This is a genomic window from Microbacterium esteraromaticum (genome assembly GCF_017303215.1).
Classification (GTDB): domain Bacteria; phylum Actinomycetota; class Actinomycetes; order Actinomycetales; family Microbacteriaceae; genus Microbacterium; species Microbacterium esteraromaticum_C.
Window position 1 is genome coordinate 113,683 of record NZ_JAEMWU010000002.1, and the last position, 53,945, is coordinate 167,627.

A 53,945-nucleotide genomic window follows, 5' to 3' on the forward strand; every position below is an offset into this window, starting at 1 on the left:
AGATCCTGGAGCTCGTCGAGCTCGAGGTTCGCGAGCTGCTGTCGGCTCAGGGCTTCCCCGGCGACGACGCTCCCGTCATCCAGGTCTCGGCGCTGAAGGCGCTCGAGGGCGATGAGAAGTGGGTCCAGGCGATCCTCGACCTCATGCAGGCCGCGGACGACAGCATTCCCGACCCCGAGCGTGACCGCGACAAGCCGTTCCTGATGCCGATCGAGGACGTCTTCACGATCACCGGTCGTGGAACCGTCGTCACGGGCCGCGCCGAGCGTGGCACGCTGGCCATCAACTCCGAGGTCGAGATCGTGGGTCTGCGCCCGACGCAGAAGACGACCGTCACCGGTATCGAGATGTTCCACAAGCAGCTCGACGAGGCATGGGCCGGCGAGAACTGTGGTCTGCTGCTCCGCGGCACCAAGCGCGAGGACGTCGAGCGCGGCCAGGTCGTCGTGAAGCCGGGCTCGATCACCCCGCACACCAACTTCGAGGGCACTGCCTACATCCTCTCGAAGGACGAGGGTGGCCGTCACAACCCGTTCTACACGAACTACCGCCCGCAGTTCTACTTCCGCACCACCGACGTCACCGGCGTCATCTCGCTGCCTGAGGGCACCGAGATGGTCATGCCCGGCGACACCACCGACATGACGGTCGAGCTGATCCAGCCGATCGCTATGGAGGAGGGCCTCGGCTTCGCTATCCGTGAGGGTGGCCGCACCGTTGGCGCCGGCACGGTGACCAAGGTCATCGCGTAAGCATCTGCTTCAGAAGAGGGGTCGGACCTGAGGGTCCGGCCCCTCTTTCGTGTAGAAAAGAGCAGGAGGACAGAGGGTCTGTCCTCACGTACCGCGTGGGAGGTAGACGATGGGTTTCGACGACATCGTGGGCAAGGGCAAGGCTCTCTACGAGGAGCACAAGGAGACGATCGAGGACGCGGTCAAGAGTGACCAGGCCGAGGACATCAGCGACAAGCTTCTCGACGGCGTCGCCGACTTCGCCAAGAAGGTGGCACCGGGTGCTGCGGATGCTATCGACGACGTTCGCGACAACGTGGACAAGGCCGTCGGCAACGAGTGACGGCAGTCTGATCTGAAGGCGGCGCCCCCTCGGGTGCGCCGCCTTCTTCATGCGCGACACGCCCGGGTTTGCAGTAGTCGAATCGGGCATGGCAGAATAGACAGGTTCCACATTTCTGCGCTCTTCGTGATGCGCGGAATCACTGTCATGGCAGTGCATAGACGGCGGGCCCTTCGGGGCGTGCGCAGGGTTCTAGGCCGCGGGCAGCAGAACAGACAATCCGATTCCTCTTGTCGAGGGCTTCGCCGTGCGTGCGCGGTGAAGGTCGGGCTGACATCAGAACAGTGATGCAGAGGCGCGAACAGCGCCACCGTGCGTCCAATGCCCCAGGGCCACCCGGTCCCGGTCGGTACGACGCCTATAGAGAGAGAGCAGACAAATGGCGGGACAGAAGATCCGCATTCGCCTGAAGTCGTATGACCACGAGGTCATCGACACGTCGGCACGTAAGATCGTCGACACCGTGACCCGCGCGGGCGCGACCGTCGTCGGCCCCGTGCCGCTTCCGACCGAGAAGAACGTCGTGTGCGTCATCCGGTCGCCCCACAAGTACAAGGACAGCCGCGAGCACTTCGAGATGCGCACCCACAAGCGTCTGATCGACATCGTCGACCCGACACCGAAGGCTGTCGACTCGCTGATGCGTCTCGACCTCCCGGCCGACGTCAACATCGAGATCAAGCTCTGAGGTCCGCCATGGTTGACATCAACTCCAAGGTTTCCAAGGGCATGCTCGGCACGAAGCTCGGCATGACCCAGGTCTGGGACGCGAACGGCAAGCTCGTTCCCGTCACCGTCATCGAGCTGGCTCCCAACGTGGTCACCCAGGTCCGTACGCCCGAGAAGGACGGCTACAAGGCTGTTCAGATCGCGTATGGCCAGATCGACCCGCGCAAGGTGAACAAGCCCCTGACCGCTCACTTCGAGGCAGCCGGCGTCACGCCGCGTCGTCACGTCACCGAGATCCGCACCGCGGATGCCGCTGACTACTCACTGGGCCAGGAGCTCACCGTTGACGGCGTGTTCGAGGCGGGCCAGCTGGTCGACGTGGTCGGTACCAGCAAGGGTAAGGGCACCGCCGGTGTCATGAAGCGCCACAACTTCGCCGGTGTCTCGGCGTCGCACGGTGCACACCGCAACCACCGCAAGCCCGGTTCCATCGGTGCCTCGTCGACGCCCAGCCGCGTCTTCAAGGGCATGCGCATGGCCGGCCGTATGGGTGGCGAGCGTGTGACCGTCCTCAACCTCAAGGTGCACGCCATCGACGTCGAGAAGGGACTCATGCTCGTCAAGGGCGCAGTCCCCGGCGCGCGTGGTCGTATCGTGTACGTCCGCAACGCAGTGAAGGGTGCCTGATCTCATGGCTGACTCGACTCTCGCAATCGACGTCCTGACGGTCGACGGCAAGAAGGCAGGCTCGGTCGAGCTGCCCGCCGCGATCTTCAACGTCGAGACCAACGTCCCGCTGATCCACCAGGTCGTCGTCGCGCAGCAGGCTGCTGCACGCCAGGGAACGCACGCTACGAAGACTCGTGGCGACGTGTCCGGCTCCGGCACCAAGCCCTTCAAGCAGAAGGGCACCGGTAACGCGCGCCAGGGCTCGATCCGCATGCCGCAGCACCGCGGCGGTGGCACGGTCCACGGCCCGCAGCCGCGCGACTACTCGCAGCGCACCCCCAAGAAGATGATCGCCGCTGCCCTCCGTGGCGCGCTGAGCGACCGCTTCCGCGGTGAGCGCCTGCACGCCGTTGAGGCGTTCGTCGCTGACAGCACCCCTTCGACCAAGACCGCAGCCGGCCTGATCGCCGCCGTGGCTCCGTCGAAGAACGTGCTGGTCGTCATCGAGCGCAACGACGAGCTGACGCTGAAGAGCGTCCGCAACCTCGCGAACGTGCACATCCTCAGCTTCGACCAGCTGAACGCCTACGACGTCATCGTCTCCGACGACATCGTCTTCACCAAGGCCGCGCTCGAGGGCTTCATCGCCTCGAAGACCGGCGCAACCGAGGAGGTCTCGGCATGAGCGAGCAGAACCCTCTCGCAGCGGCTCTGAACAAGGACCCGCGCGACATCATCCTGGGACCGGTCGTCTCTGAGAAGAGCTACGGCCTGATCGACGAGGGCAAGTACACCTTCCTCGTCGACCCCCGCGCTTCGAAGACCGAGATCAAGCTCGCCATCGAGAAGATCTTCGGTGTCAAGGTGGCGTCGGTCAACACGATCAACCGCGTCGGCAAGGCCCGTCGCACCCGCTTCGGCACCGGTAAGCGCAAGGACACCAAGCGCGCCATCGTCTCGCTGAAGTCGGGTTCCATCGACATCTTCACGGCAGTCGGCTGACCGGGGGATAAGGACAGAACATGGCTATTCGCAAGTACAAGCCCACGACCCCGGGCCGTCGCGGTTCGTCGGTAGCGGACTTCGCCGAGATCACCCGATCGACGCCTGAGAAGTCGCTGCTGCGTCCCCTTTCGAAGACCGGTGGTCGTAACAACCAGGGCCGCATCACCACCCGCCACATCGGCGGTGGACACAAGCGCCAGTACCGCGTCATCGACTTCCGTCGTAACGACAAGGACGGCATCAACGCCAAGGTCGCTCACATCGAGTACGACCCCAACCGCACCGCACGCATCGCACTGCTGCACTACTTCGACGGCGAGAAGCGCTACATCATCGCCCCGAACAAGCTGAAGCAGGGTGACATCGTCGAGTCGGGTCCTTCGGCTGACATCAAGCCCGGCAACAACCTGCCGCTGAAGAACATCCCGACCGGTACGGTCATCCACGCCATCGAGCTCCGCCCCGGCGGCGGCGCGAAGATGGCCCGTTCCGCCGGCGCCTCGGTGCGTCTGGTCGCGAAGGACGGCCCGTTCGCTCAGCTGCGTCTGCCCTCGGGCGAGATCCGCAACGTCGATGCGCGCTGCCGCGCGACCATCGGCGAGGTCGGCAACGCCGAGCAGTCGAACATCAACTGGGGTAAGGCTGGCCGCAAGCGCTGGAAGGGCGTCCGCCCGACCGTCCGTGGTGTCGCGATGAACCCGGTCGACCACCCGCACGGTGGTGGTGAGGGTAAGACGTCCGGTGGTCGTCACCCCGTTTCCCCGTGGGGTCAGGCTGAGGGTCGTACCCGTCACGCCAACAAGGAAAGTGACCAGTACATCGTCCGCCGCCGCAACGCTGGCAAGAAGCGCAAGTAGGAGTAGAGGAAGATGCCACGCAGTCTCAAGAAGGGCCCCTTCGTCGACGAGCACCTGCTTCGCAAGGTGGTCGGTCAGAACGAAGCCGGTTCCAAGAACGTCATCAAGACCTGGTCGCGCCGTTCGATGATCATCCCGGCCATGCTGGGTCACACCATCGCCGTGCATGACGGTCGCAAGCACATCCCCGTGTTCGTGACCGAGACCATGGTCGGCCACAAGCTGGGCGAGTTCGCGCCCACCCGCACCTTCCGCGGCCACGTGAAGGACGACAAGAAGGGCCGCCGCCGCTGACGCGGGGGCGATAGAGGAGAGAGAAATGGTGGAGTCCATCGCACGCGTGCGACACATCCGCGTGACCCCTCAGAAGGCTCGTCGTGTCGTCGCGCTCATCAAGGGCAAGCAGGCTCAGGAGGCCCTGGCCATCCTGAAGTTCGCGCCTCAGGGTGCCAGCGAGCCGATCTACAAGCTCGTGCACGCTGCAATCGCGAACGCATCGGTCAAGGCCGATCGCGACGGCGAGTACCTCGACGAGCAGGACCTGTACGTGAAGAACGCGTACGTCGACGAGGGCACGACGCTCAAGCGGTTCCAGCCGCGCGCTCAGGGTCGTGCATTCCAGATCAAGAAGCGCACGAGCCACATCACGGTCGTGCTGGCCACTCCGGAGGTCGCTGACGCGCCCGCCGAGGCGGCCACGACGAAGAAGGCGAGCAAGTAATGGGCCAGAAGGTCAACCCGTACGGCTTCCGTCTCGGCATCACGACCGACCACGTGTCTCGTTGGTTCTCGGACTCGACGAAGCCCGGTCAGCGTTACGCCGACTACGTCGCCGAGGACATCAAGATCCGCAACCTGCTGCAGACGCAGCTTGACCGTGCCGGCGTCTCGAACATCGAGATCGAGCGCACCCGTGATCGCGTGCGTGTGGACATCCACACCGCGCGTCCCGGCATCGTCATCGGTCGCCGTGGCGCCGAGGCTGAGCGCATCCGCGGCGACCTCGAGAAGCTCACCGGCAAGCAGATCCAGCTGAACATCCTCGAGGTCAAGAACCCCGAGGCTGACGCTCAGCTCGTCGCCCAGGGCATCGCCGAGCAGCTCTCCGCACGTGTGGCGTTCCGTCGCGCGATGCGCAAGGGTCTGCAGGGTGCTCAGCGCGCCGGCGCCAAGGGTATTCGTATCCAGGTCTCCGGCCGTCTCGGCGGCGCAGAGATGAGCCGTTCGGAGTTCTACCGCGAGGGTCGTGTGCCGCTGCACACGCTGCGCGCGAACATCGACTACGGCTTCTACGAGGCCAAGACCACCTTCGGCCGCATTGGCGTGAAGGTCTGGATCTACAAGGGCGATCTCACCAACAAGGAACTCGCACGCGAGCAGGCCAACCAGAAGCCGGCTCGTGACCGTGGCGACCGCCGTCGTGCCCCGCGCAACGAGGCACCGGTCGCAGAAGGAGCGTCGGCATAATGCTCATCCCTCGCAAGGTCAAGTACCGCAAGCAGCACCACCCGAAGCGTTCGGGCCAGGCGACCGGCGGCACCAAGGTCTCCTTCGGTGAGTTCGGCATCCAGGCTCTGACCCCCGCCTACGTGACCAACCGTCAGATCGAGTCCGCTCGTATCGCGATGACCCGTCACATCAAGCGTGGTGGAAAGGTGTGGATCAACATCTACCCCGACCGTCCGCTCACGAAGAAGCCCGCCGAAACCCGCATGGGTTCCGGTAAGGGTTCGCCCGAGTGGTGGGTCGCCAACGTCAAGCCGGGCCGTGTCCTCTTCGAGGTCGCGGGCGTGAATGAGGAGCTCGCACGCGAAGCCCTCACCCGGGCCATTCACAAGCTGCCGCTCAAGGCACGCATCATCAAGCGCGAGGAGGGCGACGCGTAATGGCGATCGGCACCAAGGAGCTCGCACCTGCCGAGCTCGACACGTTCGAAGACCAGCGCCTCGTCGAGGAGCTGCGCAAGGCCAAGGAGGAGCTGTTCAACCTCCGTTTCCAGTCGGCCACCGGCCAGCTGGAGAGCCACGGCCGCATCCGCGCCGTCAAGCGCGACATCGCGCGCCTCTACACCGTGATCCGCGAGCGAGAGCTGGGCATCCGCGCGACGCCCGCTCCCGTCGAGGCTCCGGCGAAGAAGGCGTCCAAGGCGAAGGCGAAGAAGGAAGCTGCGGCTGACGACGCGCCGAAGGAGGAGGCCGAGTAATGGCTGAGAAGAAGGCAGCAGAGCACGCCGAGCACGACGTGCGCGACGCCGACGCCCGCGGGTACCGCAAGGCCCGTCGTGGCTACGTCGTCAGCGACAAGATGGACAAGACCATCGTCGTCGAGGTCGAAGACCGCGTGAAGCACCCGCTCTACGGCAAGGTCATCCGCCGCACCGAGAAGGTCAAGGCGCACGACGAGAACAACACCGCCGGTATCGGCGACCTGGTCCTCATCAACGAGACCCGGCCGCTGAGCGCCACCAAGCGCTGGCGTCTGGTTGAGATTCTGGAGAAGGCCAAGTGATTCAGCAGGAGTCCCGCCTCAAGGTCGCCGACAACTCCGGCGCGAAGGAACTGCTCACGATCCGCATCCTCGGTGGCTCGCGCCGCCGCTACGCGGGTCTGGGCGACACCATCGTTGCCACGGTCAAGGACGCGATCCCCGGCGGCAACGTCAAGAAGGGCGATGTGGTCAAGGCCGTCATCGTCCGTACCGCAAAGTCCACGCGCCGTCCCGACGGCTCGTACATCAAGTTCGACGAGAACGCCGCCGTCATCCTGAAGAACGACGGGGAGCCCCGCGGCACCCGTATCTTCGGACCGGTCGGTCGCGAGCTTCGTGACAAGAAGTTCATGAAGATCGTCTCGCTCGCCCCGGAGGTCATCTGATCATGGCGAACATCAAGAAGGGTGACCTCGTTCAGGTCATCACCGGCCGCAAGCAGGACAAGGGCGGCGACCGCGGTAAGCAGGGCAAGGTCCTCGAGGTCCTCGTCGAGCAGAACCGCGTCGTCGTGGAGGGCGTGAACTTCGTCACCCGCCACACCCGTGTGGGCCAGACGCAGCGCGGCACCAAGACCGGTGGCATCGAGACCGTCGAGGCCCCGATCCACATCTCCAACGTCGCCGTCGTCGACCCCTCGACCAAGGAGCCGACTCGCGTCGGCCACCGGGTTGAGGAGCAGGTCAAGGACGGCGTGAAGCGCACGGTTCGCGTGCGTTTCGCGAAGAAGTCAGGTAAGGACCTCTGATGGCAGCTACGCAGCCCCGCCTGAAGCAGAAGTACAACACCGAGATCAAGAAGGCTCTGCAGGAGCAGTTCGGCTACGCCAACGTCATGCAGATCCCCGGCCTGGTCAAGGTTGTCGTCAACACCGGTGTCGGCGAGGCAGCTCGCGACAGCAAGGTGATCGAGGGCGCCATCGCCGACCTCACCAAGATCACCGGTCAGAAGCCGGTCGTCACGAAGGCCCGCAAGTCCATCGCGCAGTTCAAGCTGCGTGAGGGTCAGGCCATCGGCGCGCACGTCACCCTGCGTGGCGACCGCGCGTGGGAGTTCGTCGACCGCCTGGTGAACCTGGCTCTGCCCCGCATCCGCGACTTCCGCGGTCTGTCGGGTGACCAGTTCGACGGCAACGGCAACTACACCTTCGGTCTCCAGGAGCAGAGCGTGTTCCACGAGATCGATCAGGACAAGATCGACCGCGTCCGCGGCTTCGACATCACCGTGGTCACCACGGCCAAGACGGACGACGAGGGCCGCGCTCTGCTGCGTGCGCTCGGCTTCCCGTTCAAGGCCGCTGACGCCGCAGCGTGATCCGGCGGTGTGGGGAGGGGAGCTGTACGGCGCCCCTCCCCACACCCCGTACAATTGAAGATTGCGTGCCCAGCAGGGCAAGGCTCATAGCAGGCCGTCTGTCGTGTAACGGCAGCCGGAACCTCATGAACAAAGGAAAATCATTATGACGATGACAGACCCGGTCGCAGACATGCTGACCCGTCTGCGCAACGCGAACTCGGCGCACCACGACTCCGTGACCATGCCGTCGAGCAAGCTCAAGACGAACATCGCCGAGATCCTCCAGCAGGAGGGCTACATCTCTGGCTTCGAGGTCACCGACGCGCGCGTCGGCAGCAACCTCACCCTGTCGCTCAAGTACGGCCCCAACCGTGAGCGCTCCATCGCCGGCATCAAGCGCGTGTCGAAGCCCGGTCTGCGCGTCTACGCGAAGTCGACCGAACTGCCTTCGGTCCTCGGCGGCCTGGGCGTTGCCATCCTGTCCACCTCCTCCGGTCTTCTCACCGACCGTCAGGCTGAGCAGAAGGGCGTGGGCGGAGAAGTTCTCGCCTACGTGTGGTGATCTGACATGTCGCGTATCGGACGACTTCCCATCGACATTCCCGCGGGCGTGACCGTTTCGGTCGACGGCCGTGAGGTCGCAGTCAAGGGCCCCAAGGGCGAGCTGAAGCTCGAACTGGCCCGTCCCATCGAGATCACGGTCGAGGAGAACCAGGTTCTGGTCACCCGCCCGGACGACGAGCGTGAGTCGCGTGCGCTGCACGGCCTGACTCGTACGCTCATCAACAACAACATCATCGGCGTCACCCAGGGCTACACCAAGGGCCTTGAGGTCGTCGGCACCGGTTACCGCGTGCAGCAGAAGGGCAGCTCGGTCGAGTTCGCCCTCGGCTTCTCGCACCCGGTCGTCATCGAGCCGCCCGCGGGCATCACGCTGACGGTCGAGGGCACCAACAAGCTGACGGTCAGTGGCATCGACAAGCAGGCTGTCGGCGAGGCAGCTGCGAACATCCGCAAGATCCGCAAGCCCGAGCCGTACAAGGGCAAGGGTGTGCGCTACGCCGGCGAGGTCGTGCGTCGCAAGGCCGGAAAGGCTGGTAAGTAACCATGGCTGTGAAGTCCAAGTCCGCCGCCCGCGCGCGTCGCCACGCCCGTCTTCGCAAGAAGATCGTCGGCACCGAGCTGCGCCCGCGTCTGGTCGTCAACCGCTCTGCTCGTCACGTCTTCGTGCAGCTGGTCGACGACGCCAAGGGTCACACCGTGGCATCCGCTTCCACGCTCGAGACCGACGTGCGCTCCTTCGACGGTGACAAGACCGCCAAGGCACGCAAGGTGGGCGAGCTCGTCGCTGAGCGCGCGAAGGCCGCCGGCGTTTCCGAGGCAGTGTTCGACCGTGGCGGCAACCGCTACGCCGGTCGTGTCGCAGCCATCGCCGATGGCGCCCGCGAAGGGGGGCTGGCACTGTGAGTGACAACAAGGAGAACGAAGTGACCGAAACCGCTCCTGCCGAGGCTCAGGCCGAGCCGCAGCGCGAGCAGCGTGACGGCCGTCGCGGAGGCCGCGACCGTGGTCAGAGCCGCGACCGCAACTCGCGCGACCGTGGGGACAACCAGTTCCTCGAGCGCGTCGTCACCATCAACCGCGTCTCGAAGGTCGTGAAGGGTGGACGTCGCTTCAGCTTCACCGCTCTCGTGGTCGTCGGTGACGGCAACGGTCTGGTGGGCGTCGGCTACGGCAAGGCCCGCGAGGTGCCCCTGGCTATCTCTAAGGGTGTCGAAGAGGCCAAGCGCAACTTCTTCCGCGTCCCGCGCGTCGGTTCGACCATCCCGCACCCCGTGCAGGGTGAGGCCGCAGCCGGTGTTGTGCTGCTGCGTCCGGCCGCTGCCGGTACCGGTGTTATCGCCGGTGGTCCGGTCCGCGCCGTGCTCGAGTGCGCTGGCATCCACGACGTCCTGTCGAAGTCGCTCGGTTCGTCGAACACGATCAACATCGTGCACGCGACCGTCGAGGCCCTGCAGGGCCTCGAGGAGCCGCGCGCCGTGGCCGCCCGTCGTGGTCTCGACTACGACGCGGTCGTGCCCGAGATCATCATCCGCAACGAGGCGAAGGCCGCTGCCGCCGCCGCTGCGCAGAAGGTAGGTGCCTGATGGCCGCGCGCCTCAAGGTCACGCAGGTGAAGTCCAAGGTGAGTGAGAAGCAGAACCAGCGCGACACGCTGCGTTCGCTCGGCCTCAAGCGGATCGGCGACTCGGTCGTCCGTCCCGACGACGCCCAGACGCGCGGCTACGTCCGCACCGTCGCTCACCTCGTCAAGGTTGAGGAGATCGACTAATGGCTGAGAAGAACGAGGCCGTCGAGGCCGAGAAGGCCACGAAGAAGCCCGCCGCCAAGAAGGCTGCTGCATCCAAGAAGGCTGAGACGAAGGCTGCTCCGGCAGCGCGTCCCGCCGTTCTGAAGGTGCACCACCTCCGTCCCGTCCCGGGTGCCAACACCGCCAAGACCCGCGTGGGTCGCGGTGAGGGCTCGAAGGGTAAGACGGCCGGTCGCGGAACCAAGGGCACCAAGGCCCGCAACACCGTGCGGGTCGGCTTCGAGGGTGGGCAGATGCCGCTGCACATGCGCACCCCGAAGCTGCGCGGGTTCAAGAACCCGTTCCGCGTCGAGTACCAGGTCGTGAACCTGGCCAAGCTCGCCGAGCTCTACCCGGCCGGTGGCGATGTCACCGTCAGCGACCTGGTCGCAAAGGGCGCCGTCCGCAAGAACGAGAAGGTCAAGGTCCTCGGCGACGGCGACATCTCGGTCAAGCTCACGGTGTCGGTCGACAAGGTCTCGGGCAGCGCCGAGCAGAAGATCGTCGCCGCCGGCGGTTCGGTCAACTGATAGTCCCGTCGTGAACGCGAGGAGGGGTCGGAGATTCTCCGGCCCCTCCTTTGCGTTACTCTGGACATTCGGCCGTCCTTCGACGTTCGGCAATCCCTTCAGGAGGAACGCCCTTGTTTAGCGCCATCGCGCGAATCTTCCGCACACCTGATCTGCGGCGGAAGATCCTTTTCACCATCGGCATCATCGCGCTGTACCGTCTCGGCTCGAATGTGCCTGCTCCGTTCGTGAACTTCCCGAACGTCGAGCAGTGCCTCGCGGCGAACGCCGGCACTGACGGCCTGCTGGGCCTCGTGAACCTGTTCTCCGGCGGCGCGCTGTTGCAGCTGTCGATCTTCGCGCTCGGTGTGATGCCATACATCACCGCGACGATCATCACGCAGCTGCTGCGTGTGGTCATCCCGCACTTCGAAGCACTGCACAAAGAGGGCCAGGCCGGCCAGAGCAAGCTGACGCAGTACACCCGCTACCTGACCATCGCCCTCGCACTGCTGCAGTCGGCGACCCTGGTGACGGTGGCGCGCAGCGGTCAGCTGTTCGGCACGACCGACGTCGCGGCCTGCAACAACCTGCTGACCAATGACGTGTGGTGGGCGCAGCTGCTCATCATCATGGCGATGACCGCAGGCACGGGTCTGATCATGTGGTTCGCCGAGCTGGTCACCGAGCGCGGTATCGGCAACGGCATGTCGCTGCTGATCTTCACCTCGATCGCCGCGACCTTCCCGGCCGCCATGTGGGGCATCTGGGAGGCCAAGGGCTTCGAGGTCTTCCTGCTCGTGCTGCTGATCGGCATCGTCGTGATGGGCATGGTCGTGTTCGTCGAGCAGTCGCAGCGCCGCGTGCCCGTGCAGTACGCGAAGCGCATGGTCGGACGCCGCACCTACGGCGGGACGAACACCTACATCCCGATCAAGGTCAACATGGCGGGTGTTATCCCGATCATCTTCGCCTCGTCGCTGCTGTACCTGCCGATGCTGGTGGCGCAGTTCAACACCCCCACCGATGGCAGCGAGCCGGCCGCGTGGGTGGTCTGGGTCAACCAGTACCTCGCCTCGGGCGACCAGCCGCTGTACATGGCCGTGTACTTCCTGCTGATCATCGGCTTCACCTACTTCTACGTCGCGATCACGTTCAACCCGGTCGAGGTCGCCGACAACATGAAGAAGTACGGCGGGTTCATCCCCGGCATCCGCGCGGGACGACCGACCGCGGAATACCTCGACTACGTGATCACGAGGATCACGTTCCCCGGTTCCCTCTACCTCGGCTTCGTCGCGCTGATCCCGCTGATCGCGCTGGCGACGGTGCAGGCGAACCAGAACTTCCCGTTCGGCGGCGCCTCGATCCTGATCATCGTGGGTGTCGGCCTTGAGACGGTGAAGCAGATCGACGCGCAGCTGCAGCAGCGCCACTACGAAGGGCTCCTGAGATGACCGCCACCGCACGACTGCTGATCGTCGGCCCGCAGGGCTCCGGAAAGGGCACCCAGGGTGTCCGTATCGCCGAGGCGCTGGGCATTCCCGTCGTCTCGACCGGAGACATCTTCCGCGCCAACATCAAGCAGGGAACCGAACTCGGCCAGAAGGTCACCGCGATCCTGGATGCCGGTGACCTGGTGCCCGACGAACTGACCAGCGAGATCGTTCGCGACCGGCTCTCGCAGGAGGACGCCGCCACGGGCTTCCTGCTCGACGGCTACCCCCGCAACACCGCTCAGGTCGCGCACCTCGACGCCTTCCTCGCAGATCAGGGTGCCTCGCTCGACGCCGTGCTGCTGCTGGATGTGCCGCGTGACGAGAGCATCGCGCGTCTCAGCCTGCGTGCCGTCGAGCAGGGGCGCTCGGATGACACGGAAGAAGCCATCGCGCACCGCCTGGACATCTACGAGAACGAGACTGCTCCGATCATCTCGGTGTACGCCGAGCGTGGCATCGTCGACCGTATCGACGGCGTCGGCTCGCTTGACGACATCACCGCTCGGATTTCGGATGCCCTCGCCGCGCGCGGCATCGCACAGCTGGTCTGATCTGTTCTGATGTTTCGAAAGTCGATCTACAAGAGCCCGGCGCAGCTGAGGTCGATGGTCGAGCCCGGCCGGATCACGGCAGCGGCACTCGAAGCGCTCCGCCCGCTCGTGCGGGCGGGCGTGAGCACCGCTGAGCTTGACGCCGAGGCGTCGCGGGTGATCATCGCGCGTGGAGCGGAGTCGAACTTCAAGCTCGTGCGCGGGTACCGGCACACAACGTGCATCTCGGTGAACGAAGAGGTCGTCCACGGCATCCCCGGCGACCGTGTGCTGCAGCCCGGTGACATCGTCTCGGTCGACTGCGGCGCACAGTTCCAGGGGTGGAACGGAGACAGCGCCGTGACCTTCATCGTCCCCGGCGATGCGCCCGCTGATGTTCTCGCGCGACGAGAAGAGCTCTCCCGGGTCACGAACGGGTCGATGTGGGCGGGAATCGCGGCGATGGCATCCGCCTCGCACATCGGCGACATCGGCGCGGCGATTCAGGACTACGTCGAGGCGCAGGGGCCGTCCGTGGTTTCGGGGGAGAGCTACGGCATCCTGCGTGAGTACGTCGGTCACGGCATCGGACGCAAGATGCACGAGGCACCCAGCGTGTTCAACTACCGCACGCCGGATCCTGGTGCAGAGGTCCGCCCGGGCCTGGCCCTTGCGATCGAGCCGATGCTCACCGCCGGTGGCGAGGCGACGTTCGTCGAGGACGACGACTGGACGGTATCGACGGTAGACGGTTCTGACGGCTGCCACTGGGAGCACAGCGTCGCCCGCCACGAGAACGGCATCTGGGTGCTCACTGCGCCGGATGGGGGAGCGGCCGGTCTTTCTCCGTTCGGCGTGACTCCGACCCCGATCGCCTGAGGTCTCACACGCCAGGCATAGCGACGTCCGGGCAGAATATTCGTTGAGGCAACAGGTTCGCCGACGCGGCGAGCCGTACACAGATCGGAAGTCTATGGCTGCTGCGCAGGGCAGGAACAACTGGTTCGTCATCGGTATCTCGACCGCCGTCGTGGTGGTGCTCGTCGCACTCGGTGCGCTCGTGGTGTGGATGAACAACCGTGCGAACGACCCGGGGGCCGCGCCCACCGGCGACATCATCAACGCGGAGTCGGGCGCGATCACCTTCGGCGAAGGCGACGATGTCGTCGCCACGTACCTGGACTTCATGTGCCCCGCGTGCAACGCCTTCGAACAGTCGTACGGGCAGAGCCTGCAGTCGGCGGCGGCCAACGACGACATCACGCTGGAGATCTATCCGGTCGCGATCCTCGACCACCTCTCCCAGGGGACAAACTACTCGTCCCGCGCCGCGGGAGCGATGTACTGCGTTGCCGACGCCGCCCCAGACAAGGCGCTGGACTACATGAACGCGCTGTTCGCGAACCAGCCGCAGGAGTCGGGGCCCGGTCTGACCGATGAGCAGCTCGCGCAGATCGCGGAGCAGGTCGGTGCGGATGCCGCCGTCAGCTGCATCGCCGACGGCACCTACGAGAAGTTCGGTGCCGCCCAGGCCAAGAAGCACGATGTGCGCGGTACTCCGACGGTCGACATCAACGGCACGCGCCTGGACATCAGTGAGATCAACACCGAGCTGCCCAAGGTGCTGCCCTGATCTCCAGACGCTGACGGCGCACTCCGGGGGAGCGGCGGAGAGGCGATCGGTGAGTGGGTAGACTGGTTGGTTGATGTCCCGACCCGGGACCGACACCGCCTGTCGTCTTTCTGAAGGACCCACCACCATGTCTCTTCGCCGCTCTTTTGCCGTGCTCGGAACCTTGGGCGTTGCCCTGGGCTCCGGCCTGATCGCTGTCAGCCCGGCAGTCGCCGCCACGTCGGCACCCGGCGCGACGGCAGGTCTCAGTGCTGCACTGTGCCCGCCCGAACTGCTCCCACCGCCCGCCAACGACAACCAGGTGTGGCACGACGACCAGATCGGCGTGTTCGCGGGTGGTGACTTCATCGCCGAATCGGCATCGGCTGAGTCCGAGGGGCTGCTTGTTGTTCTCGGCGACGCGACCTTCCGCAACGGCAAGGGGTTCAATGTCGGCACCGTGGGTGTCGGCTCGGGCGTCTCGCCCACGCCCGGTGAGGTTATGCTCGCGGTCGGCGGCGACATCCGTGTCGAAGGTGCGAACACGGTGCTGGATGTGGGTGCCAACGCGACCAACGCGGATGACGAGCTCGTCGGAGGCTCGGTGCAGGTCGGGGGCAACACGACTCCCGCCTACCCGGCACCCGCGTATCGCCTGAACGAGGGAACCCTCACCGAGGGGATGGGGGCGGACGCCCTCAGCGCTTGGGCCGAGACCGACGTCGCGGCCATGTCGCAAGCGTTCTCCGGGCGGGACGACACCGGCGAGGTGACAGGTGACCAGTGGAACCTGACGTTCACGGGTGACGGCGCTAGTTTGCGACAGGTGTTCACCGTGTCCGCTGACAAGCTCACCGTCGGGAACCCTGCGATTCACTTCCTGCAGATCCCCGAGCGCGCCAGCGTGGTCGTGAACGTGACCGGCTCCGGCGATGTCGTCTGGGCCCCGACCTACTTCACCGACAACGGCGACCGAGTCGACGGACTGGACGCTCCGCGGTTCGGCCAGGTGGCCGGGCGCACGCTGTGGAACTTCGCAGATGCCGATTCGGTGCACATCGACGGCAGCAGCCAGGTGCTCGGTTCGCTCGTGGTTCCCGCGAAGGACTCCACCGACGCTCCGGCGATGCGCATCACGGCATCGACCAACGGCGTCATCTACACCGCCGGCTCGATCATCATGGACGGCCAGGGTAACGAGCAGCACTTCTACCCGTGGATCGAGTACCCCTGCGGCTCCACGCCGGAGCCGGGGCCGGAGCCGGAGCCGCAGCCTGAGGTCGAGGGCGCCTTCACGATCACCAAGACGGTACAGGGCGAGAACGCTCCGCAGGTTGCCTTCAGCGGTGCGTACAGCTGCTCGATCGACGACGCGCAGGTCAGCACGGGAGTGTGGGAGCTCGCCGCCGGTGAGACGACAGACCCCATCGTCGCACCCGTCGGAGCATCCTGCGCGGTGAGCGAGGATCTTCCCACTGACACCGAGGCCGGCACCTGGGGTGCCCCAGTCGTGTCCGGTTCGCCGGCGATCATCACGAAGGCATCCGCGCAGGAGCCCGTCCGCATCTCGGTGCTGAACACGTTCGTGCCCGCGCCCGGCCCGGGCCCCGACCCCACGCCGACCCCCGAGCCGACGCCGGACCCGGAGCCCACGCCGGACCCGGAGCCCGCGCCGACCCCGGAGCCGACGCCGACCTCGGAGCCCACGGTCGAGCCGACGCCGGCTCCGACCACGCCGGCTGAGACGCCCGAGGGTGAACTTGCGACCACGGGTGGCACGATCGCGATCACGACCGTGGCTCTCGGAGCGCTGCTGTTGGTCGCCGGACTGCTTCTTCGCCTGCGTCACCGCGCGCAGCAGTAATCGGTAGCTGCGTCGTCGCGCATTTGCCGCACGGGCATCGACGGTCTATCATAGATCTTTGGTGCCGTGCGCCTTGTTCTGGCGTGTCCCAACTCGGCGGCGCAGCACCGCTATCATCACCCATCCACCGCAGATCGACCGATCTGCAGAAGCGTCAGCGAGGCTATGGCTAAGAAAGACGGTGTCATCGAGATCGAGGGCGTCATTTCCGAGGCGCTGCCCAACGCGATGTTCCGCGTTGAGCTCAGCAACGGACACAAGGTGCTCGCCACGATCTCCGGAAAGATGCGGCAGAACTACATCCGCATCATCCCCGAAGACCGCGTGGTCGTGGAGCTTTCGCCCTACGACCTGACCCGCGGGCGCATCGTCTACCGCTACCGCTGATCGGTCGAGAAGTAACGGCTGTCGACTGGCGAGTCCCTGTGACGGGGCTCGGCACGAGAGAGCACGAAGACAGCGAACAGGAAGCACTATGAAGGTCAACCCCAGCGTCAAGCCCATCTGCGACCACTGCCGCGTGATCCGTCGTCACGGTCGCGTCATGGTGATCTGCAAGAGCAACCCGCGCCACAAGCAGCGCCAGGGCTGAGCACCAGCTCCACAACTGAATACTCCGGTCGTCGAGTGAGTGCATCACTCCACGACCGGGAAATGAACAGGCAGGTCGGATCCCGCGCAGGCGGGGGACACCCCGGGTTGGAGGCCCGGGAACGGACTCTGCTCCACACCTCCACCTCACTCCAGGAGATACCGCATGGCACGTCTTGCCGGCGTTGACATCCCGCGCGACAAGCGCGTGGTGATCGCCCTCACCTACATCTACGGCATCGGCCGTACCCGCTCCGTCGAGATCCTTCAGGCGACCGAGATCGACGAGTCGATCCGCGTCAAGGACCTCTCCGACGAGCAGCTTGTCGCACTGCGCGACCACATCGAAGGCAACTACAAGGTGGAGGGTGACCTGCGCCGCGAGGTCGCCGCCGACATCCGCCGCAAGGTCGAGATCGGCTCCTACGAGGGTCTGCGTCACCGCCGTGGCCTTCCGGTGCGCGGTCAGCGCACCAAGACCAACGCGCGTACCCGCAAGGGCCCGAAGCGCACCGTCGCCGGCAAGAAGAAGGCCCGCTAAGCGGCCAGGGAATAGGAGAACACTTTCATGGCTGCACCCAAGGCCGCCGCGCGCAAGCCGCGCCGCAAGGAAAAGAAGAACATCGCGCTGGGCCAGGCCCACATCAAGTCGACGTTCAACAACACCATCGTTTCGATCACCGACCCGTCCGGCGCTGTCATCAGCTGGGCCTCGTCGGGTGGCGTGGGCTTCAAGGGCTCGCGCAAGTCGACCCCGTACGCGGCCGGCATGGCCGCCGAGTCGGCTGCCCGCCAGGCCGCCGAGCACGGTGTCAAGAAGGTCGACGTCTTCGTCAAGGGCCCGGGCTCGGGTCGTGAGACCGCGATCCGCTCGCTGCAGGCCGCTGGCCTCGAGGTCGGTTCGATCCAGGACGTGACGCCGCAGGCTCACAACGGCTGCCGTCCGCCGAAGCGCCGCCGCGTCTGATCTCGTCCCTGCCCGCCCGGCGCCGCTCAGGCGCCGGGCGGGCAGGTCCACAACTCAAGACCTCACCCACACATGTCATATAGCGGGCATGTGATCGAAAGGAACACATAGTGCTCATCGCACAGCGTCCCACTCTCACCGAGGAAAAGATCTCCGAGAACCGCAGCCGGTTCGTCATCGAGCCGCTGGAGCCCGGGTTCGGATACACGATCGGCAACGCGCTGCGCCGCAGTCTGCTGTCGTCGATCCCCGGCGCATCGGTCACCACCATTCGCATCGACGGCGTGCTGCACGAGTTCAGCACGATCCCCGGTGTGAAGGAGGATGTCACCGAGATCATCCTGAACATCAAGCAGCTGGTCGTTTCCAGCGAGCGCGACGAGCCCATCACCGCGTACCTGCGCAAGACGGGCGCCGGCGAGGTCACCGCCGCTGACATCTCCGCTCCGGCGGGTGTCGAGGTGCACAACCCCGAGCTGGTCATCGCGACGCTCAACGACACCGCTCGCTTCGAGCTCGAGCTCACCATCGAGCGTGGCCGCGGCTACGTCTCGGCTGCGCAGAACCGCAGCGAGTACGCCGAGGCCGGCCAGATCCCGATCGACTCGATCTACTCGCCGGTGCTCAAGGTCAGCTACCGTGTCGACGCCACCCGTGCCGGTGAGCGCACCGACTTCGACAAGCTGGTGCTCGATGTCGAGACGAAGTCGGCGATCAGCGCACGCGACGCCGTCGCATCGGCCGCGAAGACCCTCACCGAGCTGTTCGGTCTCGCTCGCGAGTTGAACACCGAAGCAGAGGGCATCGAGATCGGCCCCGCGCCGGTCGAGGCCGTGCTCTCCAGCGAGCTCTCCATGCCGATCGAGGACCTCGATCTGTCGGTGCGCTCGTACAACTGCCTCAAGCGTGAGGGCATCAACACCGTTTCGGAGCTGGTCGCCCTTTCGGAGACGCAGCTGATGAACATCCGCAATTTCGGACAGAAGTCGGTCGACGAGGTGCGCGACAAGCTCGTCTCGCTCGGTCTGTCGCTGAAGGATTCGGTGCCCGGTTTCGACGGCGCCCACTTCTACAGCGCAGGCGAAGACGAGTCCTTCTGAAACCCGACCTCTTCCTGATCAGGAGCTAGACGAACATGCCCAAGCCCACCAAGGGTCCCCGCCTCGGAGGCGGCCCCGCACACGAGCGCCTTCTTCTCGCGAACCTCGCGGCAGCGCTCTTCACCAACAAGTCGATCCGCACGACCGAGACGAAGGCCAAGCGCCTGCGTCCGCTCGCGGAGCGTCTGATCACGCTCGGCAAGCGTGGCGACCTGCACGCACGCCGCCGTGCAGCGACCGTGCTGCGCTCGAACAAGGACGCCCTGCACGTTCTGTTCGCCGAGATCGCCCCGCTGGTCGCCGAGCGTGAGGGTGGCTACACCCGTATCACGAAGGTCGGCAACCGCAAGGGTGACAACGCGCCCATGGCCGTGATCGAGCTCGTTCTCGAGCCCGTCGCGCCGAAGAAGAAGGCCAAGCCCGCCGCTAAGGCCGCAGCGCCCAAGGCTGAGAAGGTCGAAGAGGCACCCGCCGAGGAGACCGTCGAGGCTCCCGTCGAGGATGCCGCTGCTGAGGCACCCGCGGAGGAGAAGGCCGAGTAAGGCCCTCCACGCGTTGTAAGAAGCCCGCCACCCTCTGGGGTGGCGGGCTTCTTCGCATCCGCTGGCGTAGTGAAGCGTTACGCGGCGCGAAGCTCCTTGCGCAGGATCTTGCCCGCGCTCGACTTCGGGATGGTCTCGATGAACTCGACCTGGCGCACCTTCTCGTGCGGGGCGACGCGCGCTGCGACGAAGTCCATCACATCCTGGGCGCTGAGATCAGCATCCGCCTGACGCACCACGAAAGCCTTCGGGATCTCCTGGCCATCCTCGTCGTAGGCACCGATCACGGCGCTGTCGGCGATGAGCGGATGCTCGAGCAGGAGTGCTTCGAGCACGGCGGGCGCTACCTGGTAGCCCTTGTACTTGATGAGCTCCTTCAGGCGGTCGACGATCCGGAAGATGCCGTCGGAGGTGACGGTCGCGATGTCACCGGTGTGCAGCCAACCGTCGACGTCGAGCATCTCGGCGGTCGCCTCGGGGCGGTTCAGGTAGCCGCTCATGATCTGCGGGCCGCGCAACCAGAGTTCGCCGGCGGCGCTGGGGCCATCGGCGGGAACGTCGACGTCGATGCCGGTCTCGGGGTCGACGATACGGGCCTCGGTGTTGGGGACAAGCGGGCCGATCGACGACTTGTCGATGTCAGTGCGCTCGGCCGGGATGAGGTTGGCCGCCGGGCTCGTCTCGGTCATGCCGTAACCCTGCACCACGCTGCAGCCCAGGCGCTGCTCGACCGCGGCCGCCAGTGCACCGTCCAGCGGCGCCGCCCCCGAGAAGATCACGCGCACCGACGACAGATCGTACTGGTCGACGATGGGGTGCTTCGCGAGCGCCACCGCGACCGGCGGAGCGATGAACACCCAAGACGTGCGGTGTTCCTGGATGATGCGCAGGAACTCGGGTAGGTCGAACTTCGGCATGGTGACCAGTCCGGCGCGCTGACGGATCGCGAAGTTCAGCAGCACCGTCATTCCGTAAATGTGGAAGAACGGCAGGATTGCGAGGATGCGGTCCTGCTCGCCGACGGTGAGCATGGAGCGGCACTGGGCAACGTTCGCGACCAGGTTGCGGTGTGTGAGCATCACGCCCTTCGGGCGACCCGTCGTCCCCGATGAATAGGGCAGCACAGCGAGATGCGTCGCCGGGTCGAAGACGACGTCCGGTGCGGCGTGGCCCTCTGCCAGCAGGGATCGCAGGTCCGGGTGGCCCTCTGCTCCGTCGAGCACGATGAGCCGGTCGTCGGGAATACCGCGCTGCGCGGCGGCTGCCTTCGCGCCCGCGAGCAGCGGTGTGACGGTGATCAGCCACTCCGCACCGGCGTCCTCAAGCTGGTTCGCGATCTCGTCGGCCGTGTACAGGGAGTTGATGGTCGTCGCGGTGGCACCGGCACGCAGAATGCCGTGGAAGACCGTCGCGAACGCCGGGATGTTGGGGCAGAGGATGCCGATGCGTGAGCCGATCCCGATGCGACGGGCGGCGAGAGCACCCGCGAACAGGTCGATCTGGGCGACGAGCTGTCGGTACGTCGTCTCGGCGCCGCTCGTGCCGTCGACGATCGCGACGGCATCCAGCTGAGTCTCGTCGAGATCGGCGAACAGGTACTCGTGGATCGACGTGTTCGGGATCTCGATGTCGGGAAGTGTGCTGCGCATGGGGATCTCCTTCGATCGCGCGTCCGATGTGGGACTCAGTCTCTCATGCTGTGACACGCAATGCCGAACCTGCGGGGCGCCGACCCCGTGCGCAACAGACACAGCGCGCGGGTTTAGTGTTGACCGTGTGACTGAAGAGGATCTGTCCATCACCCGAGAGCCTCGCGCGTACTTCACCTTCGTCTTCATCGGACTGCTGGCGGGCCTCCTCTCGGGGCTGTTCGGCGTCGGCGGCGGAACGGTGATCGTGCCCCTGCTCGTGCTGATGCTGCACTATGGTCAGCGCCGCGGTGCCGGCACGTCGCTCGCCGCGATCGTGCCGACGGCGAGCATCGGTGTCATCTCGTACGCCCTGGCCGATGCGGTGGCCTGGATCCCGGCGCTCATCCTGGCCGGAGGCGCTGTCGTGGGGGCGCAGATTGGCACCTGGTTGCTGCCGAAGGTCTCACAGTCGGCATTGCGCTGGGGCTTCGTGGCGTTCCTCGTCGCGGTCATCGTCAGCCTGTTCGTCGTGATCCCGTCGCGCGAGGCTGAGCTCGTGCTCGGGTGGGGCAACGGCATCGGCCTCGCGGGTGTCGGCGTCGGCACCGGCATCATCGCCGGGCTCATCGGCGTCGGCGGAGGCGTCGTCGTCGTGCCCGTGCTGATGCTCGTCTTCGGCACCAGTGACCTGGTCGCCAAGGGCACGTCGCTGCTGATGATGATCCCCACCGCGATCTCGGGGACCATCGGCAACCTGCGTCACGGCAACGTCGACCTGCTGGCGGCCGGCATCATCGGACTCGCCGCTTGCACGACGACGGCGCTGGGCGCCTGGTTGGCGACGATCGTGGATCCGTTCGTCGGCAACATGCTCTTCGCGGGCTACCTGCTGTTCATCGCGGTGCAGATGAGCGTGAAGGCCATCCGCGGACGCCGGCGCTGATCTCGCCCGCGCTGGAGGGTTTGTCCGGTCGTGGGCACCGGCGCTTCTGAGGCACGCTCGGTAGGATTGAGGGGTGCCTGTGAACAACGAACTGGTCGGCCGGGAGTTCCCGCCGACGGCCCCGTATCTGGTCGGACGAGAGAAGGTGCGCGAATTCGCCCGCGCAGTCTTCGCGGATGCTCCTCAGCACACCGACGTCGAGGCGGCCCGCGCGGCCGGCTATGCCGACGTCGTTGCGCCGCCGACCTTCGCGATGGTCGTGCAGGACCTCACTCTTCAGCAGCTGCTCGCCGAGCCCGACTCGGGGATCGTGCTCGCCCGTACGATCCACGCCGAGCAGCGGTTCGCCTACACGCGTCCGATCGTCGCGGGCGATGAGCTGACCGCGCAGCTGGCGGTCACGGGCATCCGCACTCTCGGAGGCAACGCGATGATCACGAGCGACGCGACGATCACCGATGGCGACGGCGCGCACGTCGTCACCGCCACCAGCGTTCTGCTGGTGGGCTCGGAAGCTACCGACGAGGAGGCGAAGTGATGGCCGAGTACACCGTTGGCGACATCGTCGCCGAGCGCACCGTGCACCTGACACGTGAGTCGCTGGTGCGTTACGCCGGGGCATCCGGTGATTTCAACCCGATCCACTACCGCGACGATGTGGCCGAGGCCGTCGGCCTTCCCGGCGTGCTCGCGCACGGCATGCTCACGATGGGGCTGGCCTCGTCGACGGTGCTGGCCGCGCTTCCCGCCGACGTCCGTGTGATCGACTACGGGGTGCGCTTCACGAAGCCGGTCGTCGTCGATCCCGAGCATGGCGCTGATGTGCACGTGCTCGCCAAGGTCGGCGCTGCCGATGAGACCTCGGCGCGCATCGATCTCACGGTGAAGGCCGCCGAGACCACGGTGCTCGCCAAGGCCCAGCTGCGCGTCGCGCTCTGAAGGGGCGTCGGCTGAGATGACAGAGATCGAACCCATCGCCCTGCGCGAGCTGACCACCCTGCGGACGGGCGCCGCCCCGCATCGGATGCTGGATGCCACCACGACCCCCGAGCTCATCTCCGCTCTCCGCGAGGTGTGGCAGGAGGGAGGCGAGTGGTTCGTGCTGGGAGGGGGATCCAATCTCTTCGTCGGTGACGAGCCGTTCGACGGCACGGTCATCCGCATCCTCACCACCGGTATCGAGGAGCTGCCGTCGCCGCACGAGGGCCGCATCCGGTTGCGTGTGCAGGCGGGGCATTCGTGGGACGACCTGGTCGCCTACGCGGTCGAGCGCGGATACGCGGGCATCGAGGCGATGAGTGGTATCCCCGGGACCGTCGGTGCGGCTCCCGTGCAGAACGTGGGCGCCTACGGGCAGGAGATCCAGGAGACCCTCGTCGAGGTCGAGCTGATCGACGAGCACGCCGACGACGCCGTCGTGGTTCCGGCCGCCGAACTCGGATTGGGGTTCCGTACCTCGGTGCTCAAGCACCACTACGGCGAGGTGCAGGAGCGCCGCGCCGTCATCCTCTCGGTGACCCTCGACCTGGCTGTGACGGGCGATGGCGGACGCGTCGTGCGCGGTGACCAGCTGCGCCGGGCCCTGGGCCTGGAGGACTACGAGCCTGTGCCGCTGAGCTGGGTGCGCGCGCGGATCCTCGAGACCCGTGCGATGAAGGGGATGCTGCTCGACGAGGCCGATCCCGATACCCGTAGCGCGGGGTCGTTCTTCCAGAACGCGATTGTGTCCGAGGCCGTGGCGCGCACGCTGCCGGCGGAATGCCCGCGGTGGAAGGTCGAGCCCGACCTCGACGCGATGACAGTGATTCCGTTGGACGACTACTACGGGCTCAGCCCGCGCGCCGAGCGGCCCGCGAGCATGGTGAAGGTCAGCGCCGCATGGCTGATCGAGAACTCGGGCATCCGCAAGGGCTTCAAACTGCCGCGTTCGCGCGCGGGCATCTCGACGAAGCACGCCCTCGCGGTGACCAACCGCGGCGGTGCGACCGCCGCTGAGGTGAGCGAGCTCGCCCGCTTCGTGCAGAGTCGCGTGCACGCCGAGTACGGTCTGCTGCTGCAGCCCGAGCCGGTTCTGGTGGGCGTCGAGCTCTGACGCCGCCGACACCCCCAGTTCACGCCGAGACCCCTACGTGGCTGCGCAGCTACGTAGGGGTCTCGGCGGTAGAACGGGGGTGTCGACGCGCGGGGTCAGGAGGCGAACAGGCGCTGCAGGCGCTGCACGCCCTCCAGCAGCTGGTCGTCGCCGAGCGCGTACGACAGGCGCAGGTAGCCGGACGGGCCGAAGGCCTCGCCGGGGACGACGGCGACCTCGGCCTGTTCGAGGATCAGATCGGCCAGCTCGAGCGACGTCGTGGGAGTCACACCGCCCCAGGTTCGGCCGAGGAGGCCCTGCACATCGGGGTACACGTAGAAAGCGCCCTGCGGGTTGGGCACCACGAGCCCGTCGATCTTCGACAGCTCCGACACGATCAGACGGCGACGGCGGTCGAACGCCTCGCGCATCTGCTCGGCCTCGGTCTGAGGCCCGGTCAATGCAGCGATGGCTCCGCGCTGCGCGACGTTGTTGACGTTGCTCGACAGGTGCGACTGCAGGTTGGCGGCGATCTTGATGGCATCCGCCGGCCCCACCATCCAGCCCACCCGCCAACCGGTCATCGCATACGTCTTGGCGACGCCGTTGACCAGGATCGTCTGACCGGCGACCTCGGGCAGCGCCTCGACGATCGAGGTGGCCTTGACGCCGTCGTAGGTGAGGTTCTGGTAGATCTCATCCGAGATCACCCAGATGCCGTGCTCGACGGCCCAGGCGGCGATCGCGGCGGTCTCGTCGGCCGAGTACACCGAACCGGTCGGGTTCGACGGCGAAACGAACACCAGCACTGTGGTGCGGTCGGTGCGCGCGGCTTCGAGCTGCTCGACGGTGACCTTGTAGTCCTGGTCGGCGCCGGCGAACACCTCGACGGGCACGCCGTCCGCCAGGCGGATCGCCTCGGGGTAGGTGGTCCAGTACGGCGCGGGCAGCAGCACCTCGTCGCCGGGGTTCACCACGGTCTGGAAGGCCTGGTACACCGACTGCTTGCCGCCGTTGGTGATCAGCACCTGCGAGGGCGAGACTTCAAGGCCCGAGTCGCGCAGCGTCTTCGCGGCGACGGCTTCGCGCAGCGCGGGAAGTCCGGCCGCCGGCGTGTACCGGTAGTTGGCCGGGTCGGCGAGGGCCTCGGCGGCGGCATCCACGATGAACTGCGGCGTCGCGAAATCGGGTTCGCCGGCCGCGTACGAGATCACGGGGCGGCCTTCGGCCTTGAGGGCCTTGGCCTTGGCATCCACCTTCAGCGTGGCGGACTCGGCGATGGCGGACAGCTTGCGGGAGAGAGGGGCGCGTTCGGTCACGATCTTGATCGTACTCGGGTGGCGCTACTCATTGAATCCTCTCCCGCGCTGCTCGTAGCGTCGGCGGCGATCGGCTGTGGCCGGCGCGACCGAAGGAGCTCGAATGCACACGACCAGACGCGGATTCCTGCAGCTCGGAGGCACGGCGCTCGCCGCGTCGCTGATCCCCGGACTGCTGCCGAGCAGCGCCGGCGCGGCGCCCCCGCCGCTGTCCATCGCGGGAGGGACGGAAGCGCTGCGTGCGCGCTGGGTCGACGCGCTCACCAGCCGATCGATCATCACCGCCGATCCGACAGGGTTCGACGACGCCATCGCCGCGCTCGACCGGGGGACCACTGCGCTGATGCAGCAGATCGCCCCCACCGGCACCCGGTACTTCACCTCGACCGACTGGACGGTTGGCGCCACGGATTTGCTGCGTTCGAACCAGATGCGGCTGAACTACGTCAACCTTGAGAAACTCGCCACGGCGTGGGCCACCCCCGGCTCGACGCACGAGGGGTCGTCCGAGGTGCTCGATGCGGTGCGCACGGGGCTTGCGCACATGCACGAACAGATCTACCACCCCGGCACCGCGTGGTGGGGCAACTGGTGGTCGTGGAACATCGGTGCCGCGCAACCCCTGGCCAATGTCATGGCGCTGATCCGCGACGAGCTCGATCAGGCCGACATCGACCGCTACTGCGTGGCGTTCGATCATTTCCTGCCCGAGCGCGACCCCCGACTCCAGCAGCATCCGAGCGGCGTGCAGGAGTCCAACGGCGCCAACCGCGTCGATATCTGCCAGGCCGTCATCGTGCGCGCCGTCGTCCAGCCCGATGAGCCGCTGCTGCGCGCGGCGGTCGACGCGCTCAGCCCCACCTGGCAGTACGTGACCGAGGGCAACGGCTTCTTCGCCGACGGCTCGTTTGTGCAGCAGTCCACCATTGGCTACACCGGCACCTATGGTCTTGTACTGCTGGGCGGCCTGTCGAAGCTGTTCGCCCTGCTCGCCGATTCCGACTTCCCCATCGTCGACCCCACGCGCAGTAATCTCACCGGTGTGATCGAGGGGTCGTTCGCGCCCTTCATGTTCAACGGGCAGATGATGGACGCGGTGCGAGGGCGTGCGGTCGCACGCTATGCCCTGCGCAGCAAGGACAATGGTGACGAGCTCATCGAGCACACGCTGCGCCTGGCGAAGGCCGCCGACCCCGATACCGCGGCACGATGGCGGGGTCTGTGCCGGCAGTGGATCGAGTCGAACGCTGCCGCCGACATCGCCGAGTCGACGAAGATCGGCCGCCGTGCACTGGTCGCGGAGCTACTCGACGCCGAGGTCGTAGCCAGACCGGATGCCACCGGCCCGCGGTTCTTCCCCGCGATGGACCGTCTTGTGTACCGTTCGACCGACGGCTCCTGGGCACTATGCGTCGCGATGTGCTCGAACCGGATCGCGTGGCACGAAGGAACGGGCGCCGAGAACATGCGGGGTGTCAAGACCAGCCAGGGGATGACCTATCTCTACCTCGCTGACGACGACACGCACTTCGACGATCACTTCTGGGCGACATCCGACCTCGAGGCGCCTGTCGGTGCCACCGTAGATCTCACTCCGCTGCCGGACAATCCGGAAGGGCAATGGGGTGAGACGACCCCGGCGAACGAGTGGACGGGCGGCGCGACGCTCGACGAGTTCGCGGTCTCGGCCATGCACCTGGTCGCGCCGGGCGGAACCGGACTCGTCGCCCGCAAGGCGTGGTTCTTCCAGGACGATCTCGTCGTCGCGCTCGGCAGCGACATCTCGTCGCGCAGCGGGGCCGAGGTGCGCACGGTCGTCGAACACCGAAACCTCGGTGGCACTCCGCGCACACTCACCGTGGACGGCGAGGCGATCACCGCCCCGCGCACTCTGCGCGGCGCGCGCTGGGCGCACCTCGCCGACGTCGGCGGCTATGTGTTCCTCCCCGGCTCGCCCGCCCTGCGCGCCGAGCTGGTCGAGCGGCAGGGTCGATGGACCGACAACGCGACCCGTTCGGTGCCCGAGACACAGCAGGTGCGTCGCCGTCAGTACGCGACGCTGGCGTACACGCACGGACCGGATGCCACCGATGCGTCGACGTACGCCTATGCACTGCTGCCGGGTGCCGACGCGGCGCAGACTGCCGCCCGCGCCGGCGACCTCGGCGTGCGGGTGCTGCGCAACGACTCCGCCGTGCAGGCGGTGCGGTTGCCCTCCGGCGCGATCTGCGCCGCGGTGTGGGCAGGCGCCGCGTTCGACAGGGTGCGGATCTCATCGAGCGCGACGCTCATCCTCAAGAAGATCCCGACCGGTCTGGAGGTGTCTCTCGCCGACCCCACCCAGACTCAGGACGCCCTGGACGTCGTGCTGGTCGGCATCGCCGGTGACCGCGTGTCCGGGCCGGACGCGGACCGCGTCTCGCTCACCCGCGTCCGATCCGAGGTACGACTGCGCGTCGATACCCGCGGCACCGCGGGCAGGTCGCTGCGCTTCTCGGTGCATCGACGCTGAGCACGCCACGGATACCGGTGCTATCTCAGCGCTCGACGAGGATGCCGTCCTCGTCGGCATAGAGCCGGGCGCCGGGGCGGAAGACGACGTCGCCGAACTCGACAGTGACATCGACCTCGCCGACGCCGTCCTTGGCGCTCTTGCGCGGGTTGGTGCCCAGCGCCTTCACTCCGAGCGGCATCCCCGCGATTGCGGCGCTGTCGCGCACGCAGCCGTGGATGACGACGCCGGCCCAGCCGGCATCCACCGCGAGCTGCGCGATCATGTCACCCATCAGTGCGGTGCCGAGCGAGCCGGCGCCGTCGACGACGAGCACGGCACCGTCACCGGGGGAGGAGAGCAGCGTCTTCACGAGCGCATTGTCCTGAAAGCAGCGCACCGTGCGGATCGGGCCCTCGAACGCGGTCACCCCGCCGAAGGAGCGCAGTTGAAGCGGGAGCGACTGCAGGGCGTCGCCGTGCTCGTCGTAGAGGTCTGCGGTGGAAGTCATCGAGGCGTCCTGTCTGCGGGGTGATAGCGGAAAGAGACGAGAGGTCGGATGCCGTGGCATCCGACCTCTCGGTGAGTCAGGTCAGCCGTGTCAGCTGAACTGGTTCATGGTGTTGTGCTGGCCGCCTGCCTTGAGAGCGGCGTCACCGGCGAAGTACTCCTTGTGGTTGTCGCCGATGTCGGAACCGGCCATGTTCTGGTGCTTCACGGTGGCGATGCCCCCGCGGATCTCGCGGCGCTGCACGTCCTTGACGTAGGCGAGCATGCCCTCGTCGCCGAAGTAGCCCTTCGCGAGGTCGTCGGTCGACAGGGCGGCCGTGTGGTAGGTCGGCAGGGTGATGAGGTGGTGGAAGATGCCGGCGCGCGCTGAACCGTCGCGCTGGAACGTGCGGATCTTCTCGTCGGCCAGGCGGGCCAGCTCGGTGTCGTCGTACTCGACGCTCATCAGGGCGCTGCGGTCGTAGGCCGAGACGTCCTCGCCCTGCTCGGCGAGTGCGTCGTAGGCCTGCTGACGGAAGTTCAGCGTCCAGTTGAACGACGGGCTGTTGTTGTAGACCAGCTTCGCGTTCGGGATGACCTCGCGGATCGCGTCGACCATGCCCGCGATCTGCTCGACGTGCGGCTTCTCGGTCTCGATCCACAGCAGATCGGCACCATTGCGCAGCGACGTGATGCAATCGAGCACGCAGCGCTCCTCACCGGTGCCGGCGCGGAACCGGTACAGGTTGCTGGCCAGGCGACGCGGCCGCATGAGCTTGCCGTCGCGCTTGATGACGACATCGCCGTTGCCGAGGTCTCCGTCGGCGATCTCCTCGACGTCGAGGAAGGAGTTGTACTGGTCGCCGAGGTCGCCGACCTCGGTCGTCACGGCGAGCTTCTGCGTCAACCCGGCGCCGAGAGAGTCGGTGCGTGCGACGATGATGCCGTTGTCGATGCCGAGCTCGAGGAAGGCGTAGCGCACCGCGTTGAGCTTGGCGATGAAGTCCTCGTGCGGCACGGTGACCTTGCCGTCCTGGTGGCCGCACTGCTTCTCGTCCGAGACCTGGTTCTCGATCTGGATCGCGCAGGCACCCGCCTCGATCATCTTCTTGGCGAGCAGGTAGGTCGCCTCGGGGTTGCCGAAGCCGGCGTCGATGTCGGCGATGATCGGCACGACGTGGGTCTCGTACTCGTCGATCTGTGACTGGATGAACTCGGCGGCGGTCTCGTCGCCAGCGGCGCGCGCGGCGTCGAGCTGGGTGAACAGCAGGTCCAGCTCACGGGCGTCGGCCTGACGCAAGAACGTGTAGAGCTCTTCGATCAGCGCCGGCACCGCGGTCTTCTCGTGCATCGACTGGTCGGGGAGCGGGCCGAACTCGGACCGCAGCGCCGCGACCATCCAGCCGGACAGGTACAGGTAGCGCTTGTTCGTCGACTTCAGGTGCTTCTTGATCGAGATCAGCTTCTGCTGCCCGATGAAGCCGTGCCAGACGCCCAGCGACTGGGTGTACAGCGACGAGTCGGCGTCGTACTCGGCCATGTCGCGGCGCATGATGTCGGCGGTGTACTGGGCGATCTCGAGTCCGGTGCGGAACCGGTTCTGTGCGCGCATGCGGGCAACCGACTCGGGGTCGATCGCGCTCCACGGGGAGCCCTGCTCGTCCTTCAGCGCCTGGACGGCGGCGATGTCATCCTGGTAGCGGGTCATGTCGTCTTCCTTCGTTGGGATGCTGGTGTTCCGGTGCGTTCAGCGGTGGTCAGTCGGTCAGGTGGCGGGAGTAGGCGGGCAGGGTCAGGAAGGCCGGGAAGGTCTCCTGCAGCGCCACCTCGCGGAAGATCTCTGCCGCGTCGTCGTACCGGTCCTCGTCACCGCGGGGAACGGTGGCCAGCACGTCGGTGATGATGTCCTCGACGTACGCGGCCGTGATCGGCGTGCCGTCCTCGGTGGTGCGGTCCTGCTGGATCCACTGCCACACCTGCGAGCGCGAGATCTCGGCGGTGGCGGCGTCCTCCATCAGCCCGTCGATGGCGACGGCGCCCAGTCCGCGCAGCCAGGCCTCGATGTAGCGGATGCCCACCGACACGTTGTCGTAGACACCGCGCGCGGTGATCGGGCGACCGATGCGCAGGTCGAGCAGCTGAGCGGCGGTGACGTTCACATCGTCGCGCTGGCGGTCGACCTGGTGGGGACGGTCGCCGAGCACGGCGTCGAACTCGGCGCGTGCCGCGGGGATCAGGTCGGGGTGGGCGACCCAGGTGCCGTCGAATCCGTCGCCGGCTTCGCGGCGCTTGTCGGCGGCGACCTTCTGCAGTGCCTGCTGGGTCATCTCGGGGTCGCGGCGGTTCGGGATGAACGCGCTCATGCCGCCGATCGCGTGGGCGCCGCGCTTGTGGCAGGTCTGCACGAGCAGGTCGGTGTAGGCGCGCATGAAGGGCACCGTCATGGTGACCTCACTGCGGTCGGGCAGCACGAACCGTGCGCCGCGGCCGCGGTAGGTCTTGATGATCGAGAAGATGTAGTCCCAACGGCCGGCGTTGAGTCCGGCGCAGTGGTCGCGCAGCACGTAGAGGATCTCGTCCATCTCGAATGCGGCCGGCAGCGTCTCGATCAGGACGGTGGCGCGGATCGTGCCGTGCGGGATGCCGATGTACTCCTCGGCGAAGGTGAACACGTCGTCCCACAGGCGGGCTTCTTCGCTGGACTCCAGCTTGGCGATGTAGAAGTACGGGCCGCGGCCGGCGTCGATCAGGGCCTGCGCGTTGTGGAAGAAGTACAGACCGAAGTCGACCAGAGAGCCCGAGGCCGCCATCGTGCGACCGGTGCGGTCGGTGAAGTCGACGTGCTTCTCGGTGAGGTGCCAGCCGCGGGGACGCATCACGATAGTGGGCGTGCGCTCGGCGGTGACGTGGTATTCCTTGCCGTCGGGAGAGGTGTACGAGAGCTCGCCGCGGATCGCGTCGCGCAGCGACAGCTGACCGCCGATGACGTTCTGCCAGGTCGGGCTGGTGGCATCCTCCTGGTCGGCGAGCCACACCCGCGCGCCCGAGTTGAGGGCGTTGATGGTCATCTTCGGGTCGGTGGGGCCGGTGATCTCGACGCGGCGGTCCTCCAGGCCGGGGCCGGGGCCGGCGACGCGCCAGTCGGCGTCCTCGCGGATGTGGCGGGTGTCTTCGCGGAACCGCGGGTCGTGACCGTTGCCGATCTCGAACCGGCGGCGCATGCGGTCGGCGAGCCGGTCATGGCGGCGGTTCGAGAAGCGGTGGTGCAGCTCGGTGATGAAGGCCAGAGCCGCCGGGGTGAGGATCTCGTCGAACCGCTCGTGGATCGGTCCGGTGATGTGGATCGCCGGTCCCTGGTGTGCGCCGACGGCGACGCCGGCATCCTGGATCGGCGTGGTCTGTGACGCAGTGGGAGCGGTCATGATCTGTCTCCTCCGTGAGATGTCGGTCGCTGGTGTTCGGCCGGGGTGGCTTGACATCCACTCTGGGAGAGGAATGGCCCCAGCGCCGACCAAATCAGGAGAGAAGTTTGATGGAATTTCTGTTTTTGTGACAGACTGCTCGGCATGAGTCATCCCGAAGCGGTAGAAGAACCGGACGCCCTCACGATCGGGCGCCGCATCCGACAGCTGCGCACCGCGCAGGGGATGACGCTCGAAGACCTCGCGGCACGGATCGATCGTGCACCCAGCCAGGTGTCGATGTTCGAGACCGGCAAGCGCGAGCCGAAGCTGACCTTGCTGCAGTCGATCGCCCGTGCGCTGGGCACGGGCCTCGATGGTCTGCTCGAGGGTGAGCCGCTCGACGAGCGCAGCACTCGCGAGATCGCGTTGGAACGCGCTATGAAGGGGCAGACCTTCCAGGCGCTGGGCATCCCGGCGTTCCGCATCGCCAAGACGATCCCCGATGAGGCGCTCGAGGCGATGCTCGCGCTGCACGGCGAGATCGAACGGTTGCGCGATGAACGGTCGGCGACTCCCGAAGAGGCGCGGCGGGCCAACGTCGAGCTGCGTCATCTGATGCGCACGCAGGACAACTACTTCGTCGAGCTCGAGCAGCACGCCGCGCAGATCCTGGCCGCCGTCGGGCACCCCGGTGGTCCGATCACCCAGCGGACGGCATCCGAGATCGCCGCGCACCTGGGTTTCACCCTGCACTACGCGCCCGACCTGCCGCAGACGACGCGCAGCGTCGCCGATCTCGCGCACGGGCGGCTGTACCTCTCCAGCAGCATCCCCGCCAAGGGCGACGCCCGTACCGCGGTGCTGCAGGCCCTGTCCAGTCGCATCCTCGGCCACGGGGAACCGCGCAGCTACGCCGAGTTCCTGCGTCAGCGGGTCGAGACGAACTACCTCACCGGCGCGCTGCTGGTGCCCGAGGCGCACGTGGTGCCGGTGCTGCAGGAGGCGAAGTCGCGTCGCGCCATCTCGATCGAAGACGTGCGCGACGCCTACTCGGTGTCGTACGAGACGGCGGCGCACCGGTTCACGAACCTCGCCACGCGGCACCTCGACATCCCGGTGCACTTCTTGAAGGTGCACGAGTCGGGAACGATCACCAAGGCGTATGAGAACGACGACGTGAACTTTCCGACTGACCGTCTCGGATCCATCGAGGGCCAGATGTGCTGCCGTCGCTGGACGAGCCGGGTGGTGTTCGACGTCGAAGACCGCTTCAACCCGTACTACCAGTACACCGACACCGGCAACGGCACGTACTGGTGCACGGCCCGCGTCGAGCCCTCCAGTGAAGGCCTGCATTCGGTGAGCGTGGGGGTGCGTTTCGACGACACCCGCTGGTTCGTCGGGCGCGACACGAACAATCGCGGCGTGTCGAAGCACTCGGTCGAGACCTGCTGTCGCCGTGCTCCCGCCGAACTCGAGGAGCGCTGGCGGCAGCACTCCTGGCCGAACGTCCGCACGCCGCGCACGCTGCTGGCCACCCTGCCGACCGGCGCGTTCCCCGGCGTCGACAGCACCGACGTGTACGAGTTCCTCGAGGCGCACGCGCCGGCCTGAGCGGCCGCGGCACGCTCGCTCAGGCGGGGCGGATGCCGCTCACTCGCCGGCGGCGTGCAGGGCGATCCACAGCTCGGCGCGGGCCGGGAAGGTCGCCAGATCAACGCCGAGCAGCGCGGATGCCTGTGCGATGCGACTGCGCAGGGTGTGCCGGTGCACGCCGAGCGCGTTCGCGGACGCATCGAGCACGGCGTCGTGCTCCAGCCAGACGCGCAGGGTGCGTTCCAGGTCGCTGCCCGACGCGGCGTCGACCTGCCGGATGGGGGCCAGGCGCGACTCGGCGACCAGGCGTGCCTCGTCGGTGCTGAGCGCGCCGATCATGCTCGCGCTCGCCGTGTCCGCATAGCGGGTGACCGCATCGTCGCTGCGGCCCAGCGCGAACACCGCCTGCTCGTGCATGCGCGCGAACGACCCGTACCCGTCCGCCGCCGAAACCCCCCACTGCACCGAGAAGCGATCGGCGATCTGAGCGTAGACCTGTTCCTGCGCGGCGGAGACGACCAGCACCATGCCACTGGGGGCGGCCGCGCCGAAGTATGCCAGGCCGTCCTCCAAGCGGCGGCGTTCGCACCATTCCACGATCGCCTCGGCCGGGGCATCCGCCGAGGCGACACCGACCAGGACGGGCGCGACGGGCAGTGAGCCGAGCACGCGGCGCGCCAGCGCCGGGTCGTCTCGCAGGAGCGACTGGAGCACCTGGCTGTGTAATCGCGCCCGGCTGCGGTTGAGCTGCTCGCTCTGCTCTCTGGCCAGGCCCGCCATCGCGATCACCGAGGTGACCACCGTGCGCGCCTCGGGGTCGAGGGCGTCGGTGGCCAGCGCGATCACGCCGCGCAGGTGGCCGCCGCGCCCCAGGGTGAACAGCAGAAAAGGCTGACCGTCGGCGGTGACCGATTGGGCGGCCTGCGCGCCGCGCGCAAGGAGCTCGCCCACGTGTGCCGACAGGTCGGCAGCAGCGGGCTCGGCGAGAGATCGCGGCGGATGCTCGTGCGTGAGCGCTCCGCCCGCATCGAACATCCCGACCCAGACGTCGATCCGGCGGGCCAGTTCGCTCAGCGTCGACTCGAGTCCGCGGGGTCGCAGTGCGGCGATCGCGAGTGCTCGCTGCGCATCGAGTGCCCAGGAGCGCCGGGCGTACGCCTGAGCGGCGATCGCCTCGGCGTGCGCCCTTGCCACGGCGATGAACGGTGTGCGGTAGGGCACCTCGAACAGGGGCATCCCCAGTGCGGCGCATGCGGCGATGAGCTCGCTGGGAGCGCCGGCGTGGTGCACGTCGGCGCCGAACCCGAGGCCGGCGACCCCGCGATCGGCGAGTCGGGTCACGTAGGCCTGCGCCTGTGCCGCGTCGCCGTCGGTGAGCTGGGTGCCCGTGGTCAGCAGCAGCAGGTCATCGGCGAGGAACGGGGTCGGGTCGAGGAGATCCGAGCTGTGCACCCACCGCAGGGGACGATCGAGGCGATCGCCGACCTTGGCCTCCGTGGGCGACAGGAGCGTCAGTTCGAGGTCACGTCGGCGCAACAGAGTGCGCAGGGTGGGATCGTCCACGGCCACCTCTCAAGCTGGTAGACGTCAGGGCGAACGCCTTGGCAGAATTGTACGCTTCGGCGAGTGCATCGGGCGTCTGCGGCTCGTACAGTCGCCATCATGACTCGTTCCGACGCAGATTCCGCAGCCCTTCCCGTCGGCGGCCCCGGCCTTCCCCAGGAGCGCCGCGTCGTCACCGCTCTTCCCGGTCCGCGCTCGGCGGAGATCCTCGCCCGCAAGGCGCAGGCCGTTCCCGCGGGCGTCGGACACACCGCCCCGATCGCGGCCGTCGCCGCCGGCGGCGGAGTCATCGTCGACGCCGACGGCAACTCGCTCATCGACCTCGGATCGGGCATCGCAGTGACCTCGGTCGGCAATGCACACCCGAAGGTCGTCGAGGCCGTCGCGGCGCAGGCCGCGCAGTTCACGCACACCTGCTTCATGGTCTCGCCCTACGAGTCGTACATCGACGTCGCCGAAGCACTCAACCGCGTCACCCCCGGCGACTTCGCCAAGAAGACCGCGCTGTTCAACTCGGGCGCCGAGGCCGTCGAGAACGCCATCAAGATCGCCCGCAAGCACACCGGCCGCCAGGCCGTCGTCGCCTTCGATCACGGGTACCACGGCCGCACCAACCTCACCATGGCGCTGACCGCCAAGTCGATGCCCTACAAGAGCGGCTTCGGTCCCTTCGCCCCCGAGGTGTACCGCGCACCGATGTCGTACCCGTTCCGCGACGGCCTCAGCGGCCAGGAGGCCGCGGCCCGCGCCATCCTGCAGCTCGAGAAGCAGATCGGCGCCGATAACCTCGCCGCTGTCATCATTGAGCCCATCCAGGGTGAGGGTGGCTTCATCGTGCCCGCCGACGGGTTCCTGCCCGCAATCGCCGAGTGGTGCCGCGCCAACGGCGTGGTGTTCATCGCCGACGAGGTGCAGACCGGCTTCGCCCGCACCGGGGCGATGTTCGCCAGCGAGATCTTCGGCATCGAGCCCGACCTGATCACCACCGCCAAGGGCATCGCCGCGGGCCTGCCGCTGGCGGCCGTCACCGGACGCGCCGAGATCATGGACGCCTCGCACGCGGGCGGCCTCGGCGGCACCTACGGCGGCAACCCGATCGCGTGCGCCGCCGCGCTCGCCGCCATCGACGCCTTCGAGAACGAAGGACTGATCGAACGCGCCCAGCAGATCGGCGCGCTGCTCACCGACCGGCTCTCCCGGATGCAGGCATCCGACGCCCGCATCGGCGACGTCCGCGGCCACGGCGCAATGATCGCCGCTGAGTTCGTCGACCCCGAGACCAACGCGCCGGACGCCGCACTGACCGCTGCCGTCGCCAAGGCCTGCATCGCCGCTGGTGTGATCGTGCTCACCTGTGGCACCTACGGCAACGTCATCCGGTTCCTGCCGCCGCTGTCGATCAGCGACGAGCTGCTGGGCGAAGGCATCGACGTCGTCGCCGACGCCCTGGCTTCGGCCTAACAGACTGCCGGCCGCGGCCCGTATCGGGGGATATCGGGCCGCGGCCGGCACACACAACATGCTCCGAGAACGGCCTCGAGAACGAAGGAAAGTGCACATGACCGAGATCAACCGCGACGTGCTGATCGTGGGCGCCGGCGCAGCCGGGCTCACCGCGGCCAACGAACTGCGCAAGGCCGGCCTGTCGGTGGCCGTCCTCGAGGCGCGTGACCGCGTCGGCGGCCGCCTGTGGACCGACGTCATCGACGGCGCGATGCTCGAGATCGGCGGACAGTGGGTCTCGCCCGATCAGGATGCCCTCATCGAGACGATCGACGAGCTCGGACTGGAGACGTACAGTCGCTACCGCGAGGGCGACAGCGTGTACATCGGACCGGACGGCACCGTCAGCCGGTTCACCGGTGAGATGTTCCCGGTCGCCCCCGAGACCGAGCGCGTGATCGACGAGATCACCGAGCGCCTCGACCGGATGGTCGCCGAGATCGACCCCGACAGCCCGTGGGAGCACCCGAACGCCGCCGAGTGGGATGCCGTCACGTGGGACGCCTGGCTGCGCTCGCAGACCGACGACGACGAGGCCGTTCGCAACCTCGCCTTCGCCACCGGATCGGCCATGCTCACCAAGCCGACGCACACGTTCTCGCTCCTGCAGTCGTTGCTGATGGCCGCATCCGCCGGGTCGTACTCGAACCTCGTCGACGCCGACTTCATCCTCGACAAGCGTGTGGTCGGCGGACTCCAGCAGGTCCCGCTGCTGCTGGCCGAGCGCCTCGCCGAGGACGTGCTGCTGAACCAGCCGGTGCGCTCGCTCGAGTGGGGCGATGCCGGCGTGACCGCCACCACCGACGACACCACCGTCCGTGCCCGCTTCGCGATCCTGGCCCACGCGCCGGTGCTGTACGACCGCATCTCGTTCGTGCCCGCACTGCCGCGCCGGCAGCACCAGCTGCACCAGCACCTGTCGATGGGCTTCGTCATCAAGGTGCACGCCGTCTACGATCGTCCGTTCTGGCGCGAGCAGGGGCTCAGCGGCACCGCCTTCAGCCCGTACGAGCTCTCGCACGAGGCCTACGACAACACCAACCACGGCGACGAGCGCGGCACCCTCGTCGGCTTCGTCAGCGACCAGAACGCCGACGACCTGTTCACCCTGTCGGCCGAGGAGCGCAAGGAGCGCATCCTGGAGTCGCTGTCGCACTACTACGGTCCCGAGGCGAAGAACCCGGTCGTGTACTACGAGAGCGACTGGGGCAGCGAGGAATGGACCCGCGGCGCGTACGCCGCCAGCTTCGACATGGGCGGGCTCCACCGCTACGGAAGCGACCTGCGCACGCCCGTCGGGCCGATCCACTTCGCCTGCTCCGACATGGCCGGTGCCGGTTACCAGCACGTCGACGGCGCCATCCGGATGGGTCGTCTGGCGGCCACCCGCATCATCGAGCAGAGCCGCGCATGAGCCCTTCGTCGATCGTCATCGGATACACCGCGACGCCGGCCGGCGCCGACGCCCTGGCACTGGGCGTGCGCCTGGCCCGCGGCCTCGGCATGCGCCTCGACCTGGTCGTCGTGCTGCCCGCCGAGGGCACCCGCAACGCCGCCGTGCCGCCCGAGCGCGCCTACGTCGACCACATCCGCCGCCAGGCGCAGGAGTGGTTGCGGACGGCATCCGCCACGATCACCGACGACATCGAGCGCATGGGGCATGTGCGCTTCGGTGACTCCTTCGCGGCGGGACTCATCGCCGCCGCCGAGGAGTTCGACGCGCGACTGATCGTCGTGGGGGCCGCCGGTACCAGCGCCTTCGGTCGGCACCGGCTCGGTTCGGTGGCATCCGACCTCGTGCACTCGTCGCCGATCCCCGTCGCGCTGGCGACGGCCGGCTCGGCAGAGGACGTCGATCTCGCCCTGCCCATCACGCGAGTGAGCGCGGCGATCGGCACCAGGGAGGGCTCGGACGTCCTCCTGGAGGAGGCCGTCGCCTTCACCCGAGCCAGCGGCGGATCACTGCGGCTGATCTCGCTCGTCCCGTTCGACACCCCGGCCGGACTCGACACCGCCGCCATCACCTTCGTGCGCAACTCGCACGGCGGCGATGTGCTCGCGCAGGCGCGCGAGGCGCTGCCCGCGGGCGTCGAGGCGACCGTTGAGCGCGCGACCGGAGACAGCGTCGAGGATGCTGTCGCTCACCTGCCGTGGGAGCCGGGCGAGATCGTTCTCGTCGGCTCCAGTCGGCTCGCGCAACCGCGCCGGCTGTTCCTCGGCTCGACCGCGGCCAAGATGCTGCACGAGCTGCCCGTCCCCATGATCGTCGTTCCCCGCACCCGCGGCACCGGAAAGGCCTGAGGCCACAGCATGTCCCAGAAATCGCACAGCGTCGTGCCGGACCCGGTCACCACCGGTATCTCCCGCAAGGGTCTGAGCAGCGGCACCGTCGGTCTGCTCGGAGCCGTCGTGATCGGTATCTCGTGCATCGCGCCCGCGTACACCTTCACCGCGGCCGTCGGACCGACAGCATCCGAGGTCGGATCGCAGATCCCCGCGATCATCCTCGTCGGCTTCATCCCGATGCTGCTGGTCGCCTTCGGGTACCGCGAGCTGAACCGCCAGATGCCGGATGCCGGCACCTCGTTCACGTGGGCGGCCCGCGCCTTCGGCCCCTGGGTGGGGTGGATGGCCGGATGGGGACTGGTCGTCGCGACCATTCTCGTGCTGTCGAACCTCGCCGGCGTCGCCGTCGACTTCCTGTTCCTGCTGCTGTCGCAGATCACCCGCGATCCCGCCATCGCCGACCTCGCCGGCATCACCTGGATCAACATCGCCGTCTGCCTGCTGTTCATGCTCGGCGCCACCTTCATCTCGTACCGCGACATGAAGACCACGCAGAAACTGCAGTACTGGCTGGTCGGGTTCCAGCTGCTCGTGCTGGTGTTCTTCGCCGTCGCCGCGATCAGCCAGGCCGTCTCGGGCAACGGCTTCGACTTCCAGCCGTTCGATCCGTCCTGGTTCAACCCGTTCGAGGTCTCGTCGTTCAGCGCGTTCGCGGCGGGCCTGTCGCTGTCGATCTTCATCTTCTGGGGCTGGGATGTCACCCTGACGATGAACGAGGAGACCAAGGACCCCGAGCGCACGCCGGGACGCGCGGCGACCGTGACCGTGCTGACCATCGTGTCGCTGTACCTGCTGCTGTCGGTCGCGATGATCATGTACGCCGGCGTCGGCACCGGTGAGCTGGGGCTGGGCAACGAGGGCATCCAGGAGAACGTCTTCTTCCACCTGTCGGGACCGATCCTCGGCCCGCTGGCGTTCCTGGTATCGCTGGCCGTGCTCACCAGCTCGGCATCGTCGCTGCAGTCCACATTCGTGGGTCCTGCGCGCACGCTGCTGGCGATGGGGCACTACGGGGCACTGCCCTCGGCGTACGCCAAGGTCAGCCCGCGCTTCTTCACCCCCGGCTACGCCACGATCGTGTCGGCCATCGTCGCCTCGGCGTTCTACGCGATCATGCGCGTCGTCAGCGAGGACACCCTGTGGGACACCATCCTGACGCTGGGCATGATGATCTGCTTCTACTACGGCATCACGGCGTTCGCGTGCGTGTGGTACTTCCGCAAGCAGTGGTTCGACTCGGCGCGCAACGTGTTCTTCACCTTCCTGTTCCCGCTCATCGGCGGCATCCTGCTCGCGGTGCTGTTCTTCACCACGCTGATCGACTCGATGGACCCGGCCTACGGCTCGGGCACCGAGATCGGCGGAGTCGGCATCGTCTTCATCCTCGGCATGCTCATCATCGGGGTCGGGATCGTGGTGATGATCATCAACGCGATCCGCCGCCCCGCCTTCTTCCGAGGTGAGACGCTGGGTATCGACGCCCCGCCGAGCCTGCGCCGCCGCTGACCCACCCTCCCCACACAGAATCGAGAACCACCCATGAGCACAGCACTCGCATCCAACGAGCAGGAACTGCTCGGCCGGGTACCCACCGGTCTCTTCATCGGCGGCGAGTGGATCGACGCCGAAGAGGGCCGCACCTTCGACGTGCGCGACCCCGCGACCGGTGAGGTCATCGCCTCGATCGCCGATGCGACGCCGACCGACGGCATCCGCGCGCTCGACGCGGCCGTCGCCGCGCAGGAGTCGTGGGCGGCGACCCCGCCCCGCACGCGCAGCGACATCCTGCGCCGCGCCTTCGACCTCGTGCAGGAGCACAAGGAGGACCTCGCGCTGCTGATGACCCTCGAGATGGGCAAGCCGCTGGCCGAGGCCCGTGGCGAGGTCGTCTACGGCGGTGAGTTCCTGCGCTGGTTCAGCGAGGAGGCCGTGCGCATCACGGGTCGCTACGGCACCAGCCCTGAGGGCACCGGACGCATGATCGTCTCGCAGCGTCCCGTCGGACCGTCGTTCTTCATCACGCCGTGGAACTTCCCGTTCGCGATGGCGACCCGCAAGATCGCCCCTGCGCTCGCCGCGGGCTGCACCGTGGTCATCAAGCCGCCGGCACTGACCCCGCTGACGACGATCTTCTTCACCCGTCTGCTCGAAGAGGCGGGCCTGCCTGCCGGTGTCGTCAACGTGGTGCAGACCTCGTCGTCGTCGAAGCTGTCGGCGCCGATCATCGCCGACCCGCGCCTGCGCAAGCTCTCGTTCACCGGATCGACCGGCGTCGGCCAGAAGCTCATCGAGCAGGCCGCTCAGGGCGTGCTGCGCGTGTCGATGGAGCTCGGCGGCAACGCGCCGTTCGTCGTCTTCGAGGATGCTGACCTCGACAAGGCTGTCGACGGTGCGATGGCCGCGAAGTTCCGCAACATCGGCCAGGCATGCACGGCCGCGAACCGGTTCATCGTGCACGAGGACATCGCCGAGGAGTTCGCGCGCCGGGTCACCGAGCGCGTGCAGGCGATGAAGATCGGACGCGGCACCGAAGAGGGCGTCACCATCGGCCCGCTGATCGACGCGGATGCCGTCGGCAAGGCCGCCGAGCTCGTCGGCGATGCTGTTGAGCGCGGGGCCCGTGTGCTCGCCGGCGGCGCGGCCGTCGAGGGCACCGGAACGTTCTACCAGCCGACCGTGCTCACCGACGTGGTCGCCGGCAGCGACATCCTGCGCGAGGAGATCTTCGGACCCGTGCTGGCCATCGCCACCTTCGCCGACGAGGCCGAGGCCGTGCGCCTGGCCAACGACACCGAGTACGGGCTGGTCTCGTACGTTTTCACTCAGGACCTCGCGCGCGGACACCGCATGATCGAGGCGCTTGAGACGGGCATGATGGGGCTGAACGTGGGCGTCGTCTCGAACGCCGCGGCACCCTTCGGCGGCGTCAAGCAGTCCGGCATCGGCCGCGAAGGCGGCTTCGAGGGCATCCACGAGTACCTGTCCACCAAGTACACGCTCATCCCGGCGTGAGCCACCACACACGAAGCGAGGAACCGACATGACCGACTACGCCGTCGTCAACCCGGCCACCGGCGAGACCGAAGCCGCGTTCGAGACGTTCACCGACGCCCAGATCGAGGATGCCGTCGCCCGTGCCGCGAGCGCCGCCGTCACGTGGGCGGCGACCCCGCCCGCCGAGCGTGCGGAAGTGATCCGTCGCATCGCGCAGCTGCACCGCGAACGTCGCGACGAGTTCGCCGCGATCATCGTGCGCGAGATGGGCAAGCCGATCGCCGCGGCCGAGGGTGAGGTCGACTTCGCCGCCGACATCATCGAGTACAACGCCGACAACATCGACAAGATCACCGGCGACACCCCGCTCGACATCCTGGGCGAGGGCAGCGCCGTCGTGCGCCGCGCGCCCCTGGGCGCCCTGCTGGGCATCATGCCGTGGAACTTCCCCGCGTACCAGGTGGCACGCTTCGCGGCCCCCAACCTGGCGGTGGGAAACACGATCATCCTCAAGCACGCCCCGCAGTGCCCCGAGTCGGCCGCGCTGCTCGAGCGCATCTACCGCGATGCGGGCCTGCCCGACGGCGCGTACGTCAACGTCTACGCCACCAACGAGCAGGCTGCGACGATCATCGCCGACCCGCGCGTGCATGGGGTTTCGGTGACCGGTTCCGAGCGCGCCGGCGCGGCCGTCGCGGAGGTCGCCGGGCGCAACCTCAAGAAGGTGGCGCTGGAACTCGGTGGGTCCGACCCGTTCCTCGTGCTCTCGACGGATGACATGGATGCTGTCGCTCAGGCCGCGGTCGATGCACGCCTCGACAACAACGGCCAGTCCTGCAACGGCGCCAAGCGCTTCATCGTGGTCGACGAGCTCTACGACGCCTTCACCGAGAAGTTCGTCGCGGGCCTCGCCGCTGTCTCGGCCGAGGACCCGACGCAGCAGGACACCGTGCTGGGCCCGCTGTCGTCGACGGCGGCCGCCGAGCGCCTGCAGCAGCAGGTCGACGAGGCACTCGCACAGGGCGCGACGCTGCTGACCGGCGGCACCCGCAACGGCACGTTCTTCGCACCGACCGTCCTCGCCGACGTCACCGCCGACATGAACGTGTATCGCGAGGAGCTGTTCGGGCCCGCCGCGGTCGTGTACCGCGTGGCCGACGAGGCCGCCGCGGTCGCGCTCGCCAACGACACCTCGTTCGGTCTCGGCTCGTACGTGTTCACCACCGACCCGGCGCAGGCCGAGCGCGTGGCGGATGCCATCGAGGCCGGCATGGTCTACATCAACCTGGTGCTCGCCGACAGCCCCGAGCTGCCCTTCGGTGGCGTGAAGCGCAGCGGTACCTCGCGCGAGATGGGCCTGCTGGCCGCCGACGAGTTCGTCAACAAGAAGCTCATCCGCACCGCCTGATCCGTGCGACCATGACCCTCCGGATGCCCGTTGCGTGGCATCCGGAGGGTCTCTCGCATCCGTCCGCGAATCTCGTTACGATCGGCCCAAGGGACGTCCACCGCGAAGGGAGGCACAGCGTGTCCGCACCCGAGTACTCCTTCGTCAGCGTTCCGTTGCGCCGAGACCGTGCGGGGTGGGAGTTCGCCTTCGACTATCAGACCGTCATCACCGAGCGCGCCGCCGACGGGTGGGGCTTCGTGCAGTTGATCCTGCTCGAGCACCACACCGAACCGCGTGCCGACCTCGTCTTCGTGCGAAAGGGTCAAGAGCAATGAAGCATCCGTTGCGTCTGCTGCAGTCATTCGTCGTGTTCATCGCGGGACTGTTCGGGTTGTTCGTGTTCGCGGGTAACCTGATGGACTACGACTCGAACTATCAGTTCGTCGTGCACGTGCTGTCGATGGACACCACTTTCGAGGGCAACGCGTTGATGTGGCGCGCGATCGACAGCCCGGTGATCCACACGATCGGCTACATCGGCATCATCATCGCCGAGGGCGTCTTCGCGGGTCTCGCACTCTACGGCGGTGTGCTGCTGTTCTTGCGGCGCAATGCCGACATCGCCGCCTACGACCGGGCCAGGGGCTGGGGCTACGCCGCCTTCGCCCTGGGCTTCGCGATCTGGTTCCTCGGCTTCATCGTGGTCGGCTCGGAATGGTTCGCGATGTGGCAGTCGGGCATCTGGAACGGCAAGGACACTGCGATGGGCATCGTCACGCTGTGGGCCGCGTTCGCGGTGCTGCTCGCGATGAACGAGCCTGCGCGTGAGGGGAGTGCAGCATGAGCCTCTACGACAACCCGGTCACCGTGCTTCCGGAGCAGCGGTGTTGGGAGCTGGTGCGTACTCAGGAACTCGGAAGGCTCGTCACGCACGTCGGCGACGTCGTCGACGTCTTCCCGGTGAACTACGCGGTCGACGATGAGGGCATCATCTTCCGCACGGCACCCGGAACCAAGCTGCTTGAGCTGACGGTCAACGCCGATGTGATCTTCGAGGTCGATGATCACACCGACACCGAGGCGTGGAGCGTCATCATGCGTGGCCGCGCGACGGCTTTGGAGAGCGAGGCCGACATCGAGCGGGCCGAGAACACCGGCCTGCGCCCGTGGATCCCCACGCTCAAGCGCGTCTTCGTGCGCATCGAGCCGACGCGTATCAGCGGCCGGGGCTTCCGTCGAGACCCCGAGCCCGAGCGCACCGGCGTCGCAGAGTACTGATGGGCTGTGCACCGCGCGAATCACCCGGGATTTCGGTTCGGTTCGGTCGGATGCCGCGGATGCCGTACACTGATCTAGCAGTTGTCTGCATCCTTCACCGTGCCCCACACGGCACGCGGAGGAGGTAGACCCAGAGGTCGCAAGGTCTCTAGGGCGGTAGCTCAATTGGCAGAGCAGCGGTCTCCAAAACCGCAGGTTGCAGGTTCGATTCCTGTCCGCCCTGCGCGTCAGCGCACATGCTGGCTCACGAAAGGTACGTACCGGATGGAACAGGACGACGTTCGCGGCGACATCGTCGCAGCAGGCCCGTACGCACTGCGCGAGAAGAAGCTGGGCTTCTTCGGGCGCATCGCTCTGTTCTTCCGCCAGGTGATCGGCGAACTGAGCAAGGTCGTCACCCCGACTCGCAAAGAGCTGGTCAAGTACACCGCCGTGGTCTTCGTGTTCGTGCTGATCGTGATGGGCATGGTGTACGGCCTCGACTGGATCTTCGGGAGCCTGACGCACGTCGTGTTCGGAGTCCCGCTCGGCTGACGCACCCTCGACGTCCGCAGGAACCCCTGGGAACGTCGCAGTGAACGGAAAGAAGCAACGTGTCTGAACGATATTCCGACGATGCGGACTGGGCGACAGCCGCAGAGCAGTCGAGTGAAGAGGACGAGTCCCAGGAGGGCAACGTCCTCGCCGAGCAGGAGCAGTCGGCCACGGCCGCCGAGCACGTGGCTTTGCACGTCGAGGGCGACGGGGATGACGCCGAGAACTTCGGCGGCGACACGGATGACATCGAGATCGAAGACCCGGAGGCAGACGCGATCGTGAACGACGCTCTCAACCTGGACGAAGCAGCTGAGTCAGAAGCAGCCGCAGAGGTCCTCAACGACGCCGTGGCGGAAGACACCGCCGACGCAGAGGCCGCAGCCGCTGAAGAAGTGGCACCCTACGACGGCCCCGAGGTCGACGGCGACAGCGCCGATGAGCCTGCGGAGGAAGACCCCTACGAGGCCTTCCGCATGGATCTGCGGATGCTGCCCGGCAAGTGGTACGTCATCCACTCCTACGCCGGCTTCGAGCGCAAGGTGAAGGCCAACATCGAGCAGCGCAAGTCGACGCTCGAGGTAGAGGACGACATCTACCAGATCGAGGTCCCGATGGAGGACGTCGTCGAGATCAAGAACGGCCAGCGCAAGATGGTCACGCGCGTGCGCATCCCCGGCTACGTGCTGGTGCGCATGGAGCTCAACGAGGACACCTGGTCGGTCGTGCGTCACACGCCCGGCGTCACGGGCTTCGTGGGCAACGCCCACAACCCCACACCGCTCCGCTTCGAAGAGGCCTTCAACATGCTGAAGTCGCTCGTCGAGGTCAAGGATGTGCCGACCGCGAAGTCCATTGCCGCCAAGGGTGGCGTCGCCGTCGCCCGCCCGGTGGCTGCTGAGGTCGACTTCGAGATCGGCGAGACGATCACGATCAAGGAAGGGTCGTTCGCGGGCCTTCCCGGTTCGATCAGCGAGATCAAGCCCGAGAGCGGCAAGCTCACGGTTCTCGTCTCGCTCTTCGAGCGCGAGACTCCGGTCGAACTGTCGTTCGACCAGGTCACCAAGATGGCCTGACCCGCACAGCATTCACGAACGGCCGCCCCGGAACAGGGCGGCCGTTCGTGCGTTCTCGGGTATACTTGGATGGTTTGTGCGCCCGTTTCTCGTGCGCGCGAGCAACCGCAGCCCGGAACCGCCGGGTTCGCGGGAGAACGGATGCGTGCCGCATCCGCTCGATGAAAGGAAAGAGAATGGCACCGAAGAAGAAGGTGACCGGCCTGATCAAGCTTCAGATCAACGCCGGTGCAGCCAACCCGGCGCCGCCGATCGGCCCCGCGCTCGGTCAGCATGGCGTCAACATCATGGAGTTCTGCAAGGCGTACAACGCCGCGACCGAGTCGCAGCGCGGCAACGTCATCCCCGTGGAGATCACCGTCTACGAGGACCGCAGCTTCACGTTCATCCTGAAGACCCCGCCGGCAGCCGAGCTGATCAAGAAGGCCGCTGGCGTTGCGAAGGCCTCGCCCACGCCGCACACGGTCAAGGTCGGAAAGCTCACCAAGGAGCAGGTCCGCCAGATCGCCGAGACCAAGCAGCCCGACCTGAACGCGAACGACATCGACGCTGCGTCGAAGATCATCGCCGGTACCGCCCGTTCCATGGGCATCACGGTCGAGGACTGAGGGGGATAAATCATGGCTAAGTCCAAGGCATACCAGGCTGCCCTCGCCAAGATCGAGGCAGACCGTTTCTACACTCCCGCTGAGGCTGTCGCCCTGGCCAAGGAGACCGGCTCGGCGAAGTTCGACTCGACCGTCGAGGTCGCGCTGAAGCTCGCTGTTGACCCCCGCAAGGCAGACCAGATGGTGCGCGGCACCGTCATGCTGCCCCACGGCACCGGTAAGACCGCCCGCGTCATCGTGTTCGCCAACGGCCCGGCCGCTGAGGCCGCGATCGCCGCTGGTGCGGACGAGGTCGGTGGCACCGAGCTGATCGAGAAGGTCGCCGGCGGCTGGACCGACTTCGACGCCGCGGTCTCGACCCCCGAGCTGATGGGTCAGGTCGGTCGTCTGGGTAAGGTGCTGGGTCCCCGTGGCCTCATGCCCAACCCCAAGACCGGCACCGTGACTCCGAACCCGGCCAAGGCCGTTGAGGAGATCAAGGGCGGAAAGATCGAGTTCCGCGTCGACAAGCACGCCAACGTGCACTTCATCGTCGGCAAGGCCTCGTTCAGCGCTGAGCAGCTGAACGAGAACATCGACGCCGCTCTCGAAGAGATCGTGCGTCTGAAGCCGTCGAGCGCGAAGGGCCGCTACATCCAGAAGGGCGCCGTGTCGACCACGTTCGGCCCCGGCATCCCGCTGGACGTCAACGCCATCTGAGTCTGAGACTCGCTTTCGAAGACCCTCACCCCGCTCGGGGTGAGGGTCTTCTGCGTTGCGGCTCAGCTGAAGAGCACGGGCAGCACCAGGTTCACACCGAGCGCGATCATCACGACGGCGATACCGGCATCGAGCATCCGCCACGCGCGCGGTGTACGCAGCCATCTACCGAGGTGACGTGCGCCGAATCCCAGCGCGGTGAACCACATGAAGCTGGCGATCACGGCGCCGGTCGCGAACAACCAGCGGCCGTCGCCATGTGTCGCGGCGACTGAGCCCAGCATGAGCACCGTGTCGAGGTACACGTGCGGGTTCAGCCAGGTCAGCGCGAGCACCGTCGCCAGGGTGGGTGCCAGACGGGTGCGGGCCAGCGTCGTGCTCGCGGACCCGGATGTCGGGTGGCTCGGCCCCGGGGATGCGGTGTCGTCGGATGCGATCAGCTCGCCCCCTCCCCGCCAGGCTCGTCGGGCAGCGACCAGTCCGTATCCGACGAGGAAGGCTGCGCCCGCCCAGCGCGCGACGACCACGAGCCAGGGTGCGGTCTCGATCAGCAGTCCGAGGCCGGCGACGCCGCCGACGATGAGCACCGCATCAGAGAGAGCGCACACCAGCACGACCGGGAGAACGTGCTCACGCCGTAAGCCCTGCCGCAGCACGAAGACGTTCTGCGCGCCGATGGCGATGATCAAGGAGAGGCCGAGGCCGAGGCCGGCGAGCACGGTGAGCATTCCCTCACGGTATCGAGGCACGGATCATTAGCGCCAACAAAGATTCGTGCTCGGCCATTAGAATTGCTTATGTGAAGATCGATGCGCAGCTTGCCGCGACCATCGCCGCGGTGATTGACGAGGGCAGCTTCGAAGCGGCCGCGCGCAGACTGCACATCACTCAGTCGGCGGTGAGTCAGCGGGTGCGGGTTGTCGAGCAGCAGATCGGGCGGGCGGCGCTCGTGCGTTCCCGCCCTGTGCGCGCGACCGAGGCGGGCGAAGCGCTCGTGCGCCTTGCGCGTCAGGTCGAGCTGCTGGAGCACGATGTGATGGTGGCCTTCGGTCTCGGAGATGCCGAACCCGAAGCCGCTGTCGAGACCGCGGCGCGCGTGCGGATCCCGCTCGCCGTGAATGCTGACTCCATGGCAACGTGGTTCCTGTCTCCGATCGCGCGGATCGCGCGACAGCATCCGATCGATGTCGATCTGCACCGCGACGATCAGGACTACACCGCGCGAATGCTCGAGTCGGGCGAGGTCATGGCAGCCGTCACCAGCGAGGCAGAGCCGGTGGGCGGCAGCGCGGTGACACCCTTGGGCGTGCTCGAGTACCGAGCCATGGCGACGACCGACTACTTCGAGCGCTGGTTCGCCGACGGTGTTTCGAACGACGCGCTGCGCAAGGCGCCCTTCGTCGATTTCGATCGGCGCGACGCGCTGCAGCAGGGGTGGCTGCGGGCGCGGGGAGTCGATCCGTGGTCGGTGCCCAGGCACTACGTACCGGCGTCGCACGACTTCTCTCACGCCGTGCGGCTGGGGCTCGGATGGGGACTGATCCCGATGCCGCAGGCGACCGAAGACCTGATCGAGCTGGGGGAGCCGCGCATTCGCGTGCCCTTGTACTGGCAGCAGTGGAACCTGCGCTCACCGCTGCTCGATGCGATCGCTGCAGAGGTCGCCGACGAGGCATCGCGCGTGCTGGTGCCGTTGCGCTGAGATCAGTCGCTGAGGGCGAGCGCGCGGAACATGTCGCGCTCGCGGAGTGAGTCGCGGCGGCTCTCGGCGGGCGCGGCGCCGGTGGGAGGACGTTGACCAGTCGTGCGGTGATACAACTCGTCGATCAGACGGGTCGCGAGGTCGACGAGGCGGCCGATCTCTTTCTCGTCACGGTCGATCCACACTGAACGGGGCTCGTCGTGCAGCGGTCGGAAGTCGTCGTGCTCTTCCCACACGAACAACGTGCGCTCGGCGCCCAGCACGTGCTGCTGCCACCACACCTGCCGTAGGTAGTTGCGTGGGATGGTGCGCCAGGACTTGTTGGTCGTCTTGATCTCGGCGAGCAGTACTCGGCCCTCGCCGTTGACACAGACGCCGTCCGGCGTCGCGAGATGGCGTTTCTCGACCGCGGCGTGGAACAGCGCCGACGAGGGCAGGATGCCGTGAGTCGAGGCGACCCACGCGGCGATCTCGGGCTCGCGACGGCGGCCGTGATCTGTGTACGCGTTGCCGCCGAACCGCGGCCCACCGCCGAGCTTGGAGTCCGCGGCGCGAATGATCGAGGCGTCTCCCGAGAGCCCGGCGACATCTGTTGCGGTGATCCCCCGTGCCCGAGCGCGAAGCCACGCGACCCGGTCGCGGGAGTCCGCGACGATCCGGGCTTCGAGTTCGGGGGTCACTCCACGAGGCTACCCCGAGCCGTGGGGGTCCTTGACCCTCCCACGCCGCGTGATTTGGGGTGGGCGGTCGGATGCCGTAGACTTCACGTAACCGAAGACCGCCGGTCATCGTCATGTGCGCAAGCACGCGTCGATCGAAGCACTGCATCGCAGGGGCCCGCGCAGGTGTGCGATTTCTTTCTGAAGCTCCGTGCGCTTGCGCCGGAGCTTTTCTCATGTGGTGGGCAGTCAAGGTCGACGCCCCGCATCCGTGTGGCGTCCGTACACAGAAGGAGTGACCATGGCGCAGAAGGATGCAACGGTTGCCGAGCTCACGAAGTCTTTCGAGAGCTCGAACGCCGTCCTGCTGACCGAGTACCGCGGTCTGACGGTTGCCCAGCTCAAGGAGCTGCGAAACGCTATCCGTCAGGACGCGGAATACGCCGTGGTGAAGAACACGCTGACCAAGATCGCCGCGAACAACGCGGGGATCACGACGCTGGACGAGGGCCTCAAGGGCCCGTCGGCCGTCGCGTTCGTGCACGGTGACTTCGTCACCACCGCCAAGGCTCTGCGTGACTTCGCCAAGGCCAACCCGCTTCTCGTGATCAAGGGCGGCGTCTTCGAGGGCAACGCTCTCGACGCCGACGAGGTCAACAAGTACGCCTCGCTCGAGAGCCGTGAGGTTCTGCTGGCGAAGGCAGCGGGCATGATGAAGGCGACGATGGGCAAGGCTGCTGCCACCGTCGACGCGCTTCGCGAAAAGCTGGAGACCGCCGAGGCCGCGTAAGCGTCCGGCGTCTTCCTCACACAAACCCCATTTATTAGGAGATACATCATGGCGAAGCTCACCACTGAGGAGCTGCTGGAGCAGTTTGCGGACCTGACCCTCATCGAGCTCAGCGAGTTCGTGAAGGCGTTCGAGGAGAAGTTCGACGTCACCGCGGCCGCTCCGGTCGCCGTTGCCGGCGCAGCCGGTGGCGCTGGCGATGCCGCTGCCGAGGAGGAGAAGGACTCGTTCGACGTCATCCTCGAGGCTGCTGGCGACAAGAAGATCCAGGTCATCAAGGCCGTCCGCGAGCTCACCTCGCTGGGTCTCGGCGAGGCCAAGGCTGTCGTCGACGGTGCTCCGAAGGCCGTCCTCGAGGGCGCCAACAAGGAGACCGCTGAGAAGGCCAAGGAGGCCCTGGAGGGCGCCGGCGCCACGGTTACCCTCAAGTAAGACTTCTTACTGACACAGAAGGCCCCGGGTTCGCCCGGGGCCTTCTGCGTACCCGGATCAGCGCGGCACCGTCGTCGACGCGCGCATGATCAACTCCGAGGGCAGCACCCGATGCACGGTTTCCGCGCCGGGTGAGTCCATGCGGTCGCGCAGCATGCGGACCGCCTCACGGCCCTGCTCTTTCGGATGCTGCAGGACGGTCGTCAGTGAGAACATCTCCGCGTGCGCATGGTCATCGATGCCGACCACGCTGAGATCGGCGGGGGAGGACACCCCCAGTCGTCGCGCGGCGATGATGCCTCCGATGGCCACTTCGTCGCAGACGGCGACCACCGCCGTCGGGCGGGAGCGCCGGTCTCCCAGCATCCGCACCGCCGCTTCGTACCCGCCGGGCATCGTCGCCTCGCCCGAAGCGTGGCGGATGCCGGCTTCGAGACCTGCGGTGCTCATGGCCGCGCGGTAGCCGGCGAGCCGCTGCTCGTCACCGAAGGCGTGTGTCGCGGCATCCGCTCTACCGCCGAGGAACGTGATGTCGCGGTGTCCGAGGTCGATGAGGTGTTCGGTCGCGAGTCGCCCAGCGGCCGTGTCATCGATCGAGATCGCGCTGGTGCCCTCGGCGTACGAGCCGACGCTCACCAAGGGCGAGCCGACGAGCATGAGCCGTTCGAGCTCGCGGGCGCTGGGTTGGATGCCGACGGCGATGATGCCGTCGAGGCGACGCTGCGGCAGGATCTCTTCGAACAGCCGGGTGCGTTCCGCTGACCCCTCTCGGCTGCCGTAGAGCACCAGGTCGTGCCCGGACGTGAGCAGTTCCTGCTGGATGCCGCTGAGCAGCTCAGAGAAGAACCAGCGGTCGAGGGTGGGGACGATCACGCCTACCGACAGCGTGCGGCCCGTCGCCAGGCTCTGCGCCGAGGAGTGCACGACGTACGCGAGCTCGCGGGCCGCGGCGTGTACGCGTTCACTGGTGTCGTCGGCGACGTAGCCGCTGCCGCTCAGAGCGCGGCTGGCGGTCGCTTTCGAGACGCCGGCGCGGGCTGCGACATCGGCAAGCGTGCTCATCGTTCGTCCTCTGGGGGAGAGTCGGGATTCCGAACACCGTGTCGCGGAACCGGTTCCACACGCTATGCTGTGGGAGCGCTCCCACGCAACGGGTCACGGCGGGACAACGGTTGTCGAGAACGGCTCGTGCGGGCATTGTGTCGGGGCGTCCAAGACAAGTAGGTTGTTCTGGAATCGGTTCCTCATTGTTGCGGGACACGCCGCGTCGGGGAGCAGAGACCCACTCGAAGAGGAGAAATGACATGGCACAGTCACAGCGCTATCGGCGCCTCGCGCCGCTGGCACTGCTCGGTGCGGCGGGCGTCGCACTGGCAGGGTGCGGAGCTCCTGGCGCACCGGACGGCGGCAGCGACGCCGGCAGTGAAGACGTGGCCGGCGAGACCGTCACGATCTACGGCACGATCGTCGACAGCGAGGCAGAGCTGCTCCAGGAATCCTGGGCCGGTTTCGAGGAAGAGACCGGGATCGAGATCAAGTACGAGGGCAGTCAGGACTTCGAGACGCAGCTCGGAACCCGTGCACAGGGCGGGAACCCGCCCGACATCGCGATCTTCCCGCAGCCGGGACTCTTCGCCGACTTCGCCACCCGTGACTTCCTTCTGCCCGCACCTGCCGAGGTCGAGCAGAACGCGAACGAGTACTGGACCGAGGACTGGGTCAACTACGGAACGGTGGACGGCACGTTCTACGGCGCGCCCCTGATGGCGAACGTCAAGGGCTGGATCTGGTATTCGCCGACGAAGTTCGCCGAGTGGGGCGTGGAGGTACCGACGACGCTCGATGAGATGCAGACGCTCACCGAGTCCATCCAAGCGGCGACCGGCGAACCGGCGTGGTGTGCAGGCTTCGAGTCCGGCACGGCGACCGGATGGCCAGGCACGGACTGGGTCGAGGACTACGTGCTGCGTCAGGCGGGCCCCGATGTGTACGACCAGTGGGTCACCAACGACGTGCCGTTCACCGATCCGCAGATCAAAGCCGCCTTCGACTCCGTCGGCGAGATCCTGCTCGACCCGGCCAACGTGAATGCCGGATTCGGTGACGTCCGCTCGATCAACTCGACCGCGTTCGGCGATGTCGCCCCGAAGGTCGCGGACGGATCGTGCGCACTCACGCACCAGGCATCGTTCCTGTCGGGCTTCTTCCCCGATGGCACGACGATCGCTGAGGACGGCGACGTCTGGGCGTTCATGCTCCCTGGCGAGAGTGCGGACGCCAGCGCGGTCACGGGCGCAGGTGAGATCGTGGGAGCGTTCAGCGACTCCGCCGCAACGCAGCAGGTGCTCGCGTACCTCTCCAGCCCCGAGTGGGCGAACAGCCGCGTGAGCCTGGGCGGCGTCACCTCGGCCAACAACGGACTGGACCCCGCCAACGCGCAGGACCCGATCCTTCAGGAGACCATCAAGATCCTGCAGGATCCCGACACCACGTTCCGGTTCGACGCCAGTGACCTGATGCCCGGTGCAGTCGGCGCGGGCACGTTCTGGAAGGGAATGGTCGCCTGGGTCAACGGCACGTCGACCGATGAGGTGCTCCAGCAGATCGAGACGGGCTGGCCCGCGGGCTGACCGACTCGGGTGGGCCGCCTTCGGGCGGCCCACTCCACCTCTGACCTGATCCGGGCAACGGTGCACGGATCATCGCCACTCGTGCAAGGGAATCGATGTGACCGCGACTGACTTCTTCCAATGGGTGGGCACGATGCCACCTGTCGTGCAGGCGGTGATCGTCGTCATCGCCTTCG

66 protein-coding genes and 1 tRNA gene (2 of these 67 only partly in view) are annotated in these 53,945 nt (G+C 67.1%); 58 read left to right on the top strand and 9 right to left on the bottom strand.

The features are described from left to right. From tuf to rplQ, 33 genes are all read left to right on the top strand, one after another. A protein-coding gene (gene tuf, locus JF543_RS11720) for an elongation factor Tu (RefSeq protein ID WP_179410055.1) crosses the window boundary here: on the top strand, window positions 1-752 show its 3' portion. 442 nt of this gene lie to the left of the window's left edge; the window shows 752 of its 1,194 coding nt (coding positions 443-1,194); its start codon lies beyond the left edge, outside the window; it ends in the stop codon at window positions 750-752. Window positions 753-861: 109 nt separating this feature from the next. Further along, a complete protein-coding gene (locus JF543_RS11725; RefSeq protein ID WP_179410056.1) occupies window positions 862-1,074 on the top strand; it encodes a hypothetical protein in 213 nt (70 codons plus the stop codon). Window positions 1,075-1,453: 379 nt separating this feature from the next. Then, entirely contained in the window at window positions 1,454-1,762 is a 309-nt protein-coding gene (gene rpsJ / locus JF543_RS11730; protein ID WP_017201594.1) for a 30S ribosomal protein S10, read from the top strand. A gap of 8 nt (window positions 1,763-1,770) precedes the next feature. Next, the gene (gene rplC / locus JF543_RS11735) at window positions 1,771-2,430 is read left to right on the top strand and encodes a 50S ribosomal protein L3 (protein WP_179410057.1); all 660 of its coding nucleotides are present in this window, start codon (window positions 1,771-1,773) and stop codon (window positions 2,428-2,430) included. Between the two features lie 4 nt (window positions 2,431-2,434). After that, complete coding sequence (gene rplD, locus JF543_RS11740; protein WP_179410058.1) at window positions 2,435-3,097, top strand: 50S ribosomal protein L4; 663 nt, start codon at window positions 2,435-2,437, stop codon at window positions 3,095-3,097. Further along, window positions 3,094-3,414 carry a 50S ribosomal protein L23 gene (gene rplW, locus JF543_RS11745; RefSeq protein ID WP_179410059.1) on the top strand — a complete coding sequence of 107 codons (321 nt, stop codon included), beginning with the start codon at window positions 3,094-3,096 and terminating at the stop codon, window positions 3,412-3,414. Before rplD ends, rplW begins: the two co-directional genes overlap by 4 nt. A gap of 20 nt (window positions 3,415-3,434) precedes the next feature. Next, window positions 3,435-4,274, top strand: coding sequence for a 50S ribosomal protein L2 (rplB, locus tag JF543_RS11750; protein WP_179410060.1), 840 nt, complete (start codon window positions 3,435-3,437; stop codon window positions 4,272-4,274). Window positions 4,275-4,286: 12 nt separating this feature from the next. Beyond that, the gene (rpsS, locus tag JF543_RS11755; RefSeq protein WP_179410061.1) at window positions 4,287-4,568 is read left to right on the top strand and encodes a 30S ribosomal protein S19; all 282 of its coding nucleotides are present in this window, start codon (window positions 4,287-4,289) and stop codon (window positions 4,566-4,568) included. A gap of 25 nt (window positions 4,569-4,593) precedes the next feature. After that, on the top strand, window positions 4,594-4,995 hold the full coding sequence (rplV, locus tag JF543_RS11760) for a 50S ribosomal protein L22 (protein ID WP_179410062.1): 402 nt from the start codon (window positions 4,594-4,596) through the stop codon (window positions 4,993-4,995). Beyond that, on the top strand, window positions 4,995-5,741 hold the full coding sequence (rpsC, locus tag JF543_RS11765) for a 30S ribosomal protein S3 (protein ID WP_179410063.1): 747 nt from the start codon (window positions 4,995-4,997) through the stop codon (window positions 5,739-5,741). The genes rplV and rpsC overlap by 1 nt, the downstream gene beginning before the upstream one ends. Continuing rightward, window positions 5,741-6,160, top strand: coding sequence for a 50S ribosomal protein L16 (gene rplP / locus JF543_RS11770; RefSeq protein ID WP_179410064.1), 420 nt, complete (start codon window positions 5,741-5,743; stop codon window positions 6,158-6,160). Before rpsC ends, rplP begins: the two co-directional genes overlap by 1 nt. Next, window positions 6,160-6,477 (top strand): 50S ribosomal protein L29, encoded by a 318-nt coding sequence (gene rpmC, locus JF543_RS14550; protein WP_179410065.1) that lies wholly within the window; start codon window positions 6,160-6,162, stop codon window positions 6,475-6,477. Before rplP ends, rpmC begins: the two co-directional genes overlap by 1 nt. Further along, entirely contained in the window at window positions 6,477-6,782 is a 306-nt protein-coding gene (gene rpsQ, locus JF543_RS11780) for a 30S ribosomal protein S17 (RefSeq protein WP_179410066.1), read from the top strand. Before rpmC ends, rpsQ begins: the two co-directional genes overlap by 1 nt. Then, on the top strand, window positions 6,779-7,147 hold the full coding sequence (rplN, locus tag JF543_RS11785; protein ID WP_206551475.1) for a 50S ribosomal protein L14: 369 nt from the start codon (window positions 6,779-6,781) through the stop codon (window positions 7,145-7,147). Before rpsQ ends, rplN begins: the two co-directional genes overlap by 4 nt. A 2-nt stretch (window positions 7,148-7,149) precedes the next feature. Then, window positions 7,150-7,509 carry a 50S ribosomal protein L24 gene (gene rplX / locus JF543_RS11790; RefSeq protein ID WP_179410068.1) on the top strand — a complete coding sequence of 120 codons (360 nt, stop codon included), beginning with the start codon at window positions 7,150-7,152 and terminating at the stop codon, window positions 7,507-7,509. Further along, the gene (gene rplE, locus JF543_RS11795) at window positions 7,509-8,075 is read left to right on the top strand and encodes a 50S ribosomal protein L5 (RefSeq protein WP_179410069.1); all 567 of its coding nucleotides are present in this window, start codon (window positions 7,509-7,511) and stop codon (window positions 8,073-8,075) included. The genes rplX and rplE overlap by 1 nt, the downstream gene beginning before the upstream one ends. A 145-nt stretch (window positions 8,076-8,220) precedes the next feature. Next, window positions 8,221-8,619, top strand: a complete 399-nt coding sequence (gene rpsH / locus JF543_RS11800) for a 30S ribosomal protein S8 (RefSeq protein WP_179410070.1) — start codon at window positions 8,221-8,223, stop codon at window positions 8,617-8,619. Between the two features lie 6 nt (window positions 8,620-8,625). Further along, window positions 8,626-9,162: a 50S ribosomal protein L6 gene (gene rplF / locus JF543_RS11805; RefSeq protein WP_179410071.1), complete on the top strand. Its 537-nt coding sequence runs from the start codon at window positions 8,626-8,628 to the stop codon at window positions 9,160-9,162. A gap of 2 nt (window positions 9,163-9,164) precedes the next feature. Beyond that, window positions 9,165-9,524 (top strand): 50S ribosomal protein L18, encoded by a 360-nt coding sequence (rplR, locus tag JF543_RS11810; RefSeq protein WP_179410072.1) that lies wholly within the window; start codon window positions 9,165-9,167, stop codon window positions 9,522-9,524. Beyond that, window positions 9,521-10,204, top strand: a complete 684-nt coding sequence (gene rpsE / locus JF543_RS11815; RefSeq protein WP_179410073.1) for a 30S ribosomal protein S5 — start codon at window positions 9,521-9,523, stop codon at window positions 10,202-10,204. Before rplR ends, rpsE begins: the two co-directional genes overlap by 4 nt. Continuing rightward, entirely contained in the window at window positions 10,204-10,389 is a 186-nt protein-coding gene (gene rpmD / locus JF543_RS11820; RefSeq protein WP_018171461.1) for a 50S ribosomal protein L30, read from the top strand. The genes rpsE and rpmD overlap by 1 nt, the downstream gene beginning before the upstream one ends. Continuing rightward, window positions 10,389-10,937 carry a 50S ribosomal protein L15 gene (rplO, locus tag JF543_RS11825; RefSeq protein WP_218847916.1) on the top strand — a complete coding sequence of 183 codons (549 nt, stop codon included), beginning with the start codon at window positions 10,389-10,391 and terminating at the stop codon, window positions 10,935-10,937. The genes rpmD and rplO overlap by 1 nt, the downstream gene beginning before the upstream one ends. A 113-nt stretch (window positions 10,938-11,050) precedes the next feature. Next, window positions 11,051-12,373 carry a preprotein translocase subunit SecY gene (gene secY / locus JF543_RS11830; RefSeq protein WP_179410074.1) on the top strand — a complete coding sequence of 441 codons (1,323 nt, stop codon included), beginning with the start codon at window positions 11,051-11,053 and terminating at the stop codon, window positions 12,371-12,373. Beyond that, a complete protein-coding gene (locus JF543_RS11835; RefSeq protein ID WP_179410075.1) occupies window positions 12,370-12,966 on the top strand; it encodes an adenylate kinase in 597 nt (198 codons plus the stop codon). The genes secY and JF543_RS11835 overlap by 4 nt, the downstream gene beginning before the upstream one ends. Window positions 12,967-12,975: 9 nt before the next feature. Further along, window positions 12,976-13,824: a type I methionyl aminopeptidase gene (gene map / locus JF543_RS11840; protein WP_179410076.1), complete on the top strand. Its 849-nt coding sequence runs from the start codon at window positions 12,976-12,978 to the stop codon at window positions 13,822-13,824. Between the two features lie 94 nt (window positions 13,825-13,918). Further along, a complete protein-coding gene (locus JF543_RS11845) occupies window positions 13,919-14,578 on the top strand; it encodes a DsbA family protein (protein WP_179410077.1) in 660 nt (219 codons plus the stop codon). A 127-nt stretch (window positions 14,579-14,705) separates the two neighbouring features. Further along, a complete protein-coding gene (locus JF543_RS11850; protein ID WP_206824476.1) occupies window positions 14,706-16,421 on the top strand; it encodes a choice-of-anchor A family protein in 1,716 nt (571 codons plus the stop codon). Window positions 16,422-16,586: 165 nt separating this feature from the next. After that, the gene (gene infA, locus JF543_RS11855) at window positions 16,587-16,808 is read left to right on the top strand and encodes a translation initiation factor IF-1 (protein ID WP_017201569.1); all 222 of its coding nucleotides are present in this window, start codon (window positions 16,587-16,589) and stop codon (window positions 16,806-16,808) included. Window positions 16,809-16,896: 88 nt separating this feature from the next. After that, window positions 16,897-17,013, top strand: coding sequence for a 50S ribosomal protein L36 (gene rpmJ / locus JF543_RS11860; protein ID WP_071644008.1), 117 nt, complete (start codon window positions 16,897-16,899; stop codon window positions 17,011-17,013). A gap of 165 nt (window positions 17,014-17,178) precedes the next feature. Continuing rightward, a complete protein-coding gene (gene rpsM / locus JF543_RS11865; protein WP_179410079.1) occupies window positions 17,179-17,553 on the top strand; it encodes a 30S ribosomal protein S13 in 375 nt (124 codons plus the stop codon). A 27-nt stretch (window positions 17,554-17,580) separates the two neighbouring features. Further along, window positions 17,581-17,979 carry a 30S ribosomal protein S11 gene (gene rpsK / locus JF543_RS11870; RefSeq protein ID WP_071644012.1) on the top strand — a complete coding sequence of 133 codons (399 nt, stop codon included), beginning with the start codon at window positions 17,581-17,583 and terminating at the stop codon, window positions 17,977-17,979. A 110-nt stretch (window positions 17,980-18,089) separates the two neighbouring features. Beyond that, on the top strand, window positions 18,090-19,079 hold the full coding sequence (locus JF543_RS11875) for a DNA-directed RNA polymerase subunit alpha (RefSeq protein WP_179410080.1): 990 nt from the start codon (window positions 18,090-18,092) through the stop codon (window positions 19,077-19,079). Between the two features lie 35 nt (window positions 19,080-19,114). Next, the gene (gene rplQ / locus JF543_RS11880) at window positions 19,115-19,621 is read left to right on the top strand and encodes a 50S ribosomal protein L17 (protein ID WP_179410081.1); all 507 of its coding nucleotides are present in this window, start codon (window positions 19,115-19,117) and stop codon (window positions 19,619-19,621) included. Between the two features lie 77 nt (window positions 19,622-19,698). On the opposite strand, the gene JF543_RS11885 is transcribed toward rplQ, so the two are convergent. After that, window positions 19,699-21,270: an AMP-binding protein gene (locus tag JF543_RS11885; protein WP_206824477.1), complete on the bottom strand. Its 1,572-nt coding sequence runs from the start codon at window positions 21,268-21,270 to the stop codon at window positions 19,699-19,701. A 127-nt stretch (window positions 21,271-21,397) separates the two neighbouring features. Here JF543_RS11885 and JF543_RS11890 point away from each other — a divergent pair, with 127 nt between their 5' ends. The 4 genes from JF543_RS11890 (at window position 21,398) to JF543_RS11905 (ending at window position 24,287) form a co-directional block, all read left to right on the top strand. Next, complete coding sequence (locus JF543_RS11890) at window positions 21,398-22,195, top strand: sulfite exporter TauE/SafE family protein (protein WP_274367563.1); 798 nt, start codon at window positions 21,398-21,400, stop codon at window positions 22,193-22,195. A gap of 73 nt (window positions 22,196-22,268) precedes the next feature. Beyond that, window positions 22,269-22,733: an FAS1-like dehydratase domain-containing protein gene (locus JF543_RS11895; protein WP_206821865.1), complete on the top strand. Its 465-nt coding sequence runs from the start codon at window positions 22,269-22,271 to the stop codon at window positions 22,731-22,733. Continuing rightward, window positions 22,733-23,134, top strand: coding sequence for a MaoC/PaaZ C-terminal domain-containing protein (locus JF543_RS11900; protein ID WP_206824478.1), 402 nt, complete (start codon window positions 22,733-22,735; stop codon window positions 23,132-23,134). The genes JF543_RS11895 and JF543_RS11900 overlap by 1 nt, the downstream gene beginning before the upstream one ends. Window positions 23,135-23,150: 16 nt before the next feature. Continuing rightward, window positions 23,151-24,287: a UDP-N-acetylmuramate dehydrogenase gene (locus JF543_RS11905; RefSeq protein WP_206821867.1), complete on the top strand. Its 1,137-nt coding sequence runs from the start codon at window positions 23,151-23,153 to the stop codon at window positions 24,285-24,287. A gap of 95 nt (window positions 24,288-24,382) precedes the next feature. Here JF543_RS11905 and JF543_RS11910 read toward each other — a convergent pair whose 3' ends face one another. Beyond that, a complete protein-coding gene (locus JF543_RS11910; protein WP_206551488.1) occupies window positions 24,383-25,585 on the bottom strand; it encodes a pyridoxal phosphate-dependent aminotransferase in 1,203 nt (400 codons plus the stop codon). A 103-nt stretch (window positions 25,586-25,688) separates the two neighbouring features. Here JF543_RS11910 and JF543_RS11915 point away from each other — a divergent pair, with 103 nt between their 5' ends. Continuing rightward, window positions 25,689-28,097 carry a polysaccharide lyase 8 family protein gene (locus JF543_RS11915; RefSeq protein ID WP_206824479.1) on the top strand — a complete coding sequence of 803 codons (2,409 nt, stop codon included), beginning with the start codon at window positions 25,689-25,691 and terminating at the stop codon, window positions 28,095-28,097. Window positions 28,098-28,122: 25 nt separating this feature from the next. Here the strand turns inward: JF543_RS11915 and rraA are convergent, their stop codons facing one another. From rraA to aceB, 3 genes are all read right to left on the bottom strand, one after another. After that, window positions 28,123-28,587: a ribonuclease E activity regulator RraA gene (gene rraA, locus JF543_RS11920; RefSeq protein WP_179410088.1), complete on the bottom strand. Its 465-nt coding sequence runs from the start codon at window positions 28,585-28,587 to the stop codon at window positions 28,123-28,125. A 90-nt stretch (window positions 28,588-28,677) separates the two neighbouring features. Continuing rightward, on the bottom strand, window positions 28,678-30,273 hold the full coding sequence (locus JF543_RS11925) for an isocitrate lyase (protein ID WP_179410089.1): 1,596 nt from the start codon (window positions 30,271-30,273) through the stop codon (window positions 28,678-28,680). A 49-nt stretch (window positions 30,274-30,322) separates the two neighbouring features. Then, a complete protein-coding gene (gene aceB, locus JF543_RS11930; protein ID WP_179410090.1) occupies window positions 30,323-31,987 on the bottom strand; it encodes a malate synthase A in 1,665 nt (554 codons plus the stop codon). A gap of 144 nt (window positions 31,988-32,131) precedes the next feature. Between aceB and JF543_RS11935 the strand changes: the two genes are divergently transcribed. Continuing rightward, on the top strand, window positions 32,132-33,583 hold the full coding sequence (locus JF543_RS11935) for an XRE family transcriptional regulator (protein ID WP_179410091.1): 1,452 nt from the start codon (window positions 32,132-32,134) through the stop codon (window positions 33,581-33,583). 39 nt (window positions 33,584-33,622) lie between these two features. Here the strand turns inward: JF543_RS11935 and JF543_RS11940 are convergent, their stop codons facing one another. After that, window positions 33,623-35,128 carry a helix-turn-helix domain-containing protein gene (locus tag JF543_RS11940; RefSeq protein ID WP_347401154.1) on the bottom strand — a complete coding sequence of 502 codons (1,506 nt, stop codon included), beginning with the start codon at window positions 35,126-35,128 and terminating at the stop codon, window positions 33,623-33,625. A gap of 99 nt (window positions 35,129-35,227) precedes the next feature. Here JF543_RS11940 and gabT point away from each other — a divergent pair, with 99 nt between their 5' ends. The 14 genes from gabT (at window position 35,228) to rplA (ending at window position 47,556) form a co-directional block, all read left to right on the top strand. Continuing rightward, window positions 35,228-36,589 carry a 4-aminobutyrate--2-oxoglutarate transaminase gene (gene gabT, locus JF543_RS11945; protein WP_179410093.1) on the top strand — a complete coding sequence of 454 codons (1,362 nt, stop codon included), beginning with the start codon at window positions 35,228-35,230 and terminating at the stop codon, window positions 36,587-36,589. 97 nt (window positions 36,590-36,686) lie between these two features. Further along, entirely contained in the window at window positions 36,687-38,045 is a 1,359-nt protein-coding gene (locus JF543_RS11950; RefSeq protein ID WP_206824481.1) for a flavin monoamine oxidase family protein, read from the top strand. Continuing rightward, a complete protein-coding gene (locus tag JF543_RS11955) occupies window positions 38,042-38,932 on the top strand; it encodes a universal stress protein (protein ID WP_206824483.1) in 891 nt (296 codons plus the stop codon). Before JF543_RS11950 ends, JF543_RS11955 begins: the two co-directional genes overlap by 4 nt. 9 nt (window positions 38,933-38,941) lie before the next feature. Next, window positions 38,942-40,483, top strand: coding sequence for an APC family permease (locus tag JF543_RS11960; protein ID WP_179410096.1), 1,542 nt, complete (start codon window positions 38,942-38,944; stop codon window positions 40,481-40,483). A gap of 33 nt (window positions 40,484-40,516) precedes the next feature. After that, the gene (locus JF543_RS11965; protein WP_206824486.1) at window positions 40,517-41,989 is read left to right on the top strand and encodes an NAD-dependent succinate-semialdehyde dehydrogenase; all 1,473 of its coding nucleotides are present in this window, start codon (window positions 40,517-40,519) and stop codon (window positions 41,987-41,989) included. A 28-nt stretch (window positions 41,990-42,017) separates the two neighbouring features. Continuing rightward, window positions 42,018-43,379 (top strand): aldehyde dehydrogenase family protein, encoded by a 1,362-nt coding sequence (locus tag JF543_RS11970; protein ID WP_206824487.1) that lies wholly within the window; start codon window positions 42,018-42,020, stop codon window positions 43,377-43,379. 119 nt (window positions 43,380-43,498) lie between these two features. Continuing rightward, a complete protein-coding gene (locus JF543_RS11975; RefSeq protein WP_179410099.1) occupies window positions 43,499-43,696 on the top strand; it encodes a DUF4177 domain-containing protein in 198 nt (65 codons plus the stop codon). Next, entirely contained in the window at window positions 43,693-44,205 is a 513-nt protein-coding gene (locus JF543_RS11980; RefSeq protein ID WP_179410100.1) for a DUF2165 family protein, read from the top strand. The genes JF543_RS11975 and JF543_RS11980 overlap by 4 nt, the downstream gene beginning before the upstream one ends. Next, the gene (locus JF543_RS11985) at window positions 44,202-44,639 is read left to right on the top strand and encodes a pyridoxamine 5'-phosphate oxidase family protein (RefSeq protein WP_179410101.1); all 438 of its coding nucleotides are present in this window, start codon (window positions 44,202-44,204) and stop codon (window positions 44,637-44,639) included. The genes JF543_RS11980 and JF543_RS11985 overlap by 4 nt, the downstream gene beginning before the upstream one ends. Window positions 44,640-44,789: 150 nt before the next feature. Further along, window positions 44,790-44,862 (top strand) — tRNA-Trp (locus tag JF543_RS11990). 41 nt (window positions 44,863-44,903) lie between these two features. After that, on the top strand, window positions 44,904-45,173 hold the full coding sequence (secE, locus tag JF543_RS11995; protein ID WP_179410102.1) for a preprotein translocase subunit SecE: 270 nt from the start codon (window positions 44,904-44,906) through the stop codon (window positions 45,171-45,173). Window positions 45,174-45,232: 59 nt separating this feature from the next. After that, window positions 45,233-46,249 carry a transcription termination/antitermination protein NusG gene (gene nusG / locus JF543_RS12000; RefSeq protein ID WP_206824490.1) on the top strand — a complete coding sequence of 339 codons (1,017 nt, stop codon included), beginning with the start codon at window positions 45,233-45,235 and terminating at the stop codon, window positions 46,247-46,249. Window positions 46,250-46,425: 176 nt separating this feature from the next. After that, complete coding sequence (gene rplK, locus JF543_RS12005; protein ID WP_179410104.1) at window positions 46,426-46,857, top strand: 50S ribosomal protein L11; 432 nt, start codon at window positions 46,426-46,428, stop codon at window positions 46,855-46,857. Window positions 46,858-46,869: 12 nt separating this feature from the next. Then, window positions 46,870-47,556: a 50S ribosomal protein L1 gene (gene rplA, locus JF543_RS12010; protein WP_206824492.1), complete on the top strand. Its 687-nt coding sequence runs from the start codon at window positions 46,870-46,872 to the stop codon at window positions 47,554-47,556. Window positions 47,557-47,618: 62 nt separating this feature from the next. On the opposite strand, the gene JF543_RS12015 is transcribed toward rplA, so the two are convergent. Next, window positions 47,619-48,284 (bottom strand): LysE/ArgO family amino acid transporter, encoded by a 666-nt coding sequence (locus JF543_RS12015; protein WP_206824494.1) that lies wholly within the window; start codon window positions 48,282-48,284, stop codon window positions 47,619-47,621. Between the two features lie 71 nt (window positions 48,285-48,355). On the opposite strand from JF543_RS12015, the gene JF543_RS12020 reads away from it, so the two are divergent. After that, on the top strand, window positions 48,356-49,258 hold the full coding sequence (locus JF543_RS12020; protein WP_206824496.1) for a LysR family transcriptional regulator ArgP: 903 nt from the start codon (window positions 48,356-48,358) through the stop codon (window positions 49,256-49,258). A 2-nt stretch (window positions 49,259-49,260) separates the two neighbouring features. On the opposite strand, the gene JF543_RS12025 is transcribed toward JF543_RS12020, so the two are convergent. Beyond that, complete coding sequence (locus JF543_RS12025; RefSeq protein WP_179410108.1) at window positions 49,261-49,938, bottom strand: YqaJ viral recombinase family protein; 678 nt, start codon at window positions 49,936-49,938, stop codon at window positions 49,261-49,263. Window positions 49,939-50,218: 280 nt separating this feature from the next. Between JF543_RS12025 and rplJ the strand changes: the two genes are divergently transcribed. Both rplJ and rplL read left to right on the top strand, forming a co-directional pair. Next, window positions 50,219-50,707, top strand: coding sequence for a 50S ribosomal protein L10 (gene rplJ, locus JF543_RS12030; protein WP_179410109.1), 489 nt, complete (start codon window positions 50,219-50,221; stop codon window positions 50,705-50,707). A 48-nt stretch (window positions 50,708-50,755) separates the two neighbouring features. Then, on the top strand, window positions 50,756-51,139 hold the full coding sequence (gene rplL / locus JF543_RS12035; protein WP_179410110.1) for a 50S ribosomal protein L7/L12: 384 nt from the start codon (window positions 50,756-50,758) through the stop codon (window positions 51,137-51,139). A 57-nt stretch (window positions 51,140-51,196) separates the two neighbouring features. On the opposite strand, the gene JF543_RS12040 is transcribed toward rplL, so the two are convergent. Beyond that, complete coding sequence (locus JF543_RS12040; protein WP_206821874.1) at window positions 51,197-52,201, bottom strand: LacI family DNA-binding transcriptional regulator; 1,005 nt, start codon at window positions 52,199-52,201, stop codon at window positions 51,197-51,199. 242 nt (window positions 52,202-52,443) lie between these two features. Here JF543_RS12040 and JF543_RS12045 point away from each other — a divergent pair, with 242 nt between their 5' ends. After that, window positions 52,444-53,769, top strand: coding sequence for an ABC transporter substrate-binding protein (locus JF543_RS12045; RefSeq protein ID WP_179410112.1), 1,326 nt, complete (start codon window positions 52,444-52,446; stop codon window positions 53,767-53,769). 97 nt (window positions 53,770-53,866) lie between these two features. Beyond that, a protein-coding gene (locus JF543_RS12050) for a carbohydrate ABC transporter permease (protein WP_224818701.1) crosses the window boundary here: on the top strand, window positions 53,867-53,945 show its beginning. It continues 1,061 nt past the right edge of the window; only the first 79 of its 1,140 coding nucleotides appear in the window; it begins with the start codon at window positions 53,867-53,869; its stop codon lies beyond the right edge, outside the window.

Excerpts from the sequence above, each read along its gene's own strand:
- JF543_RS11725 (WP_179410056.1), top strand. The coding sequence starts at position 862 with ATGGGTTTCGACGACATCGTGGGCAAGGGCAAGGCTCTCTACGAGGAG.
- rpsJ (WP_017201594.1), top strand. The coding sequence starts at position 1,454 with ATGGCGGGACAGAAGATCCGCATTCGCCTGAAGTCGTATGACCACGAG.
- rplC (WP_179410057.1), top strand. The coding sequence starts at position 1,771 with ATGGTTGACATCAACTCCAAGGTTTCCAAGGGCATGCTCGGCACGAAG.
- rplD (WP_179410058.1), top strand. The coding sequence starts at position 2,435 with ATGGCTGACTCGACTCTCGCAATCGACGTCCTGACGGTCGACGGCAAG.
- rplW (WP_179410059.1), top strand. The coding sequence starts at position 3,094 with ATGAGCGAGCAGAACCCTCTCGCAGCGGCTCTGAACAAGGACCCGCGC.
- rplB (WP_179410060.1), top strand. The coding sequence starts at position 3,435 with ATGGCTATTCGCAAGTACAAGCCCACGACCCCGGGCCGTCGCGGTTCG.
- rpsS (WP_179410061.1), top strand. The coding sequence starts at position 4,287 with ATGCCACGCAGTCTCAAGAAGGGCCCCTTCGTCGACGAGCACCTGCTT.
- rplV (WP_179410062.1), top strand. The coding sequence starts at position 4,594 with ATGGTGGAGTCCATCGCACGCGTGCGACACATCCGCGTGACCCCTCAG.
- rpsC (WP_179410063.1), top strand. The coding sequence starts at position 4,995 with ATGGGCCAGAAGGTCAACCCGTACGGCTTCCGTCTCGGCATCACGACC.
- rplP (WP_179410064.1), top strand. The coding sequence starts at position 5,741 with ATGCTCATCCCTCGCAAGGTCAAGTACCGCAAGCAGCACCACCCGAAG.
- rpmC (WP_179410065.1), top strand. The coding sequence starts at position 6,160 with ATGGCGATCGGCACCAAGGAGCTCGCACCTGCCGAGCTCGACACGTTC.
- rpsQ (WP_179410066.1), top strand. The coding sequence starts at position 6,477 with ATGGCTGAGAAGAAGGCAGCAGAGCACGCCGAGCACGACGTGCGCGAC.
- rplX (WP_179410068.1), top strand. The coding sequence starts at position 7,150 with ATGGCGAACATCAAGAAGGGTGACCTCGTTCAGGTCATCACCGGCCGC.
- rplE (WP_179410069.1), top strand. The coding sequence starts at position 7,509 with ATGGCAGCTACGCAGCCCCGCCTGAAGCAGAAGTACAACACCGAGATC.
- rpsH (WP_179410070.1), top strand. The coding sequence starts at position 8,221 with ATGACGATGACAGACCCGGTCGCAGACATGCTGACCCGTCTGCGCAAC.
- rplF (WP_179410071.1), top strand. The coding sequence starts at position 8,626 with ATGTCGCGTATCGGACGACTTCCCATCGACATTCCCGCGGGCGTGACC.
- rplR (WP_179410072.1), top strand. The coding sequence starts at position 9,165 with ATGGCTGTGAAGTCCAAGTCCGCCGCCCGCGCGCGTCGCCACGCCCGT.
- rpmD (WP_018171461.1), top strand. The coding sequence starts at position 10,204 with ATGGCCGCGCGCCTCAAGGTCACGCAGGTGAAGTCCAAGGTGAGTGAG.
- rplO (WP_218847916.1), top strand. The coding sequence starts at position 10,389 with ATGGCTGAGAAGAACGAGGCCGTCGAGGCCGAGAAGGCCACGAAGAAG.
- JF543_RS11835 (WP_179410075.1), top strand. The coding sequence starts at position 12,370 with ATGACCGCCACCGCACGACTGCTGATCGTCGGCCCGCAGGGCTCCGGA.
- map (WP_179410076.1), top strand. The coding sequence starts at position 12,976 with ATGTTTCGAAAGTCGATCTACAAGAGCCCGGCGCAGCTGAGGTCGATG.
- JF543_RS11845 (WP_179410077.1), top strand. The coding sequence starts at position 13,919 with ATGGCTGCTGCGCAGGGCAGGAACAACTGGTTCGTCATCGGTATCTCG.
- JF543_RS11850 (WP_206824476.1), top strand. The coding sequence starts at position 14,706 with ATGTCTCTTCGCCGCTCTTTTGCCGTGCTCGGAACCTTGGGCGTTGCC.
- infA (WP_017201569.1), top strand. The coding sequence starts at position 16,587 with ATGGCTAAGAAAGACGGTGTCATCGAGATCGAGGGCGTCATTTCCGAG.
- rpmJ (WP_071644008.1), top strand. The coding sequence starts at position 16,897 with ATGAAGGTCAACCCCAGCGTCAAGCCCATCTGCGACCACTGCCGCGTG.
- rpsM (WP_179410079.1), top strand. The coding sequence starts at position 17,179 with ATGGCACGTCTTGCCGGCGTTGACATCCCGCGCGACAAGCGCGTGGTG.
- rpsK (WP_071644012.1), top strand. The coding sequence starts at position 17,581 with ATGGCTGCACCCAAGGCCGCCGCGCGCAAGCCGCGCCGCAAGGAAAAG.
- rplQ (WP_179410081.1), top strand. The coding sequence starts at position 19,115 with ATGCCCAAGCCCACCAAGGGTCCCCGCCTCGGAGGCGGCCCCGCACAC.
- JF543_RS11885 (WP_206824477.1), bottom strand. The coding sequence starts at position 21,270 with ATGCGCAGCACACTTCCCGACATCGAGATCCCGAACACGTCGATCCAC.
- JF543_RS11900 (WP_206824478.1), top strand. The coding sequence starts at position 22,733 with ATGGCCGAGTACACCGTTGGCGACATCGTCGCCGAGCGCACCGTGCAC.
- JF543_RS11905 (WP_206821867.1), top strand. The coding sequence starts at position 23,151 with ATGACAGAGATCGAACCCATCGCCCTGCGCGAGCTGACCACCCTGCGG.
- JF543_RS11915 (WP_206824479.1), top strand. The coding sequence starts at position 25,689 with ATGCACACGACCAGACGCGGATTCCTGCAGCTCGGAGGCACGGCGCTC.
- rraA (WP_179410088.1), bottom strand. The coding sequence starts at position 28,587 with ATGACTTCCACCGCAGACCTCTACGACGAGCACGGCGACGCCCTGCAG.
- JF543_RS11925 (WP_179410089.1), bottom strand. The coding sequence starts at position 30,273 with ATGACCCGCTACCAGGATGACATCGCCGCCGTCCAGGCGCTGAAGGAC.
- aceB (WP_179410090.1), bottom strand. The coding sequence starts at position 31,987 with ATGACCGCTCCCACTGCGTCACAGACCACGCCGATCCAGGATGCCGGC.
- JF543_RS11935 (WP_179410091.1), top strand. The coding sequence starts at position 32,132 with ATGAGTCATCCCGAAGCGGTAGAAGAACCGGACGCCCTCACGATCGGG.
- gabT (WP_179410093.1), top strand. The coding sequence starts at position 35,228 with ATGACTCGTTCCGACGCAGATTCCGCAGCCCTTCCCGTCGGCGGCCCC.
- JF543_RS11950 (WP_206824481.1), top strand. The coding sequence starts at position 36,687 with ATGACCGAGATCAACCGCGACGTGCTGATCGTGGGCGCCGGCGCAGCC.
- JF543_RS11955 (WP_206824483.1), top strand. The coding sequence starts at position 38,042 with ATGAGCCCTTCGTCGATCGTCATCGGATACACCGCGACGCCGGCCGGC.
- JF543_RS11960 (WP_179410096.1), top strand. The coding sequence starts at position 38,942 with ATGTCCCAGAAATCGCACAGCGTCGTGCCGGACCCGGTCACCACCGGT.
- JF543_RS11965 (WP_206824486.1), top strand. The coding sequence starts at position 40,517 with ATGAGCACAGCACTCGCATCCAACGAGCAGGAACTGCTCGGCCGGGTA.
- JF543_RS11970 (WP_206824487.1), top strand. The coding sequence starts at position 42,018 with ATGACCGACTACGCCGTCGTCAACCCGGCCACCGGCGAGACCGAAGCC.
- JF543_RS11980 (WP_179410100.1), top strand. The coding sequence starts at position 43,693 with ATGAAGCATCCGTTGCGTCTGCTGCAGTCATTCGTCGTGTTCATCGCG.
- JF543_RS11985 (WP_179410101.1), top strand. The coding sequence starts at position 44,202 with ATGAGCCTCTACGACAACCCGGTCACCGTGCTTCCGGAGCAGCGGTGT.
- secE (WP_179410102.1), top strand. The coding sequence starts at position 44,904 with ATGGAACAGGACGACGTTCGCGGCGACATCGTCGCAGCAGGCCCGTAC.
- rplK (WP_179410104.1), top strand. The coding sequence starts at position 46,426 with ATGGCACCGAAGAAGAAGGTGACCGGCCTGATCAAGCTTCAGATCAAC.
- rplA (WP_206824492.1), top strand. The coding sequence starts at position 46,870 with ATGGCTAAGTCCAAGGCATACCAGGCTGCCCTCGCCAAGATCGAGGCA.
- JF543_RS12015 (WP_206824494.1), bottom strand. The coding sequence starts at position 48,284 with ATGCTCACCGTGCTCGCCGGCCTCGGCCTCGGCCTCTCCTTGATCATC.
- rplJ (WP_179410109.1), top strand. The coding sequence starts at position 50,219 with ATGGCGCAGAAGGATGCAACGGTTGCCGAGCTCACGAAGTCTTTCGAG.
- rplL (WP_179410110.1), top strand. The coding sequence starts at position 50,756 with ATGGCGAAGCTCACCACTGAGGAGCTGCTGGAGCAGTTTGCGGACCTG.
- JF543_RS12040 (WP_206821874.1), bottom strand. The coding sequence starts at position 52,201 with ATGAGCACGCTTGCCGATGTCGCAGCCCGCGCCGGCGTCTCGAAAGCG.
- JF543_RS12045 (WP_179410112.1), top strand. The coding sequence starts at position 52,444 with ATGGCACAGTCACAGCGCTATCGGCGCCTCGCGCCGCTGGCACTGCTC.